Here is a 56,797-nt window from a genome sequence, read left to right on the forward strand (position 1 = left end):
CGGGGACCCCAGGGTTGGTTCAATCGCGGCGTTCCGGTTACGCCGCGCTCTCCGACTTCGACTTCGCTCCGTTTTGACCTCGCTCATGGCCGGCAGCCTTACAGCAACCCGTCATTTGCTAATGACCAAAACAGATATCCATATTTGGAAAGTTGGGGGAATGGTAATAAACTCGCTTTATATTTCAAACGACTCAAAAATCAGGTCGATATACACACAGGTTATAAGGGTTATCTATGAACCTGCATCAGTTCCGCTTCGTCCGCGAGGCCGTGCGGCAGAATTTCAATCTCACGGAAGCCGCCAAGGCGCTGTATACCAGTCAGCCGGGCGTTTCGAAGGCGATCATCGAGCTGGAAGACGAGCTGGGGGTCGAGATCTTCACCCGCCACGGCAAGCGCGTGCGCTCGCTGACCGAGCCCGGGCGCATCATTCTGGCGTCGGTCGAACGCATCCTGCAGGAGGTCGAGAGCCTCAAGCGCGTGGGGAAGGACTATGCGGCGCAGGATCAAGGCAATCTGACTATCGCGGCCACGCACACCCAGGCGCGCTACTCGCTGCCGGCCGCCATCGCCGAGTTCAAGCGGCGCTTCCCCAAGGTGCACCTCTCCATCCTGCAGGGCAGCCCGACCCAGGTCGCGGAAATGGTGCTGCACGACCAGGCCGACCTCTGCATCGCCACCGAGGCCATCTCCGGCTACAAGGATTTGGTGTCGCTGCCCTGCTTCACCTGGCATCACGTCGCGGTCATGCTGCCCGACCACCCGCTGCTGGAGCGCAAGCCGCTCGCGCTCGACGATCTGGCCCAATTTCCGCTGATCACGTATGACAACGCCTTCGCGGGCCGCACCAAGATCAACGAGGCGTTTCGCCTGCGCGGTCTCTCGCCCGATATCGTGCTGGAGGCCATCGACGCCGATGTCATCAAGACCTATGTCGAGCTCGGCATGGGCGTGGGCATCATGGCCGACATCGCCTTCAATGCCGAGCGTGACCGGCACCTGCGCGCGGTGCCGGTCGGGCATCTGTTCGGCAGCAACGTGACACGCGTCGCGCTCAAGCAGGGCGCGTATCTGCGCAGCTATGTCTACACGATGGTCGAGCTGCTTTCGCCTGGCCTGAACCGCAAGCTGATCGAACAGGCGCTCAAGGGGGAGCACGAGTCTTACGAGTTGTAATATTCCCCGCGCGTAGCGTCGCCCGCAGAGACCCAAAGATCGCAACAACATCCCTTTAGCTCCCGATCATCCGCATGAAGCCGCTGCCCTTCGTTCGCCCGCTCGCCGTCACGGCGATCACCGCCCTCATCGCCGCCACCGCATCCAGCGCCTTCGCCGACCTCAAAATCGGCATCGACCTTTCGAGCACGGGCCCGGCAGCCGCCATCGGCATCAGCAGTAAAAACGCCGTGCTGATGTGGCCCGAGACGATCGCGGGCCAGAAGGCCGACTACATCGTGCTCGACGACGGCTCCGATCCCGGCGCGGCCGTGCGCAACGTGCACAAGCTCATCAATGAGGATCATGTGGACGTGATCGTCGGGCCGAACGTCACGCCGGCCGCGCTCGCCGCACTCGACCCGGTGGCGCAGGGCAAAACGCCGATGATCACGCTGGTCGGCTCGGCGTCCGTGGTCGAGCCGCAGGCGGGGCCGCGCGTGTGGGCGTTCAAGATGGCGCAGACCGACGCGGCCATGGCCGACGTCATGACCCGCTACATGGCGGCGCACAACGTGAAGACGGTGGGCTTCATCGGCTTCGCCGACAGCTACGGCGACAGTTGGCTCAAGGAATTCACGAAGTTCGCCGACGAGCGGCACATCCAGATCGTGGCGACCGAGCGCTTCAACCGCACGGACGCGAGCGTCACGGGCCAGGTGCTCAAGCTCATGGCGGCGAGGCCCGATGCCGTGCTGGTGGCCGGCGCGGGCACGCCCGCCGTGCTGCCGCAGCGCACGCTCGTCGAGCGCGGCTTCAAGGGGCCGATCTACCAGACGCATGGCATCGCCACGCCCGAGTTCATCAAGCTAGGCGGCAAGGACGTGGAAGGGACGCTGTTCCCGACGCAGCCGGTTGTCGTGGCGCGCACGCTGCCCGCCGGCGAGCCGGCCCAGAAGGCGGCGCTCGCGTTCGTCGATGCCTACGAGGCGAAGTACGGTCCGGGCTCGGTCACGCAGTTCGCGGGCGATGCGGCCGGCGTGTACCCGCGCCTCTCGGATGCCGTCGCGCGCGCGCTCAAAACTGCGCAGCCCGGCACCGAGGCGTTTCGCGTCGCGTTGCGTCAGGAACTGGAGCATGCACACGAGGTGGTCGTGCCGAACGGCTTCGTCACCACGAGCCCGACCGATCACGTGGGCCTCGACCAGCGCGCGAGCGTGATGGGCACGATACGCGGCGGCAAGTTCGTGTATCTCGCGCAGTAAGGCGCGGCCTGCCCTAGCGCGCGATCCGCTGCCACGCACCGCCCGCCGCGCTGCTCGCCAGCACGGCGGCAATGAAGCGCAAGCCCTCCACGCCGTCGTCGACGGTGGTCAGCATGCGGCTTTCGGGCGGCGCAGGCACGCCCGCTTCGCTTGCCGCGATCTGCGCTGCGGCGTCGCGATAGAGCTGCGCGAATGCCTCCAGATAGCCTTCCGGGTGCCCAGGCGGCACGCGCGTCGCGTGGCGCGCCGCCGCGCCCGCTACACGAGCGCGCGTGAGCCGCTCGGCCTCGCCGCCTTGCGGCGTGAACCAGAGGATATTCGGCTCTTCCTGATCGAACGCGAGGCCGCCCTTCGTCCCGTAGACGCGCAGCCGCAGCGCGTTCTCCGCGCCGCTCGCCACCTGGCTCGCCCACAGCATGCCGCGCGCGCCGCCCGCGTAACGCAGCATCGCCTGCACGTGGTCGTCCACGCGCCGGCCCGGCACGAACGTATGGACCTCCGCGGCGAGCGCCTCGGGCACGAGGCCGCTCACGAACGCCGCCAGCTGATACGCGTGCGTGCCGATGTCGCCGAGACACCCCGCCGGCCCCGCCAGCGCCGGATCGGTGCGCCAGTTCGCCTGACGGTTCGCGCCGTCGCGCTCGACGGGCGTCGCGAGCCAGTCCTGCGCGTATTCCGCCTGCACGATGCGCACCTCGCCGATCTCGCCCGCCGCCACCATTTCGCGCGCGTGGCGCACGAGCGGATAGCCCGAATAGGTGTGCGTGAGCGCGAACACCAGCCCGGCCTCGCGCGCGTGCCGCGCGAGCGCCTCGCCTTCGGCCAGCGACACGGCGAGCGGCTTGTCGCAGATCACGTGGATGCCCGCGTCCATGAAGGCGTGCGCCACCGGCGCATGCAGATGGTTGGGCGTGACGATCGCAACCGCGTCGATGCCGTCGTCGAGCGTCCCCTCCACGCGCGCCATTTCGCGCCAGTCGGCGTAGCTGCGCGCAAGGCCGAGCGCTTCGGCGCTCGCCTGCGCGCGCACCGGATCGGATGAAAGCGCGCCCGCCACCAGCTCGAAGGCGTCGTCGAGCCGCGCCGCGATACGATGCACCGCGCCGATGAACGCGCCCTCGCCGCCGCCGACCATGCCGAGCCTGAGTCTTCGTGTCATTGCCTTGCCCCTTCGCTAATCTTGCGTGACCACGTTCGTTCAGATGCCCAGCAGACGCTTCAACTGGGCTGCATCCACGCCGCTGCCGGCGAAATCGTCGAAGGCGCGCTCCGCCACGCGAATGATGTGCCGCCGGATGAACTCGACACCCTCGCGCGCGCCGTCGTGCGGATGCTTGAGCGCGCACTCCCATTCGAGCACGGCCCAGCCCGGGTAGTCGTACTGGGCGAGCTTCGAGAAGATCGCGCCGAAATCGACCTGGCCGTCGCCCAGCGAGCGGAAGCGCCCGGCGCGCTCGACCCAGCCGCTGTAGCCGCCGTACACACCCTGCCTGCCGGTGGGACGAAATTCGGCATCCTTGACATGGAAAGCCTTGATGCGCGCGTGGTAAAGATCGATGAACGCGAGGTAGTCGAGCTGCTGCAGCACGAAGTGGCTCGGATCGTAGAGGATGTTCGCGCGCGGATGATCATCCACGGCCGCGAGGAAACGCTCGAACGTCACGCCGTCGTGCAGGTCCTCGCCCGGATGCAGCTCGTAGCAGACGTCCACGCCCGCCGTATCGAATGCATCGAGAATGGGCCACCAGCGGCGCGCGAGCTCGTCGAAGGCCGTCTCGACGAGCCCCGCCGGCCGCTGCGGCCACGGGTAGAGATAAGGCCATGCGAGCGCGCCCGAGAACGTGACGTGCGCCTTGAGGCCGAGGTTCTTCGAGGCGCGCGCCGCCAGCGTCAACTGGTCGATCGCCCATGCCGTGCGCGCCTCGGGGTTGCCGCGCACGTGCGGTGCCGCGAAACCGTCGAAGAGCGTGTCGTAAGCGGGGTGCACGGCCACGAGCTGGCCTTGCAGATGGGTGGAAAGCTCGGTGATCGCAATGCCCGCGTCGTCGGCGATGCGGCGCAGGTCGTCGCAGTAGGCCGGGCTCGCGGCGGCCTGCTCGAGATCGATCAAGCGCGGGTCCGTGGGCACCTGCATGCCCTTGTAGCCCAGATGCGCGGCCCAGCCGGCCATGTGCTCGAAGCTGTCGAACGGGGCGTCGTCGCCGAGAAACTGCGCCAGAAAAATCGCGGGGCCCTGAATGGTCTTCATCGGCCGCTATCCTCCGTGGTCCGCCGCACGCCCGGATTGCCGGATGGCAGGCGCGCGGCGGCGGTTGATGTTGTCAAACCGGAACGTCAAACCCGAACGTCAAACCCGCCTCCCATCAGAACGGCGAGTCGGGAAAGTAGAAGTCCTTGGCGTTCTCCTTCGTGATGAGCACCGAAGGGATGATCGTCTTCTGCGGCAGCGCCTTGCCGGCGAGCCGCGCTTCGGCCGTCATCTTGATCGCGTCGTAGATGAACTTCGGCGAGTACGAGACGTCGGCGCGGATCAGCGGGTCGCCGTCCATCACGCGCTTGACCATGTCCTTCGAGCCCGCGCCGCCGAACACGATCTTGATGTCGGTGCGCTTCGCCTGGTCGATCGCCTTGAGCACGCCCACGGCCATGTCGTCGTCGGCGGCCCACACGGCGTCGATGTGCGGGAAGCGCGTGAGGTAATCCTGCATCGTGCGGAACGCGTCGTCGCGGTTCCAGTTGGCGTACTTCGCGTCGAGGATCTTCATGTTCGGGTAGTTCTTCAGCACCGAGGTGAACGCGGTCCAGCGCTCGTTGTCGAGCGTGGTGGGGATGCCGCGCAGCGCCACGATGTCGCCCTTGCCGTCGAGCTGCTTCGCGAGATACTCGGCGGGAATGCGGCCGAACGCCGTGTTGTCGCCGGCTACATAGGCGTCCTGAGCGCTCGTGTCGGTCAGGCCGCGGTCCACCACGGTCACGTACACGCCCTGCTTCTTCACCTGCGCGACGGGCTGCGTGAGCGACGCCGATTCGAACGGGAAGATCACAAGGGCATTGATCTTGTTGACCGTCACGAGGTCCTGCAGCTGGTTCGCCTGATCGGGCGCATTCGCCGCCGTCTTCACGATGATCTTCAGATCGGGATGCGCCTTTTCGAGGTCGCTCTTCGCCTTGTTCGCCCACCATACGATGCCGCCCGTGAAGCCGTGGTCGGCGGTCGGAATCGCGACGCCCAGCGTCACCTTGTCGTCGGCGCGCGCGGTTCCCGCGCCGAGTGTCGCCGCGAGTCCGAGCGCGAGTGCGCTCGCGCCGATTGCCCGAATCATCTTCTTCATGGTGCTGTCTCCTTTAGTGCGCTCACGCGCGAGCGTCTCGGTAAATTGACGTTTGCCTCCTTCGACTGCCGGTCTGCGTTGCTGCGTGCTGCCTGCTTCTTGATTCGTACTGCGTAGTGGGTATGGCGGCTTCGCGGTCCGCCTCTACCTGCGTCCGCGCTGCAGGAAAGCCACGGCGATGATCGCCACGCCCTGCACGGCCGCGTTCAGATACACGCTGATGATGCTCGTGAGATTGAGGATGTTCGCGATCACCGAAAGCAGCACGGCGCCCACCACGGTTCCCGCCACGCGCCCTTCGCCGCCCTTGAGCGCGGTGCCGCCCACGACCACGGCCGCGATCGCTTCGAGTTCCCAAAGCAGGCCCGTGGTGGGCGTGGCCGAGCCGAGCCGCGGCACGTAGAGCACGGTCGCGACGCCCACGCACACGCCGAGCAGCACATAGGTCGCGCACTTCACGCGATCCACGCGGATCGCCGCATAACGCGCGACCTGTTCGTTCGAGCCGATCGCCTGGACATGCCGGCCGAACGCGGTGCGATTGAGGATCAGCGCGCCGCCCAGCGCGACGATCGCGAACACCCACACAGGCACGGGCACGCCGAAGAGGCTCGCGTAATAAACGGGCCCATAGAAGTCGACGAGATTGTTCGGCAGCGTGAGCGCGCCGCCGTCCGCGAGCCAGGTCAGCACCGAGCGGAAGATGCCGAGCGTGCCGAGCGTCACGATGAACGGCTCGATGCGCCCGCGCGTGATGAGGAGGCCGTGCGCGAGGCCGAAGAGCGCGCCGAGCACGAGCGCGAGCGCAATGCCGATCAGCACGATCGAAAGCGGCGCGAACGTGTGCGCGCCCATGCCGGCCGCGAGCGTGTTCATGGTCCAGATCATCACGCCGGCGATCAGCGCGGCCATCGACCCCACCGAGAGATCGATGCCGCCCGAAATGATCACGAAGGTCATGCCGACGGAGATGATGCCGATGAACGAGGTGCGCGTGAGCACGTTGAGCAGATTGCCGGCCGTGGCGAAGTCGCGGTTCAGCGCGGTGCCGAGCCCGCAGAGCAGGATCAGCCCGATGAGCGGCCCCACGCCCGCAAGCCGGTGTACGAACGCGGCGAGCTTGCGCACGCGGCCGTGCGCCGCGGCGGTTTCAGTGGGTGCCGGTTGCATGGGCGATCAACTCCTCTTCGTTCAGATGGTCGTGCCCGAGCGTCGCGACGAGGCGGCCCGCGCGCATCACGGCGACGCGATGCGCGAGGCCGATCAGCTCGACAAGCTCGGACGAAATGACGATCACCGCGCGCCCCGAGGCCGCGAGCCGCTGGATCAGGAAATAGATGTCGCGCTTCGCGCCCACGTCCACGCCGCGCGTGGGCTCGTCGAGCACGATCACGCGGGGATCGGGCTGCAGGAACTTGGCGAGCGCGAGCTTCTGCTGGTTGCCGCCCGAGAGCATGCGCGCGCGGCTCGCGAGGTCGCCGGTGCGGATGCCGAATTCGCGCACGGCGGTCTCGAGCGCGCGGCGCCCCGCCTTGAGATCGAGCAGCGGCCGGCCGTAGCGCTCGAGCGTCATCAGCGTGAGGTTGTCCTGCAGGCTCAGGTTCAGGTGCAGACCCTTGCCCTTGCGGTCCTCGCTCAGATAGGTGATGCCGTTGCGCACGGCGTCGCGCGGATGCCGCAGCGAGACGGCCTGCCCGTCGACCTCGATCGCGCCCGCGCTGCGCTCGCGCAAGCCCACGATCGCCTCGAAGGCCTCGGTGCGCCCCGCGCCGACGAGCCCCGCGAAGCCGAGAATCTCGCCCGCGCGCACCTCGAAGCTCAGGTCCTCGACCCAGCCCGGCACGGCAAGGCCGGCTACGCGCAGCGCCACCGGCGCGTCAGCGCTCGCTTCGATCCTGGCCGGAAACATGTCGGAGACGTCGCGGCCCACCATCAGGTTGGCCATCTGCTGACGCGCGAGCCCCGCCGTCGCGCTCGCCGCCACGAAACGGCCATCGCGCATCACGATCACGTCGTCGGTGATGCGCTCCACCTCGTCAAGCTTGTGCGAGATGTAGACGATCGTCGTGCCGTCCTCGCGCAGTTTCTCCATCAATGCAAAAAGACGAGCCGTTTCGGACGGCGTGAGCGTGGCAGTGGGCTCGTCCATGATGAGGAGGCGCGCATGCCGCGAGAGCGCCTTCGCGATCTCCACGAGCTGCTTCTCCGCGACGATCAGGTCGCGCACCTTCGTGTCGGGATCGCGCGCGAGGCCCACCTGCGCGAGCACGTCCCGCGCCTCGCGGCGCATCGCGGTATCGTCGACGAAGAGGCCGCGCCGCTTCTCGTGGCCAAGAAAGATGTTCTGCGCGATCGTCAGATGCTCGGCGAGATTGAACTCCTGGTGGATCAGCACGATGCCCGCCTGCTCGGCCTCGCGCGAGCCTTCGAAGCGGCGCGCCTCGCCGTCGATGACGATCTCGCCCGCCGTGGGCGATTCGTAGCCGGCCAGGATCTTCATGAGCGTCGACTTGCCCGCGCCGTTCTCGCCGAGCAGGCCATGAATGCGGCCCGGCGCGAGTTCGAAGCTCACGCCGTGCAGCACGCGCACGGGACCGAAGTCCTTGCGGATCTCGTGGAACTTCACGGCGACGCTCATGAGCGGCCGCTCCTCCTCGATAAGGATGTCACATGCACGGAGTCGCGGGCGGCCTGCGCCGCCCGCCCCGCTCCGCTGGTCCCCTCTGCTTGTACCGCTGCCCCGTTGCCACACCCAGCCGCCGACGACGACGCGACACGCGCCGCCGCCCGGCTCTCATCCGCTTTGCCGCACCACCAGCCGATGCGGCAGCAACACGCCCGGCACGTTCGCATCCGGCACGGCGAGGCGCTGCAGCAACAGCCGCGCGGCCGTCTCGCCGAGTTCGCGCATCGGCTGCGCGACGGTCGTGAGCGGCGGGTCGACCTGCGCCGCGAGCGCGATGTCGTCGAAGCCCACCACCGCCACGTCGTCCGGCACGCGCCGGCCGGCGCCGCGCAGGCCGTTGATCACCCCGACCGCGAGCGTGTCCGAGACCGCGAAAATCGCGTCCGGCGCCTCCGCTTGCCGCATGAGCGCCGCCGCCGCCTCGGCGCCCGCGCCATAGTCGAGGCAGTTCACGTTCACGCGCCAGGCGTCGCGCGCCTCAAGCCCCGCCTGCGCGAGCGCATCGAGGTAGCCGTCGCGCCGCTGCTGCGCGTAGAGGTAATGCTCGTCCGAGTTGATGAGCGCGATGCGCCGCCGGCCGCGCGCGATCAGATGCCGCACGGCGTCGCGGGCCGCGAGGAAATTGTCGATGCCGACATACGGCACGCCCACGCCCGGATCGAACTCGCAGCACGCCACCCACGGCAGCGCCGTCGCCGCCTGGTTGGCGTGCTGGACCGTCGCCGGGTCGAGACAGATCGCGCCGTCCGCCCGATGGCGGCGCAGCAGGTCGAAGTAGCTGCGCTCGCGGCCCGCGTCGGCGCCCGTGTCGCACAACAGCGTGAAATAGCCGTGCTGACGCGCCACGCCGTCGATGCCGCGCACGATCTCCGCGTAAAACGGATTGCCGAAGTCCGGCACCATCGTCAGCAGCAGGCGGCTCTCCGCCGTGCGCAGGTTGCGCGCAAGCTCGTTCACGCGGTAGCCGCTCGTCTCGATTTCGGCGAGCACACGCTCGCGCGTGGCGGGCCGCACGTTCGCGTGGCCGTTGAGCACGCGCGAAACCGTCGCCACCGAAACGCCCACGCGCGCCGCCACTTCCGCAATGGAGCCGCCGCGCTGCGCCGCCGCATCGGGTTGCGCTGTATCGGCGGAGTCGCGTCGAGGCTGGGCGGGCATGGTGTCGTAGGGTGTCGCGGGTGTCGGAGCAGCAAAAATGTAATCGATTACATTTTTGGTTCCAAACCCGCCAAACTGCAAGCCCGACGAAGCCAGGATAAACACCAAGGCGACACCAAGGCGACACCAAGACGCCGTCGACGCACTTCTGCGGTCGGCGAGACGCCGCGGCAAAGGGGTTTGATACAATCTTGCGAGCTGCCCGGACGCCTTGCGTGGCGGGGCCCAGACCGCGATCCGAAACGAATCCGAACCCGAATCGAACCACATAACGCCGAGTCACCATGAATATCGAACAAGCGCGTTTCAACATGATCGAACAGCAGATCCGTCCCTGGGAGGTGCTCGACCAGGACGTGCTCAACCTGCTTTCGATCGTCAAGCGTGAGCATTTCGTCCCCGCTGCCTACGTGGACCTCGCGTTCGTCGACTTCGAAATTCCGCTGCCCAACGGCCAGCACATGCTGGCGCCGCGCGTCGAGGCGCGCGTGCTGCAGGAGCTGGCCGTGAAGAAGCACGAGAGCGTGCTGGAAATCGGCGCCGGCTCGGGCTACATGGCGGCGCTGCTCGCGTACCGTGCGCAGAAGGTGCTGACGGTGGAAATCGACCCGGAACTCGCCGAATTCGCGCACGCGAACTTCGTCAAGAACAGCGTGCTCAATGCCGAAGTCGCGCTGGGCGACGGCGCGCGCGGCTGGGCCGCGAACGCGCCCTACGACGTGATCTGCGTTTCGGGCGGGCTGCCGGTCGTGCCGCAGGATCTGCTCGAGCAGCTGAAGGTGGGCGGGCGTCTGGCCGCCTTCGTCGGCACGGCGCCCGTGATGGAAGCGCAGATCATCACCCGCATCGACGAGAAGCAATACCGCATCGCCAGCGTGTTCGAAACCTACGTCGAGCCGCTGCAGAACGCCGTTCAACCGCCGCGCTTCAAGTTCTGAAGCCGCCTGCCGTTTAGCCGGGCGGCTTCGCAACGCGAAGCGCGGCCCGGCATTTCCACGATATCGAGTTTTCCATGCAGAACCTGACCGCCCCCGCCCTCGCCGAATGGCTCGCCGACACCTCGCGCGCCGCCCCTGTCGTGCTCGACGTGCGCGAGCCGTGGGAGATCGAGACGGCGAAGATCGCTGGCAGCACGTCGATCCCCATGCGCGAGATTCCCGCGCGCAGCGAGGAACTCGACGACGAAGCGCAGATCGTCTGCGTGTGTCACCACGGCGCGCGCAGCGCCCAGGTGGCGATGTTCCTCGAGTCGCGCGGCTTCACCAAGGTGTTCAACCTGCAAGGCGGCATCGACGCGTGGTCGCGCCAGGTCGACCCGAAAGTCCCGACTTACTGATCTGCCTGACTCCACCTCGTGCAGCACGAGCGCAACCGTCGAGAAGATCTCGGCGATCTGCGCCTCGTCCACGATCAGCGGCGGCGAGAACGCGAGAATGTCGCCCCGCGCTTCTCGTAGCCGCGTAGCAACACCTCATATGCACGCGGCCGGCGCTCCCTCGCGCTCGTACCGATCGATCGCCGCGTAGGCCGCCGCCGCAAGCGGATGGCCCGTCTGGAACGTCGGCGCGCAATCCATCTCCTCCCTCACGCTCATACAGCACACCGCCGCTGCGCACCATGCCTGCGCAGCGGCGCACTCCTCTCGCGAACGACCCAGCCTTGCTTATGCGCGAGGACTCAAGAACGCACTGCGAGGAGGCAAAGCGCCCGAACATGCGCCCTCGTGCACCACATTCGCCCGTTCCCGAACGCCGCACGCGCAACGGCATCGCGCCGCATGCCTTGATGAACCGACGCAACGCCGGTTCGATGCGCAGACCATGCGCTGGCACAAGGCTTGCAGAAGCCATTGCGCAAGACAGCCACTCGACACCCGGCGCGTAACCAGATGCGCCGGCTTTCGCGACCTCACCCATCTCAACGCCAAGGGGAAAAGAATGAACCGTCGTAGTCTGTTGAAACTCGGGACCCTATCGGGCGCGCTCGCCGCAGCGGGACGCATGCCGCTCGCGCACGCGGACACCGACAGCGGCCCGATCAAGGTCGGCGTGCTGCACTCGCTGTCGGGCACGATGGCGATCTCGGAGACTTCGCTGAAAGACACGGCGCTGATGACCTTCGCCGAAATCAACGCTTCGGGCGGTGTGATGGGGCGCCAGATCGAGCCCGTCGTCGTCGATCCCGCCTCGAACTGGCCGCTCTTCGCGGAAAAGGCGCGCCAGCTGATCACGCAGGACAAGGTGGCGTGCGTGTTCGGCTGCTGGACCTCGGTGTCGCGCAAGTCGGTGCTGCCCGTTTTCGAGGAACTCAACGGCCTGCTGTTCTATCCCGTGCAATACGAAGGCGAGGAAATGTCGCGCAACGTGTTCTACACGGGGGCGGCGCCCAACCAGCAGGCAATTCCCGCCACCGAATACCTGATGAGCAACGAAGGCGGCGGCGCGAAGCGCTTCTTCCTGCTAGGCACCGATTACGTCTACCCGCGCACGACCAACAAGATCCTGCGCGCGTTCCTGCATTCGAAGGGCGTGCAGGACGCCGACATTCAGGAGGTCTACACACCGTTCGGCCACAGCGACTATCAAACGATCGTTGCCAACATCAAGACCTTCTCCCAGGGCGGCAAGACCTGCGTGATCTCCACCATCAACGGCGACTCGAACGTGCCGTTCTACAAGGAGCTCGGCAACCAGGGCCTCAAGGCCACCGACGTGCCCGTGGTGGCCTTCTCCGTGGGCGAGGAAGAGCTGCGCGGCATCGACACGAAGCCGCTCGTGGGCAATCTCGCGGCGTGGAACTACTTCATGTCGCTGCGCAATCCCGAGAACGCGAAGTTCAAGGCCATGTTCGCCGACTGGGTGAAGAAGAACAATCTGCCCGGCGGCAGCAAGCGCGTGACCAACGACCCGATGGAAGCGACCTACGTCGGCATCCATATGTGGAAGCAGGCCGTCGAGAAAGCGAAGAGCACCGACGTCGACAAGGTGCGCGTGGCGATGATCGGCCAGCAGTTCAACGCGCCCTCGGGCTTCGTGCTGGAGATGGACGGCAACCACCACCTGCACAAGCCCGTGATGATCGGCGAAGTGCGCGCGGATGGTCAGTTCAACGTGGTATGGCGCACGAAGACCGCAATCCGCGCGCAGCCGTGGAGCCCGTACATTGCGGGCAATCAGGGCAAGCCCGACGTGGTCAGCTCGATTCCCGGCTTCCTGAGCCGCCGCCGCGTGGCCTGATCTTGTCCGCGACTTCGTTCAATTCGTTCTGCAAGGACACGGCGTGCGCGCCGTGTCCGTCGGCACCGTCCGGCCGTTTTCCCTGGTCCTGCCCATGAATCTTCGACCTTATCTGCGCGCACTGGTCGTGACGGTGTCGCTCGCGTGCGCCTGTCCGGCCGCGTTCGCACTCGATGCGGCCGACGTCGCGCCGCTCGCCGGCGACGACTTCGACGCGAAGTCCGCCGCCATCGACAAGCTCATCGTCACGCACGACGCCGCCTCGCTCACGCTGCTGCAGGCGCTGGGCAGCGACGGCGTGCTCGCCACCGACGCTGGCGAGGTCCTGCTTCAGGACGAAAGCGGCAACGCCCGCGACGCCGTTACCGGCAAGCCCGTCGAGGCCAGCGTGGCCCAGGCGGCGCAGCCCGTCACGCTCAACAATACGCTGCGCTCGAAGGTAGCCGGCGCGATCTCGGGCCTGCAGCTTGCCTCGCCGGATCTCGAAACGCGGCGCGCCGCCATCGCGGAGCTATTGAAGAATCCCGACCCGTCGATGAAGCCGATGATCGACGCGGCGCGCGCGAAGGAAACCGACCCCGCGCTCAAGAAGCGCCTCGACGTGCTGTGGGCCATGACGGCCCTGCACAATCCCGACCCGGCCACCCGCCTCGAAGCGGCGAAGCTCGTGGCCGCGCGCCACGATCTTGAGATGTACGAACTACTGCGCCCGCTCGTGGCAAAAACTGCGACGGGCGCATGGGCCGAACCGGACGCCCAGGTCCGCGCCGCGGCGCAGTCGGGCCTCGACGCGCTCGACGCGATCCAGCGCCGCAGCGAAATTTTCGGCACGCTGTTCGCCGGGCTCTCGCTCGGCAGCGTGCTGCTGCTCGCCGCGCTGGGCCTCGCGATCACCTACGGCCTTATCGGCGTCATCAACATGGCGCACGGCGAGTTCCTCATGATCGGCGCCTACGCCACCTATGTCGTGCAAACGCTCGTGCAGCGCTACGCGCCCGGGGCGTTCGACTGGTACCCGCTTTTCGCCATTCCCGCCTCGTTCGTCGCCGCGGCGCTCGTGGGCGCCGTGATCGAGCGGCTCGTGATCCGCCATCTTTACGGACGCCCGCTCGAAACGCTGCTCACCACCTTCGGCATCAGCCTGATCCTCATCCAGGCCACGCGCACGATCTTCGGGGCGCAGAACGTGGAGGTCTCGAATCCCTCGTGGATGAGCGGCGGCGTAACCGTCATGCAGAACCTCATCCTGCCGTACAACCGCCTTGCGATTCTCGCGTTCTCGCTGATCGTCGTGGGCATCGCCTGGGCCGTGCTGACAAAAACGCGCCTCGGCCTTTTCGTGCGCGCCGTCACGCAGAACCGCCGCATGGCCACGTGCGTGGGCGTGAGGACCGCGCGCGTCGATGCGTGGGCCTTCGCGTTCGGCGCGGGCATCGCGGGGCTAGGCGGCTGCGCGCTCTCGCAGATCGGCAACGTGGGCCCTGATCTCGGCCAGAACTACATCATCGATTCGTTCATGGCCGTGGTGCTGGGCGGCGTGGGCCAGATCGCCGGGACCGTGGTGGGCGGCTTCGGCCTCGGACTCGTCAGCAAGGCCATCGAGCCGTTCTGGGGCGCGGTGCTCGCGAAGATCGCCGTGCTCGTGCTGATCGTGCTGTTCATCCAGAAGCGTCCGCAGGGCCTCTTTGCCCTCAAGGGCCGCAGCGCGGAGGCATGAGATGACGATCACCACCACCGCCACCTCCACCACCCACGCGCCCTACGGCGCTCCCACGCCGCAACGCGGCGACGGCGCCGGGACCTTCGCGCTCGGCCTGCCCGCCCGTCCCCCGCTGCTCTCGCGCGGCGCGTGGCTCGCGCTCATTGCGCTCGTCATCGCCATCGGGATAGGCGTGCCGCTGTGCGCGCTCGTGCTGCCGCAGTCGAGCGCGTTCCATCTCTCCGACTATGCGATGACGCTCACGGGCAAGCTCATGTGCTACGCGATCGCGGCGCTCGCGCTCGATCTCGTTTGGGGTTACTGCGGCATCCTGAGCCTCGGCCACGGCCTCTTCTTCGCGCTGGGCGGCTACGCCATCGGCATGTACCTGATGCGCGAGATCGGCCACGACGGCAAGTACGGCAGCGACCTGCCCGACTTCATGGTGTTTCTCGACTGGCACCAGTTGCCGTGGTATTGGGAAGGCACCCAGCACCTCTGGTATGCACTCCTGCTCGTCGTGCTCGCGCCCGCCGTGCTCGCCTGGGTATTCGGCTTCTTCACCTTCCGCTCGCGCGTGAAGGGCGTCTACCTCTCGATCATCACCCAGGCCATGACGTTCGCGGCCATGCTGTTCTTCTACCGCAACGAGACCGGCTTCGGCGGCAACAACGGCTTCACCGACTTCAAGCGCATCGCGGGTTTTCCCATCACGCATCCGGGCACGCGCACCGTGCTTTTCCTCATGACGTTCGCCACGCTCGTGCTCGCCTTCCTCGCGGCGCGCGCCATCGTCACCTCGAAGCTCGGCCGTGTCGTGACCGCCGTGCGCGACGGCGAAACGCGCCTCATGTTCCTCGGCTACAGCCCACTCGGCTACAAGCTCTTCATCTGGACCGTTTCGGCCGCGCTGTGCGGCATTGCCGGCGCGCTCTACGTGCCGCAGGTAGGCATCATCAATCCGAGCGAGATGTCGCCGGGCAACTCCATCGAAATGGCGATCTGGGTGGCCGTGGGCGGACGCGGCACGCTCATCGGCCCGATCATCGGCGCGTTCGCCGTGAACGGCGCGAAGAGCTTCTTCACCGCGTATTTTGCGGAGTACTGGCTATTCTTCCTCGGCCTCATCTTCGTGCTCGTGCCGCTGCTGTTGCCGAACGGCATCATGGGCCTCGCTGAACGCCTGACCGAGCGCCTGACCGAACGCCTGACGAAGCGCAACGGCATACCCGGGAGCGGCGCATGAACGGCCACGCCATCCTCAACGATCCGCTCGGCCACAACCCGTTCGACACGGCGGAGGACCACGACCGCCCCACGCTCTCGGGCGTGGCCGAGTTGGGCCACGTGGTCGAACCGGGCACGATCGACACCTCGCACGGCACGATCCTCTATCTGGAGGACGTGACCGTGAGCTTCGACGGCTTTCGCGCGCTCAACAAGCTCACGCTCTCGATCGACGTGGGCGAACTGCGCTGCGTGATCGGCCCGAACGGCGCGGGCAAGACGACGATGATGGACGTCGTCACGGGCAAGACCGAACCCGATGCGGGCAAGGTGTTCCTCGGCCAGACGCTCGACCTCACGCGCATGAACGAGCCGGCGATCGCGCGCGCGGGCATCGGCCGCAAGTTCCAGAAGCCCACGGTATTCGAGCAGCACCCGGTGTGGGAGAACCTCGAACTCGCAATGAAGGCCGACAAGGGCTGGTTTGCTTCGCTGCGCGCGCGGCTGGGACGCGAGGCGCAGACGAAGATCGAGGAGACGCTTGAGGTGATCCGCCTGGAAGGCGACGCGCGGCGGCTCGCGGGCGAACTCTCGCACGGGCAGAAGCAGCGCCTCGAGATCGGCATGCTGCTCATGCAGCGCCCCGCCTTGCTGCTGCTCGACGAACCGGCCGCCGGCATGACCGACGACGAAACGATGGAACTCGCCGCGCTCCTGAACCGCCTGCGCGGCAGCTGCTCGATGATGGTGGTCGAGCACGACATGGAGTTCGTCGCTGCGCTCGCGGGCGCAGCGGGGCGCGTGACCGTGATGGCCGAAGGCAGCGTACTGGCCGAGGGCACGCTCGAAAGCGTCAAGCGCGACGAGACGGTGATCGAATCGTATCTGGGCCGCTGACAGGATCCTGGCAGGCCTTAAGCAGGACTTAGCACGAAGCACGACAGGCATCCACATGCTGACTATCGAATCGTTGAACCAGTATTACGGCGGCAGCCACATCCTGCGCAATGTCTCGATGACGGTGCCGGAGGGCAAGCTCACGGTGCTGCTCGGGCGCAACGGCGTGGGCAAGACCACGCTGCTGCGCTGCCTGATGGGCGTCGTGCACGCGAAGAGCGGCGCGATCGCCTGGAACGGCCAGGCGCTCACGAAACTGCCCACGTGGGCGCGCGTGGCGAACGGGCTCGCCTATGTGCCGCAGGGGCGCGATATTTTCCCGAGGCTCACGGTGGAAGAAAACCTGCTCGTGGGTGCCGCCAGCAAGAAGCGCGCGCCGTCGAAGGTGCCCGAGCACATCTACCGGCTGTTTCCGGTGCTAGAAGACATGAAGGCCCGCCGCGGCGGCGATCTCTCGGGCGGTCAGCAACAGCAGCTCGCGATCGGCCGCGCGCTGATGAGCGAGCCGCAACTGCTGATTCTCGACGAGCCCACCGAAGGCATCCAGCCTTCGATCATCCAGGACATCGGGTGCACGCTGCGCCAGCTCGTCGAGGAAATGCAGATGACCGTGCTGCTTGTCGAGCAGTACTACGATTTCGCGCGCGCCATCGCCGACCGTTATTGGGTCATGAGCCGCGGCGAGATCGTGGCGGGGGGCGAGGGGGCGGATATGGACGCGGACGGGGTGCGCACGTTGATTGCGGTTTGAGGGGCTAAAGCTTGGGTCGCCTTGCGCGGCGACCGTAAAAAGTCTATATTCAGACCGGTTCCGCTATCAAGGAGCGCGGTATGCGCTATTCGTCCCAAGTCAAACCCATCAGCTACCTCAAAGCCAACGCGGCCGAAGTGCTCGCGCAACTGGCCGAGCAGCGCGAGCCGCTGGTCATCACCCAGAACGGCGAGGCCAAGGCCGTGCTGCAGGACGTCGCGTCGTTCGAGGAAACCCAGGAAACGCTCGCACTATTGAAGATCCTCGCGCTCGGTAATCAGGAAGTCGCGGCGGGCAAGGTGAAGCCGGCGGCCGACGTAGTGGCGCGCCTGCGAGCAAAACGGACTACCGGCTGATGAGGAGCCGTGCCAGGCGCTTTGCCGTCGTGCTCACCGAGGGCGCCGAACACGACCTGGAGTCCATTTACGACCCTATTGCCGAATTCGACTGCGTAGCCAATGCGGATTACGTGCTCGATCAGCTGACTGGCGTGGTGGAAAATCTGTCGCGTTTTCCAGAGCGAGGCAGTTATCCGAAGGAGCTGGTAGCCCTGGGGATCAAGGAATACCGGCAAACCTCGTTCAAGCCCTTCCGCGTGATCTATCGTGTCCTCGACGCACAAGTGGTCATCTACCTGATCGTCGACGGACGGCGCAACATGCAGTCGATTCTCGCGCGCCGGCTGCTTGGCGCCTGATTAGTGCCTGATTCGTGCCCGATCTGCGGGCACCTATTCGCATGCCATCGCCAAGGCCGCCGCACGCCATCCCTTCGTCCCCTTTCTGCTCCAGCATGTCGCTCCACGAAGACCACTCGACGCTCGCCCCGCGCACCGCAACGCCTCAAGAATGGCTCGCACGCCTCGAACTCGGCTTCGCGCGCCAGGGGGCCCGCACGACGCTCGCGCATCGGCGACACACCGGACCGCTGCGTGTGCAGCGACCGCTCTATCCCGAAGGCGACGCGATCTGCCACGCGGTGATCGTGCATCCGCCGGCGGGCATTGCAGGCGGCGACCGGCTCGACATCGACGTGAATGTCGGCGCGCAGACCCATGCCGTGCTGACCACCCCGGGCGCCACGAAGTGGTACAAGTCGAACGGCCGCGTGGCGCGCCAGCGTATCGCGATTCATGTTCACGACGACGCAAAGCTCGACTGGCTGCCGCAGAACAACCTGATCTTCGACCACGCGCACGCCGAACTCGACTTCTCGCTCACGCTCGGTGCGAACGCCACGGCGATCGGCTGGGACGCCGTGCAACTGGGCCGGCAAGCGGCGGGCGAGCGCTGGTCGGCGGGCATGCTGCGCTCGATTGCGCGTATTACGCGTATCGCGCGAGCCGCGCCCGATCACGCGCAGGCAGACAACGCGAGCGAACTGCTCTGGTTCGAGCGCGCTCTCGTCGATGCCGCCGATCCCCTGCGCGACGCACCGCAGGGGCTGGCCGGCTATCCGGCCTTCGGCGTGCTGTGGGCGGTGGGCCCCGCCTGTGACGACGAACTCGCGCAGCGGCTCGCGGCCACCCTGCCGTTCGACGCCGCCGTGCGCGGCGGCGCAAGCTGCGTCTGCCCGGGCGTGCTCGTGGTACGTGCGCTCGCCCGTTCGATGGAACCGCTGCAACAGCAACTCACGCGCTGCTGGACGACCCTGCGGCCGCTCGTGCACGGCGTCGAGGCGGCGCCGCTGCGCCTCTGGACAACCTGATCCCTGCGCACCGTTGCGGCGCAGTCTCGCACCATATCGCAGCGCGGCGCGCCGCCAGGGTGCGCAAATGCCTCGTGGATGGTGCGTCCCCCTCATTGGCACGCACCTTGCAATGTTCCTCCGTCGCCCCCGTGTGCCGGTTCAATTTGCTGCAATGCTTCCGTAAATGGCTTCCGGTATGCTCGCGCGAGAATGACCCGAGGCACACCCGCGGCCCGGCGGCGCGCCGGACGCCCAACCGACCTGGAACGATGAAGCTCACGCCACGCGAGAAAGACAAGCTCCTGATCTTCACCGCCGCGCTGCTCGCCGAAAGGCGCCGCGCGCGCGGCCTGAAGCTCAACTACCCCGAGGCGGTGGCATTCATCAGCGCCGCGCTCATGGAAGCCGCCCGCGACGGCAAGACCGTCGCCGAGGTCATGCACTACGGCACCACGCTGCTCACGCGCGACGACGTGATGGAAGGCGTGCCGGAAATGATCCCCGACATCCAGGTGGAAGCGACGTTTCCCGACGGCACGAAGCTCGTGACCGTCCATCACCCGATTCCGTGAGGAGACGCTCATGATCCCAGGCGAAATGCTGATCGACGACGGCGAAATCGAACTGAACGCCGGCCGCGAGACCCTCACCGTGACGGTGGCCAATACCGGCGACCGGCCCGTGCAGATCGGCTCGCACTTTCACTTCTACGAGGTCAACGACGCGCTCTCGTTCGACCGCGAAGCCGCGCGCGGCTTTCGCCTGAACATTGCGGCGGGCACGGCCGTGCGCTTCGAGCCGGGCCAGGAGCGCACCGTCGAACTCGTGGCGCTGGCCGGCGAGCGCGCCGTCTACGGCTTCAACGGCAAGGTGATGGGCCCGCTCTGAGCCGCTCGCTCGCACGTCACGAATCCATCAGGAATCCGATATGACCTTGAAAATCGGCCGCCGCGCCTACGCGGAGATGTTCGGCCCCACCACCGGCGACCGCGTGCGCCTTGCCGACACCGAACTCGTCATCGAAGTCGAGCGCGACTACACGGTCTACGGCGACGAAGTGAAGTTCGGCGGCGGCAAAGTGATCCGCGACGGCATGGGCCAGTCGCAGCGCCTCGCGGCCGAGGTGGCGGACACAGTCATCACGAACGCCGTGATCGTCGATCACTGGGGCATCGTGAAGGCCGACATCGGCATCAAGGACGGGCGCGTCTGGAAAATCGGCAAGGCCGGCAACCCCGACGTGCAGCCGGCGGTGACTATCCCCATCGGCGCCTCGACCGAGGTGATCGCCGGCGAAGGGCAGATCGTGACGGCGGGCGGCATCGACACGCACATCCACTTCATCAGCCCGCAGCAGATCGACGAGGCGCTCGCCTCGGGCGTGACGACGATGCTGGGCGGCGGCACGGGCCCCGCCACGGGCACCAACGCCACCACCTGCACGCCGGGCCCGTGGCACATGGAGCGCATGCTGCAGGCCGCGGACGGCTGGCCGATCAACCTCGGCTTCCTCGGCAAGGGCAATGTGAGCCTACCGAAGCCCGCCGAGGAGCAGATCGCCGCGGGCGCGATCGGCCTGAAGCTGCACGAGGACTGGGGCTCGACACCGGCCGCCATCGACAACTGCCTGAGCGTTGCCGACGCCACCGACACGCAGGTCGCCATCCACACGGACACGCTCAACGAATCGGGCTTCGTGGAAGCAACCGTCGCGGCCTTCAAGGGCCGCACGATCCACACGTATCACACGGAAGGCGCGGGCGGCGGCCACGCCCCCGACATCATCAAGGTATGCGGCGAGGCGAACGTGCTGCCCTCCTCGACCAACCCCACGCGCCCGTACACGGTCAACACGCTCGACGAACACCTCGACATGCTGATGGTCTGCCATCACCTCGACCCGTCGATTGCCGAGGACATTGCGTTCGCCGAGTCGCGCATCCGCCGCGAGACGATTGCCGCCGAGGACATCCTGCACGACCTCGGCGCCCTCTCGATGCTTTCGTCGGACTCCCAGGCAATGGGCCGGGTGGGCGAAGTCATCATCCGCACGTGGCAGACCGCGCACAAGATGAAGATGCAGCGCGGCGCGCTGCCCGGTGACAGCGCGCGCCACGACAACTTCCGCGTGAAGCGCTACGTCGCGAAGTACACGATCAACCCGGCCATCACGCACGGCATTGCGCACGAAGTGGGCTCGATCGAGCCCGGCAAATGGGCCGACCTCGTGTTCTGGGAGCCCGCGTTCTTTGGCATCAAGCCCTCGCTGATCCTCAAGGGCGGCATGATCGCGCTCGCGCAGATGGGCGACCCGAACGCGTCGATTCCCACGCCGCAGCCGGTCCACTACCGCGAGATGTTCGCCACGCGCGGCCGGGCGCTCACCCAGACCTCGCTCACGTTCGTCTCCCAACTGGCGCTCGATCATGGCGTGACCGAACGCTATGGCCTGCAAAAGCGTGTGGTGGCCGTGCGCGGCTGCCGCAACGTGACGAAAGCCGACATGATCCACAACGCGTGGCAGCCGACGGTTACCGTCGATCCCGAGACCTATCAGGTGGTCGCCGATGGCCAGTTACTGACCTGCGAGCCCGCCACGGTGCTGCCGATGGCGCAGCGTTATTTCCTCTTCTAGCATGCGTACGATAGACAAACGACTCACCGCGAAGCTCGCACCGGTTCTGGTGCGGCGCGCACCCACGCTCACGCTGCCCTACGACGCGCGCTGCAAGAGCCGCTTCGCGGCCACGCTCGACACGGGCGAGGAAGTGGGCGTCGTGCTGCCGCGCGGCACGGTGCTGCGTGACAGCGACATGCTCGTCGCCGACGACGGCGCCCTCGTGCGCGTGGTCGCCGCCGCCGAAAGCGTGCTGCTGGTGCGCGCGCCCGACCGCCTCACGCTCACGCGCGCCGCCTATCACCTCGGCAACCGGCACACGCCGGTCGAAGTGGGCGCGGACGAACTGAAGCTCGAAGCGGACCCCGTGCTCGAAGACATGCTCAAGCGCCTCGGCGCGCAGGTCGAGCGCGTGATGCTGCCGTTCCAGCCCGAAGCCGGCGCTTATGGCGGCGGCCACCGGCACGGCCACGACGAAACCTTCGCCGACGACTACGCGCTCGCCCAGCGCGTGTACGACGAGCATCATGGCCACGCGCATTCGCATGACCACGTCCACGGCCCCGATTGCGGGCACGACCACGGCCACGAGCACCACGGCCATGCGCATCGCTGAACTCACCGCGCTGCTGCACCTTGCGTCACCCGCACTGCCGATCGGCGCCTTCAGCTACTCGCAGGGACTAGAGGCGGCCATCGACGCGCACCTCGTCGAGAACGCCGACAGCGTCGCGCGCTGGATCGAGAGCGGCCTCGCAAACGTGCTGGCGTCGGGTGAGCTGCCGTTCGTCGCGCACCAACTCGAACGCTGGCGCATGCACGATGCAGCCGCGCTGATCGAAGCGAATACGGAATTCGTCGCGAGCCGCGAGTCGGCGGAACTGCGCCGCGAGACCTCGCAGATGGGCTGGTCGTTGCGACAGCTTTGCGCGCAACTCGAATGGGGGGACGCCGCGCGACTCGCCACGCTCGAACGCATGACACCGGTGGCACAGCCCAGTGCCTGGGCCTATGCGGCATGGGCTCACGACGCCGCGCCCGACGCAGCACTCGCGGCCTATGCTTTCAGTTGGGTCGAGAACCAGACGGCGGCCGCGCTCAAGGCCGTGCCGCTCGGCCAGGTCGCGGGGCAACGCATCCTTGTCGCGCTGCGTCCCGTCATCGAGGCGGCCGTCGTCCGCGCGCTCGCCACGCCGCCCGATGCGCTCAATACCTTCGCACCGCAGCTCGGCATCCTCAGCGCGCGGCACGAATCGCAGTACTCGCGGCTTTTTCGCTCCTAGCTTCGGATTACGAAATAAACAGGAATACCCGGATGAACATCAAGCGCACGAAAAAGCTGCCGCCGCTACGCGTCGGCGTAGGGGGTCCAGTGGGCTCCGGCAAAACCACGCTGCTGGAAATGCTCTGCAAGGCGATGCGCGAGCGCTACGACCTCGTCGCCATCACCAACGACATCTACACGAAGGAGGATCAGCGCCTCCTGACCGTTGCGGGCGCCCTGCCCGCCGAGCGCATCATGGGCGTCGAAACGGGCGGCTGCCCGCACACGGCGATCCGCGAAGACGCCTCGATCAACCTGGAAGCCGTGGACCAGATGCTCGCGCGCTTTCCCGACGCGGACATCGTGTTCATCGAGTCGGGCGGCGACAACCTCGCCGCCACCTTCAGCCCCGAGCTTTCCGACCTCACGATCTACGTGATCGACGTGGCGGGCGGCGAGAAGATTCCGCGCAAGGGCGGCCCCGGCATCACGAAGTCGGACCTGCTCGTGATCAACAAGACCGATCTCGCGCCGCTCGTGGGCGCGAACCTCGACGTCATGGCCTCGGATGCGAAAAAGATGCGCGGCGAGCGGCCGTTCGTGATGTGCAACCTGAAGGCGCTGGAGGGGCTCGATCAGGTGGTCGCGTTCATCGAGAAGAAGGGGTTGCTCGCGACGGCCTGAAGTTCGTGACCTCAGGCCCGGCGCTCAGACGTCCAGCGAAGCCGCCGATGAAGAGGACGGCGAGGCAGAAGAAGCGGACTCCGGCAGCAGCGTCATGAGCACGTCCACCGTGCGCGCCGTAGCCCCGCGATGGCGCGCCGCAAAGGCAGCCGCAGCCGCCCCCATCGCCACGCGCCGCGTCCTGTCTTCGAAGAGCGCACGCAACGTCCGCGCGAGATCCGCCGGATCCTGCACCTGCAGCGCCGCGCCGGCCGCGACGGCGTCGGCGGTGGCCTGCGTGAAGTTGAACACGTGCGGGCCGATCAGCACGGGCACCCCCACGGCGCACGCTTCGATCAGGTTCTGTCCGCCGAGCGGCAACAAGCTGCCGCCGATGAACGCCAGATCCGCGGCAGCGTAGTACGCGCCCATCTCCCCCATCGAATCGCCCAATAGCACCTTCACGTCTGGCGGCAGCGCACGCGGGCTCTCGTGCGACGGCGCCGCCGCAGCCGCGACGCTCGCCGCCCACTGCGAGCGCCGCACGAGCTTGAGGTCCTTGCGCGCGACCAGCGCAACCACTTCGTCGAAACGCTGCGGATGCCGCGGCACGAGGATCAGCAAGGCGTCGTCGAGGCCGAGCGCCGCGAACGCCTGCAGCACGAGTTCCTCTTCGCCCTCGCGCGTGCTGGCCGCAACCCAGACGGGCCGCGCGCCGATCGCGCGGCGCCATTCATGGCCGCGCGCAACGAGTTCCGGCGGGCTCGCCATGTCGAACTTCAGGTTGCCGAGCACGGCTACATTGCGCGCCCCGAGGGCGCTCAACCGTTCCGCGTCCGACGGGCTTTGCGCGAGCACGCGCGTAAAGCCGCCGAACACCTCTTTCACCGCCGCGCCGAACTTTGCCGCCCGCTTGCGCGAACGCGCCGACATGCGCGCGTTGGTCAACACGAGCGGCACGTCGGCGCGCCGGCATTCGTCGATGAGCGTGGGCCAGACCTCGGTTTCCATCACGAGCCCGAGCGAGGGCCGCCACGCGCGCAGAAAACGGCGCACCGCCTGCGGCGTGTCGTAAGGCAGATAGCAGCGCAGCACGCGGTTGCCGAACAGCTGCTCGCCCGCGGCGCGGCCGCCGGGCGTCATGTGCGTGAGCAGCACGCGCGCGTCGGGCCGCGCCGCGATCAAGGCATCGACGAGCGGCTGCGCCGCCCGCGTCTCGCCCACCGAAACCGCATGCACCCAGATGAGCGGCCCGTCGTCCTCGGGCAGGCGCCCCGCCGAGTAGCCGAAGCGTTCGCCGATATGCTCGCGATAGCCGTGCTCGCGCCGCGACCGGATGAAAAGCCGCAACACGGCGAGCGGTGCAACGAGCCACCAAGCCGCGCGATAGACGGCCCTCAGCATCGGGCCTCCACCGCCATCGCGCAAAGCATGGGGTGCATGGGGATACGCGTGCTCAAACCAGTTCCTTGCCCTTGAGGCGTTCGAGTATGCCGAGCGGCGCCCAGTCCGGGTGCACCATGTCCTTCACCGGCAGGAAGAAGGTCTGCTCCATCATGAACTGGCCGGACATCACGGCGTGCGAGGTGTGATCGGAGAAGCACACCCAGACGCTGCCCGGCGGAAAGCCGATGGTCTCCTGCGGGCTCGACTTCTGGTAGTCGAGGTCGGCCTTCATGCCGTCGTGCAGATGCAGCATCAGATGGTCGTATTCGCTGCGCGGCGACTTCGTGATGTGCAGCAGATGCTGCAGCCACGCCGAGCCCGGCATCTGCGCCTTGATCTGCGGAAGAAAGCGCTTCGCCATGTCCTCGAACGGTTCGCCCACGCGCCATACGCGCGGCACGCCGCTCGGGTTCACGTTCGTGAAGACGCGCAGGATGCGCTCGCCGTAGTTGGGGCGCGACGGAAACGCGTCCACGTGCAGGCGCGAATCGTCCTTGCGCCATGAAGTCTGACGTGTCTCCACCTGATGCAGGCGCAGGCTGGTCGGCGCGACGCGCAGCTTGCCGTCGTACTCGGGAAAGAGGCCGTCGACGAGCGTGCGCGCGCAGCTCTGGTAGCGCGCAATGAGCGCGCGCACGGCAGACTGCGTGACCGCGTCGCCCAATACCCCATGCAGCGCGCCGCCGTTCGGGTCGAGGCTGATGTTCTTGCGCTTGAGGTCGGCAATGGCCGGGTCGAGCAGCGCGCGCTCGCCGCCTTCCACCGGAAACGCCAGGTTCGGAAAGTACAGCACCTTGCCCTGCTCGACGGCGTCGAGCAGCGTCTCGCGCGGCCGCGAAAGCTGCTGGCCGCGCCAGTCGCCGGAAGTGATTTCGATGATCTGGGATTCGTTCATGGTCGCCCCTGGAAGCGATGGATCTGATGACTACAGCAGCCCAAAGCCGGCCAGCGCGGCCTTGACCTGCGCGAGCGTCGGCGGCTGGCCGGCGGTGCCCAGGTTGGCGACGTTCGGCGACCAATAGCCGCCCGTCCGCCAGGCGGTCGCGAAATTGTACAACTCGACGGTCGGGCGCTTGAGCGCCGCCGCGATGTGCACTAGACCCGTATCAACGCCCACGGTCGCCGCCGCGCCCTCGATCAGGCCCACCACGGCGGGCAGCGAGAGCTTCGGCGGCACGATAGCCGCCTCCCCGAACTCGCGCGCGAGGCGCTCGCTCGTGGCCCGCTCCTCGTCGTTGCCCCAGGGCAGCACGAGCGAGGCGCCGCGCCGCACGAGCGCCTGGCCCAGCTCGATCCAGTTGGCGTCGGGCCATTGCTTGTCGGCGCGGGAGGTGGCGTGCACGAATACCACGTAGGGCACCGGCAGGTTCAGGCCGACGCCGGCCAGCGCCTGGGCCGCGCGCGCGGTGTCGAGGCCGAAGTCGATGTCGTCGGTGGGCTGGGGCGGCGGCTCGTTCAGCGCCGCCGCGACCAGTTGCCGGGTGCGCTCGACCACATGAGTCCGCGGCTCGATGCGGACCGCCCGGTCGTAGAAGAAGCGCACGGGCCATTCGTAGCCCGCGCCTTCGGTCCGGTTGCCGAGGCCCACGAGCGGGCCGCGGGCCCAGCTTGCCACCCAGGCCGTCTTGATGAGGCCCTGGCAGTCGATCACGAGGTCGTACTTTTCGGCGGCGAGCGCGCGGCGGAACGCGCCGATCTCGCGCCAGTTGGCGGCTGAAAGGAGGCCCTTGCGCCAGCGGCGCAGCGAAAACGGAATCGCGCGGCGCACGCCCTGCACGAGCTCGACGAGCGACGCGAAGCTCTCCTCGACGAGCCAGTCGATCTGGGCGTCGGGATGCCGCCGCCGGATATCGGCAATCGCGGGCATGTTGTGGACGACGTCGCCCAGCGACGATACGCGCACGATGAGGATTTTTTGCACGCTCAAGAGAGAAATACCGGCGAACTGCGCCGAAAGATGCGTTAAAGGTTCGTGATTCTAGCGCGAGCGGGCGTGCCGTCGGGCAAAAGCATGGGGGACGCCGCGTACGGGCCCTGGTGGGGCAACGGCGAGCGCGATGCCGGTTCTGCCACGAAAGGTCTGGAAAAGCCGGACCGTCGGGCTCCCAGGCATGCGCATTCGGAATGTTGAAATGAATGCGCATTGATGGCACCATGACAGTGAAAATCATCCTCGGAGAATCCTCATGGTTGCGACCTACGCTGGCGCCCCGAAAAAGGCTACGAACGTATCGCTGGCGGAAAGCCTTCTGACCGAAGCCAGGGATCTCGGCATCAATGTGTCTCAGGCGGCCGAGGCCGGGTTGGCCAGGGCCGTTGCTGACAAGCGTGCCGAGGTCTGGCTGAAGGAAAATAAGGAGGCCATCGAAAGCTACAACGCTTACGTGGAAAAGAATGGCCTGCCGCTTGAACAATCCAGGATGTTCTGATGGCCAGATTCAACGTCTATCCGGATCTTTCCGGTCGAGGATACCTGCTGAATATCCAGGCAGACGCGTTGGATCATCTCGCTACCCGAGTCGTCATCCCGCTGCTGCCTCTGGATGATCTGGTTCGCCCGGCGGACAGGCTGAATCCTGTTTTCGAGATCGAAGGGATTCAGTTCATCATGGTGACGCAGTCCATGGCCGCTGTTCCGCTCAAAGTTCTGAAACGCAGCGTGTTCAGCTTGAGCGACCATTCCGACGAAATCGTTGCTGCTATCGACCTCCTGCTTCGGGGGTTCTAGCCCTTGCCCATGTACCCCCATGTATCATTACGGCGCCCTGGCCGCTAGAACCCGGGCGGCAGTAACCGAAACGAACACCAGGTATGCGCCCATGAAGTCCTTTATTTTCTGCACGAGCTACATCAAAGACCGGGATGCCTGGGCGCGTCGATACCAGAGATGGCTGCATTACTACGACACAATGCCCATCGTCGCGGAAAAGAAAATCATGATCGACGACGGGTCGCCGTTTTCCCCGCCGCGCGAGGAAATCGAGGTCGTTCACCACTCGGAAGATATTGCGAAAAAAAGCGCCAAAAATCTGCTGGTTCACTTTGACGATAATCTCGGACGGCAAAGCCTTTCGGCCTATCCCGGCTGGTGGCGCAGCTTTTTGCACTCACTCGAGATTGCAAAAAATCTGGGCGCGGAAAAAATCATCCATATCGAATCCGACGCCTATATTTTGAGCCGGCGACTCGTGGACTTCATCAATGACGTCGACTCCGGATGGCATGTGCTCTGGGCGCAGCGCTACGCCTTGCCGGAAACGGCGATTCAGGTGATATGCCGCGATCAGTTTCCGGCATTCGAACGGTTCAAGAGCGAATCGGCCGAACTGATCCAGCGGGACATCGCGGAACGACTGCTGCCGTTCACGTCGGTCGGCAAGCAGTTCAAGGGCGATCGCTACAGCGAATTCAAGCGAAACCGAGGGATTTTCCGTTCGCAAAAATTCAATCGCATCCCGCTTTTCCAGCATGATTTTTTCTGGGAGCCGATCCCGGCCGATGCGGACTTTGCGACCCAGGTGGTAGGCCGGCAAAAAGTCGAGTTTCGCTCGCAACCGGCCTAGCCGCCCCATGTCCCGCGCCCCGCTCGACCTGACCGAGACCTTCCAGCGGGCGCAAGCGCTCCTGCGTCAGGGGCAGCGCGCAGAGGCCGAGGCCTGCCTGCAGCAGATCCTGCAAACCGATCCCGCGCACGCCGACGCGTTGCATACGAGCGCGCTGTTGCGTCGCGCCGGCGGCGACGCTGCCGGCGCGGCACAACTGCTCGAACGCGCGATCGCCAGTCGGCCCGAGCGGGCGATCTTCCATGCCGACCTGGGCCTCGCCCTGCAGGCGATGCGCCGGCCGCAGGACGCGCTGGCGGCATTTTCCAGGGCGCTCGCGCTGGCGCCGGCGTCCGCCGATATCCTGATCGCCCAAGCGAACCTGCTGCGCGATCTCGGCCGGCCGGCCGAAGCGCTGGACGGCTACGCGGCAGCGCTTCGCCTGCAGTCGCAGCGCGCCGACGCATGGGCGGGCCACGGCGACGCGCTGCACCTGCTCGGCCGTCGGGACGAAGCGCTCGCGAGCTATGACCGGGCGCTTGCGCTGCAGCCCGGTCTTGCGGCCGCCTGGTACAACCGCGCGACGTTGCTGCGCGGCCTCGATCGCCACGACGAAGCGCTGGCCAGCTTGAACCGCACGCTGGAACTGGCGCCGGATTTCGTCGAGGCGCTGAACAACCGGGGCAATCTGTTGCGGCACTTCAACCGCCACGCCGAAGCGCTGGCGGACTACGACCGCGCACTCGCGCTGCGCCCCGCCTATGCGGCCGCGCACAGCAACCGGGGCAACGTGCTGCGCGAGCTGAATCGCCTCGACGACGCACGCAGCGCCTATCAGCGCGCCATCGACGCCGCGCCCGGCGAGGTCATGCACTACCGCAATCTCGCCTCGGTCACGCGCCTGACCCGCGACGATCCGTGTTTTATGGCGCTCGCGCGCTTCGCGCTGCACGAGGCGGAGCTTGGCGCGCAAGACCGTGTCTATCTGCATTTCGCGCTCGGCGATGCGTTGATGGAGTTCGGCGAGCGAGACGAAGCGTTCGATCATTACCTGAGCGGCAACGCGCTGCAGCGTGCACGCGTGCAGTACGACGAGGCACGGACGCTCGCAGCTTTCGGGCAGATGCGACGCACGTTCACGCCGGCTCGCCTGGACGCGGTTCGCGGTGGGGGTGATGCATGCGACTCACCGGTGTTCATCGTCGGCATGCCGCGTTCCGGCTCGACGCTGATCGAGCAAGTATTGTCGAGCCATCCGCACGTCTATGGCGCCGGCGAATGCGGGTTCTTTGCCGACGCCCTCCACGCACAGGAGGAGCAGAGATCCCGCACGACGCCTGGCAGAGGGGGCTCGTCCGGCGAGTGGGACGCGAACGATTTCGGTGCGCTCGGGGCTGACTACCTGCGCCGCATCCGGCTGCTGGGCGGCATCGACGCCGGCTATCGACGCGTCGTCGACAAATCGCTGCCCAATTTCATGAATCTCGGCCTGATCCACCTCGCGCTGCCGAACGCCCGGATCATCCACGCGCGGCGCGAGGCCGTCGACTGCTGCCTCTCGGCGTTTTCCCGCTTGCTGACCATGATGCCGTTCAGCTTCGAACTGGGCGAACTCGGCCGCTACTACGCGGCATACGAGCGGCTGATGGACCATTGGCGCGCGGTCTTGCCGCCCGGCGTCATGCTGGAAGTGCGGTACGAAGACATGGTGAGCGACCTGCCGCGCGAAGCACGGCGGATGCTCGACCATTGCGGGCTCGAATGGGATCCGGCCTGCCTCGACTTTCACCGCAGCGACCGCGCGGTCGCGACGGCCAGTTCGCTACAGGTGCGCCAGCCGATCTATGCAAGCTCGGTGCGGCGCTGGCGGCCTGCGCCAGCGCACCTTGCACCATTGATCGAAGGGCTTGGGGAATCGTCGGCGGATGGCGCGCCGTAGAGGGCGGTTTTTGGGGCCGCCCGCATCTCGGGATGCGGATGGCCCCCGAGGTCAGAACGGCAGCTCCGCGTCCGGCTTGGCCGCGAGAATCACGCGCTTGAAGTCGGCCTGGATGCGGGCCAGCGCCGCGTCGTTGTCGGCCTCGAAGCGCATCACCACCACGGGCGTCGTGTTCGACGAGCGCGCGAGACCGAAGCCGTCCGGATACTCCACGCGCAGGCCGTCGATCGTGATGATCTCGTCCTCGCCCGTAAACTTCGCCTCCTTCTGCAGCTTCGCGATCAGCGCGAAGTTCTCGCCTTCCTCCAGCTTCAGTTGCAGCTCGGGCGTGGCGTGCGAGTTCGGCAGGCTGTTGAGCAGCTGGCTCGGATCGGCCACGCGCGAGAGGATCTCAAGCAGGCGCGCGCCCGTGTACAGGCCGTCGTCGAAGCCGTACCAGCGGTCCTTGAAGAACACGTGGCCGCTCATTTCACCCGCCAGCGGCGCGCCCGTCTCGCGCAGCTTCGCCTTCACGAGCGAGTGGCCGGTCTTCCACATGAGCGGCACGCCGCCCTTCTCCTTCACCCACTTCGCGAGATTGCGCGTGCACTTCACGTCGTAGATGATTTCCTTGCCCGGGTTGCGCGAAAGCACTTCCTCGGCGAACAGCATGAGCTGACGGTCCGGATAGATGATCTGGCCGTCCTTCGTCACCACACCCAGGCGGTCGCCGTCACCGTCGAACGCGAAGCCGATCTCGGCATCGGTTTCCTTGAGCGCGCGGATCACGTCCTGCAGGTTCTCGGGATGCGCCGGGTCCGGGTGGTGATTCGGGAAGTTGCCGTCCACTTCCGTGAACAGCTCGACCATCTCGCAGCCCATGGCCTTGAAAAGACGCGGCGCGAGGTCGCCCGCCACGCCGTTGCCGGTGTCGACGACGATCTTCAGCGGACGCGCGAGCTTCACGTCGCTCACGATGCGCGCCACATATTCGTCGGCGATGTCGTATTTCGTGTAGCTGCCCTCGCCCGCGTCGAAGCGGCTATCGACGATGCGCTGGTAGAGCGCCTGGATCTGGTCGCCATAGATCGCCTTGCCGCGCAGCACCATCTTGAAACCGTTGTAGTCGGGCGGATTGTGGCTGCCGGTCACGACGATGCACGAGTCCACCTGGCGCTCGCCTTCCGGCAGTTTGAGCGGCACGCTCGCCGCGAAGTAGCCCACCGGCGTGGGCACCATGCCCACGTCCACCACGTCGACGCCCGCCTCGCACAAGCCGTCACCCAGCGCGCGGACCAGATCCGGACCCGAAAGCCGGCCGTCGCGCGCGATCACGACGGCGTCGCCGCCCTGCGCCCGCACTTCGCTGCCGAACGCCCGGCCAATGGCGCGGGCGGTGTCGGCGTCGAGCGTCTTGCCGACCACGCCGCGAATGTCATAGGCCTTGAAAATCGATTGAGAGATCATGATGAGGCTCGCTTTCCATTGAAGTACGCGCTATTCGTAACACAGCCGGCCTGCGGTCTTGCGCAGACGGTTACGAAAAGTCGAATCCGTTACAAACTATAATTGCCGTCTTTCGGCCGTCCCGCCGGACTTTGCACTCGACTTTGCACTGCCTGGCACTGTTTGGCCCTGTTAACCACCCATTTTAATGCCCCGCCGTTTCCCCCCGACGACAAAATTAATGTCGCAAAAAATCCCGCTGCCCGAGGGGCGCCCCTCCAGCACACGGCGTGCCCGCCCAAGTCAGCCATGCTGAGCGTGAAGCGCTATGCCAACCCCGACGTCGCCCGGGCCTTGAGCAATATCGTGTGGCTCGGCCTCGAACGGGTCACGCAGATCGCGGTCGCCATCGTCATCAGCGGCGTGCTGGCGCGCTATTTCGGCCCGGACGTGTTCGGCAAATGGCAGTACGCGAACACCCTGCTGCTCGTGCTCGCGCCCGTCACCTGGGTGTGCGGCGCGGAAATCCTCGTGCCGACCATCGTTAGCCGGCCGCCGCAGGAGCTCGGCACGGTGCTCGGCAGTGCGTTCGCCCTGCGCATCGGCGTTTCGGCCGCGGCGCTCGTCGTCACCTGGATCGGCATCGCGGCGGGCGCGACCGATCCGCTCGTCGGCACCATGCTTGGCGGACTCGCCATGACCATGCTGTTCCGCGAGCCCTTCGTCGGCGTGATCAACGCCTGGCTCCAGAGCATGACGTACAGCAAGCCGCAATTGCTGGCCAGCATGACGACCGCCGTGATCAAGGCGCTGCTCGTCTACCTGCTCGCACGGGCGATGTTGCGGCCTGCAGGCTTCGGCTGGTTGTGGGCGCTCGAATCGGCGGCCATTGGCGCGGTGCTCGTGCTCTACTACCGGCGCCGCCACGGCGGCACGCTCGGCTGGCACGTGGACCGCACGCTGTTCCGGCATTTCGCCACGGCCGGCACGGTGTTCTGGCTCGGGCTCATCTGCATGTACCTGTTCCTGAAGCTCGACCGGCTCATGCTCGAACGCACGATCTCGTTCGCGGATCTGGGCCGCTACTCCGCCGCCCAGCAGCTCAACGAAAACTGGATCACGCTCGCGCTGATGCTCGCCCAGACCCTCGCTCCCGCGTTCGTCTACCGCGTGCAGGAAACGGCCCGGCTCAAACGCAACCTGCTGCGGATCTTCGCGATGACGGCCGTGCTGATGATCGCCGGCGCCCTCGTGCTCGACACGCTGGCCGGCTTCATCATCGGCCACGTGTTCGGGCCGGCGTATGCGGGCGCCGCGGGCATCTTCCGCTGGGCCGTGTGGCTCTCCGTACCCGCGGGCATCGAGGCGATCGGCAACCTCGTCGTGCTGAAGTACCAGGCCAGGTTCGTACTGCTCACGAAATGGCTGCTGGCGCTCGCGGTGGCCTTCGCCGTGAACCTCGTGGCCATCGCGCGCCTTGGCGCCTACGGCGCCCTCGTGGGACTCGCGGCCGGCTATCTTGCCGCCGCCTGCGTGAACTTCTATTACATCCGCTTCAAGCTCGCCTCATGACGAACATCCCCAGCAGCCCACGCGAAGGCGCGCTCGCCGACGTCGCCGTGCTGATGCCTGCCTATAACGGCCAGGCCGATGTCGAACGCACGCTCGCGTCGTTCAGGGAGGACGCGCCGATTTACGCGCTCGTCGTCGATGACGGCAGCACGCCGCCCATCGCCGCGCCCGAGGTGCCGGGCATGCAGGTGGAGATCCTGCGCATGCCGAAAAATGGCGGCATCGAGCGCGCACTGGAAGCCGGTATCGACGCGCTCGCCGCACGCGGCTTTCGCTATGCGGCGCGCATCGATGCGGGCGACCTCGCCGTACCGCAGCGGCTCGCGAAGCAGCGCGCGCGCATGGAGGCATCGCCGAGGCTTGCCGCGCTGGGTATGTGGACGCAGGTGGTGAACCGCGCGGGGGAACCGCTCTTCATGCTGCGCCCGCCCGCCGATGCACAGGCGCTCAGGCGCACGCGCTTCCTTCGCTCACCGCTCGTCCACCCTTCGGTCATGCTGCGAGTGGAAGCGGTCAAGGCCGTGGGCAACTATCGTGCGAAATACCCGGCCGCCGAGGACCTCGACCTGTTTCTGCGGCTCATGCAGCGCCACGACTGCGAGAACCTGCCCGAAACCGGGCTCTACTATGAGCTGAACGACGGCGGGATCAGCGCCACGAAGCGCAGAAGGCAGATCGTTTCGACGCTGCGGCTGCAGCTCGTTTATCTGAACGTGCTGAACTGGCGGGACTGGGTTGGGGTCGCAAAAAGTCTCGCGCACTTCGTGACGCCCTACGGAATACTGCAGCGCGTCAAGCGAAGCCTGTTCGTATCGCGTTGACAGGGAATGACACGGCTAGTCACGCCATCCACAAATTACAGCGTTTAACGGTTCGTAAGAGTTCGTTATCTAGCCGTCTACTGCTTCCTATAGACTTCCTGGCTCTACCTCATCAGATGGGTGGAAAAAACCCGCACTGGTCAAGCGACGCGTGCTCGCGTCTCTTTCGTGAGGTAGGGGCAAGGTGGCTACACTGTTATCGGCGGAAAGCGAGAACCAGCAGGACATTCTTCAATCGGCCATTGCGACACCGCGAGCCGCGGCCCACGCAGGCACACTGATCGTGGTTCTCGGCATGCATCGCGGCGGCACGAGCGCCATCAACCGCGCGATGGTCACCCTGGGCGCCGATCTCGGCGATCATTTGGGCACGCCCAAGGCAGGCGAAAACGACAAAGGCTTCTTCGAGGATCTCGATATCGTCGAGATCAACGAGCAGATTCTCGCCGCCGCGCACAGCAAATGGCACACGCTGGCCCCGGTGGACTTCGGCCGTATCGATCCGGCGAAACTGGCCGCGCTGCGAATGAAGGCCGCCTCGGTCCTGCGCGAGAGGTGCCGCAACAGGACGTTCGCACTCAAAGACCCCCGGCTCTCACGCCTGCTGGCTTTCTGGCAACCCGTGTTCGATCAGGTTCAGTTGCGGGTCGCTTACGTCATTGCCGTCCGAAATCCAGTCAGCGTCGGCCTCTCGCTGCAAAAGCGAAACGGCTTCGCGCCGGAAAGATCGTATTCGCTCTGGCTGGGCCACATGGTGCCTGCGCTTCGGGCCACTCACAACCAACCACGCGCGGTGGTGGAATACGACAGTCTTATGGATTCGCCCCGCGACGAATTGACCAGAATGGCCAGGCAGCTTGGTTTCGTGCTCAACGAAAAGCGAGCCCGGACGTTCGAGAGCGAATTCCTCGACAAGGGTCTCCAGCACTGGCGGTACGGAACGCAGGACTTCGAACGCATGCGTGCGGTCCCACGCGAGGCACGCGAGCTTTTTACCGCGCTGGTCTCGGTCAGTCGTGTAGACGGGGCGCGATACCAGGGCACGCTTGAAATAGCGCTCCGCAACGCACAGTGCCATCTCGAAGCGCTGGGCGGAACGCAATCGCAGCAGGGGGTGGGTAGCCATGCGAGGTTCCTGTTGCAGCAGATCGCGGCGCCGTTCCGTGCGATGCGTGGGCGCTTGTCCTAGTGAACACCCCATACGCCGCGAGGCAACGACGGATCGAAGTGCCAGCGAACGGATCTGTCGCCATGCGCGGCTCCGGCCAGTGACGGTCGGTTAGAATATCGGGCCTCGTATGCATCTCGCCCGAAGGCGATGGCATCGCACCCCCCGAACGTAGCTTCCGAGTCCCCAGCCTGTGACCGCTCGCGCCAACGAAAACGCCCGGCAAGCCGGCCGCCCTCACCCGCTTCGCGTTGCTCTGGTCTGTAACACTGCCTGGGCGATCTATACCTATCGGCAGGGCCTCCTTTACGCGCTCACGCAAAGCGGCGCACAGGTCACGGTGATCGCGCCACGCGACCGTACTTTCGAGCCGCTCGAGCAAATGGGCTGCCAGTGCGTCGAGTTGCCGGTGGCCTCCAAAGGCACCAATCCACTCGATGACCTGAAGACGCTCTGGGCGCTGTATCGCCACTATCGCGCCATCAGGCCCGACGTCGTCTTTCACTACACGATCAAGCCCAATATCTACGGGTCGGTCGCGGCATGGCTCGCGCGCGTGCCTTCCGTGGCGGTGACGACCGGGCTTGGCTACGTGTTCATCCAGAAAAGCCGCGCCGCGCAGGTCGCCAAGCGGCTCTATCGCTTTGCCTTCCGCTTTCCGCGCGAAGTGTGGTTTCTCAACCGAGACGACGAAGCGGTGTTCAAGGAGCAGAACCTGCTCACCCACCCCGAGCGCGCGCGTCTGCTGCACGGCGAAGGCGTGGATCTGGAGCAGTTTGCCTTCGCGCCGCTACCGGAGCGCGACACCTTCTCGTTCGTGCTGATCGGCCGGCTGCTGTGGGACAAGGGCGTGGGCGAGTACGTCGAAGCCGCACGCGCCTTGCGCGCGCGCTACCCGCATGCGCGCTTCCAGCTGCTCGGGCCGGTTGGCGTCGACAACCCGAGCGCGATTTCACGCGAAGAAGTGGCCGCGTGGGAACGCGAAGGGGTGATCGAATACCTGGGCGAAACCGCCGATGTGCGGCCGTTCATTGCCGGCGCGGACTGCGTCGTGCTGCCGTCCTATCGCGAAGGCGTGCCGCGCACGCTGATGGAAGCGAGCGCGATGGGGCGCCCGATCGTCGCCACCGACGTGCCCGGCTGCCGGGAAGTCGTCGAAAACGGCGTCAATGGCCTGCTTTGCGAGGCACGCGATGCGGTGTCGCTCACGGCGCAGCTCGCTGCCATGCTGGACCTCCCCCAGGCCGAGCGACAAAACATGGCGGAGCGCGGCCGAAAAAAAATCGAGAAAGAATTCGACGAACGTGCTGTGGTACAACGTTACCGCGAACTGGTTCGCCAGATCACCGGCGTGACGTTTTGAGCGAACCGGGCCTCACTCAAAATTCGGGAATTCAGCATGGCAACGACGACAGCAGCGACGACCTCCAAAGGCACCATCCTCGTGACCGGCGGCGCAGGCTTTATCGGCTCGCATACCTGCGTGGAACTGCTCAACGGCGGCTACGAGGTGATCGCCGTGGACAACCTCGTGAACAGCCATCGCGAGTCGCTCGCGCGCGTGGAGCGGATCACCGGCAAGACGGTGACGCTCTACGAAGCCGACGTTTGCGACGAAGCGGCCCTGAACCGGATTTTCGAACAGCATGCCGTTGCCGGCGTGATCCACTTCGCGGCACTCAAGGCGGTGGGCGAATCGGTCGCCAAACCGGTCGAATACTACCGCAACAACCTCAACGGCCTGCTGGTCGTGCTCGACGTGATGCGCCGGCACGAGGTGAAGCAGTTCGTGTTCAGCTCCTCGGCGACGGTGTATGGCGTGCCCGAGCGCTCGCCGATCGACGAGACGTTTCCGCTCTCCGCGACGAACCCGTATGGCCAGTCCAAGCTCATCGCCGAACAGATTTTGCGCGACGTGGTGATCGCGGATCCGTCGTGGCGTATTGCGGTGCTGCGCTACTTCAATCCGGTGGGTGCGCACGAAAGCGGCTTGATTGGCGAAGATCCGGCAGGGATTCCGAACAATCTCATGCCCTACGTCGCCCAGGTGGCGGTCGGCAAGCTCGAAAGGCTGCGCGTGTTCGGGAACGATTATTCGACGCCCGATGGCACGGGCGTGCGGGACTATATCCATGTGGTCGATCTGGCACGGGGACATTTGTCCGCGCTCGACGCGCTCGTGAAGCTCGATTCCGGATTTGTGGTGAACCTTGGCACCGGGCGCGGGTATAGCGTGCTCGAGGTCGTGAAGGCGTTCGAGCAGGCTAGCGGATGTCCCGTTCCTTACGAAATCGCTGCGCGCCGGCCCGGCGACATTGCAGAGTGCTATGCGAATCCGGCGACGGCCGAGCGGCTGCTGGGATGGAAAGCGGAATTCGGGATCGAAAGGATGTGCCAGGATCACTGGCGGTGGCAGGAGAGGAATCCGCGGGGATTCAAGTGACAAACGAAGTGGCATACGCAGACGGCGCGCCCTTGCCGGGCGCGTTATTGCGTCTGTCCAACATCGCAACACCGTGCGCGGCATCATCGCGCTGCGAAGTCGGCGACCTGCGGGTCTCGCAACAATTGCTATTTAACGCGTTTTTACAGCCTGGCATCGTTTGTTGCAGATTATTACATCGACGTTACACCGATTAAAAAAACGCTACAATCTTGACGAATAGCATCGTCGAATTGGAGCGGGCGCAGTGAGTACAACAACCCCAAGGGGCGTCGTCGTATGGCTTACAGGCATGTCGGGTGCCGGCAAGTCGACCATTGCGCATGCATTATCCAGGCGACTACAAACGTTTGCTCTTCGCGCCACGGTACTTGATGGCGACGCGCTGCGTACAGGTCTCAATTCAGACCTCGGCTTCACCGAAGCGGAGCGCACGGAAAATCTGCGGCGCGTAGCTCACGTGGCGGCGCTCTTCTGCAACGAAGGCTTTATTGCCATTACAGCGACGATCTCGCCCGACGCCCACCATCGCGAAAATGCGCGCCATATCATCGGCGACGCGGCATTCATCGAAGTCTTCGTCGACACGCCGCTGGAAATCTGCGAAAGCCGCGACCCCAAAGGCCTGTATCAACGCGCTCGTCGCGGCGAAATTCCGCAGTTCACGGGTGTCGGCTCGCCATACCACCCGCCGGCCAGTCCGCAGCTGACCGTCCGGACGCAAGGCAATACCGTCGAACACTGCGTAGACGAAATCATTGAATACCTTGCGCGGGTGCATCACGTCGACACCAGCCCCGTTAGCCAGGGAAAGCTTCAACTGGCGTACCGTAGCGTCGACTGCCGCTGACTGGTGCGGCAACGGGGAAGAACAAGGCCCCGGTAGTGTCCAGTTGGCTCAGCTGGCAGCTCTTACCTTTTCGATATCCACGCTCTGAAGCGTCAGCGTAGCAGACGGCTGATACTCCGGCACCCAACGGCGCAGATCGCGCCGCACTTCGTCGTCACTGGGCACGCGGTGCTGCATCAACCACGGCAGCAACTCGTCGAGCAGGTGGTCCGGCACTTCCCTTGCACGTGCTATGCGCAGCTTGGGATGCGGCGTGCGCGTCGTCGCTTCGTCATCGGCGAGCAATTCTTCGTACAGCTTTTCGCCCGGCCGTAACCCCGTGAACACAATGCGGATCTGCTCCTCTGCGAAACCATAGAGGCGAATCAGATCCCTCGCCAGATCGACAATCTTGACTGGCTGCCCCATGTCGAGGATGAAGATTTCGCCGCCCTGCCCCATGCTCGATGCCTGCAACACAAGCTGCGACGCCTCCGGAATCGTCATGAAGAAGCGCGTGATCTCCGGATGCGTCACCGTAACCGGACCACCCTTCGCAATCTGCTGCTGAAACTTCGGAATCACGCTGCCCGCACTGCCGAGCACGTTGCCGAAGCGAACGGTCTCGAATTGCGTGCGCTCGCTCGTCTGCTGCATCGCCTGACAGGTCATTTCCGCGAGGCGCTTGCTTGCACCCATCACGTTCGTCGGATTCACCGCCTTGTCGGTCGAGATCAGCACAAAGTGCCGCACCCGATGCTTGATTGCTGCGCGGGCTACACGGTAGGTGCCGAGTACGTTGTTGCGGATCGCCTGCCAGGTATTCAGTTCCTCCATCAACGGCACATGCTTATAGGCCGCGGCATGGAATACGATGTGCGGCGTGTAACGCAGCATCACCTGATCAAGTAGCAGCGAATCCTTCGCGTCACCGACGATAGCCACGACCGAAGTATCGGGAGAGCGCTCGCGGATTTCCTCTGTGAGGCGATACATCGCGTATTCGGAGAGGTCGAATGCGACCAGTTGCGCCGGCGCGAAGCGCAGGATCTGGCGGCACAGTTCCGAGCCGATCGAGCCACCTGCACCGGTCACCATCACAACGCGGCCGCCAAGCAACGCCTCCACGTGTGGCATGTCAATCTTCACCGCCTCGCGACCGAGCAGATCCTCGAGGTCGATGTTACGCACCTGCGAAAGAAACGCCTGACCTTGGGACAGGTCGGTCAGCGCCGGCAACACCAGCGCCTTGACCCCGGCTCGCACACATTGCGTGGCGACGCGCCGTTGCACTTCCACGGAAGCCGACGGAATGGCGATGATTGCAAACTCACAGCGCAAGGTTTCGGCCCAACGGGCCAGTGCGTCAATCGGGCCTAGCACCTTGTAGCCATAGATCTCGCGCCCCTGCTTCGCGGGATCGTCGTCGAGCAAGCCGACGAGACGCCATTCGGCCGAGCGCGAGAGTTCGCGGGCGAGGCTTGCGCCAGCACCGCCTGCGCCAAGCACGATTACGGGCTTGCCCTGCGCGACAAGACCTCCGTACAGATAGAACTCTTTCGAGGCCCGATACAGTGCGCGAGAGCCGCCCATTGCAAAAAACAGCAAAAGCGGTGAAACGATCAGCACCGAACGAGGAATGATCGGCAAAGGCTGAATCATCACGGACAAGACCATGACGATCAACGAGGCCGAAACAATGGCCTTCGAAATACGCATCAGATCGGGAAGGCTCGCGAATACCCACATCCCGCGGTAAAGACCGAAGATACGGAACGTCATTGCGTACACCGGCAGGACCCAGAACAACGCCTTCAGGGCACCAACCCAAAATTCCGTCGGCACCGATGCGTTGAAGCGGAGTACATAGGCGGCAAGCCACGCCGCACCCACGGCGCCGACATCGAACAGGAAGGCACTGAATGATAACCAGGAGGCTTTATTGCGAAGCATCAGCGTCCACCTCCTTTTGCCTTGATAGAGATGACTGGAAGCGGCGCCAGCACACATCAATAGCCACGCCGATCACAACGAGAACCACCGCCCAGACACCAACCGCCGCCCACTGGAAAATCGCCGAATGCCTCAACAGCCAGACAGCAAGAATTATGCCCAAATTCATAATCAAGTACCACGTCAACGCCGTACGGCCGTGGCCCATGCCAAGGCGGACCATACGCTGATAGTAGTGTTCGCGGTGTGCCTGCCAAAATTTTTCGCCGCGAACCACTCGTTTAAGTAATGTCACCGAGGCATCCGCAATGAAAGAAGAAAATACTATTGCCGGAAACCAGATGGGCCAATTACCGTTAATCCACCCCCAATAGCCAAGGGCGCCTGCAAGAAAACCTAACGGAATCGAGCCGGCGTCGCCTAGAAACACCTTGGCCGGGTAAATGTTAAACAACAAGAAACCACCGGCTGCACCAGCCACAGCAGCACACGCACAGGCCAACGATAAGTTCGGTTGCGCACTGGTCAGCGCAGCAATCGTATACCCGGCGAAGCCGAAGAGCGCCATGCCACCCGCAAGACCGTCGGCGCCATCCATAAAGTTGTATAAATTGACAAGCCAGACGAGTAAAAACGCCACAAGTGCCAAAGCCCACCAATTCATGCCACCTGGATAAACCACCAGAAACGCCGCCGCCGCCAGGACATGGCAGCCGAAACGCACGCGCGCGGGAAGACCTCCGCGGTCGTCGATCAGCGACAGAATGGCCAGTAGGACGGCGGCCAGTGCAGGCAGCCACAGTGCGGGAGCGAGGCACCAAATCAGGATTGCCGAAATCGGTATGACACCCCATCCTCCAACTCTGGGAGTCGGACGAGTGTGAAGCGAGCGGTCGTTCGGAATATCAGTTGCAAGACGCCAGGCCATACCGGTTCGAAGCAAGATCAACAGGATGGCGGCACTAATGCATAACGAAAAGACTGCGCACAAGAGCAGGCGTGCCACTGGGCCAAAATGCGAAAGAGCGTAATGCATGCCGAGCTTAGTATGTCGAGCGGTACCAGACTGCCGTCTTCGACAGTCCTTGCTCCACTGAGTAGGGAGGATTCCATCCCAGCATCTCACGCGCACGCGTGCAATCCAGCCGCAAATCCCCAATCAAGCGTTCGATTTGTGCCGAACGTCCGGTCAGATTGCCTACGAGTTTAAGCCACGACGCTGGAACAGGTACCAAGCGCTGCGGTGCGCTCAATTGAGTCGCCAAGGTTCGCACGAGTTCCGAAACGGACAGGTCAAAACTATCCGCAACGTGAAATATCGTGCCCGGGGCGGCAGGGTTTGTTGCGCACTCAATCAGCGCGGATGCCAGGTTTCCCACGTAAATCAGGCTGCGACGCGCGGTGATCGCACCCAGCGGCAGCGGTATCCCTTTCGCGATTGCGTGCATGAGCTGCAAGAAGTTCGCGCGGACGCCCGGCCCATAGACAAGGGGGGGCCGGACAATGACGATCTCCATGCCCGTTTCCTTCCCATAGTGGAGAAGTGCATTTTCTGCTTCGCGCTTAGAAACGCCATATGGATCGGTCGGACCTGGCTCGTCGGACTCGCGCAGCGGCCGGCCGGGGTCCCTGTCTCCCAGTGCCTTAATACTGCTCACGAAGACGAAGCGACGGACACCCGCCGCGTGAGCCGCACTCGCGACACGCAGTGAACCGCCGACATTGGTCTTGCGGTACGCCGCCAACGAATCGACCTCTGTGTCGTGCATCAGATGTACGCGCGCTGCGAGATGTATCACTACATCGCACTTCTGATTTCGCGGCCACCCAGCTCCAATGTCAACAAAATCATCGTCAGCGATGATCCGTTCCTGCACACCCGGGCTGGCAGTTTGAGAACGTCTCACCAATCCAATTACGCTGCCACCGCGTTCAATGACGACATTTGAGACTGCGCGGCCCACAAAACCGCTCGCACCAGAGACGACTACAGACAAGGTCATGGATGTTAATTAGCGAGTTGCACAGCACGTATCAGGAATGCACCTAGCCCCCTTCCAGACTCGTGCATCAAGCAGACGCAGATCGAGGAACGGTCGCCGTTGGAACGCGATCAGAGGCTGGCAGTGGAGGTGGCATCGTCCCCTAGATAGGGTCGATGCACAGCAGCGCACATCGCAGCCTGTCAGTTCGTCGGCCTGCTCAGAAAATCCGCGTAAGCCTGTGCGATCCCGTCGCGAAGTGCGGTTCTGGCCCGCCAACCGAGATCCCGCATACGGGCGACATTCAACAGCTTACGTGGCGTCCCGTCTGGCTTGCTCGCATCAAACACGATTTTGCCTTCGAAGCCGACCACGCTCATTACCGTCTCGGCTAGTTCGCGAATCGTTACATCCTCGCCCGTACCGACGTTAAAGAGCCCCTCGCCAACTCCTGCCTCCATCAGAAATACGCAAGCATCGGCGAGGTCGTCGACGAACAGGAATTCGCGCATTGGATTTCCCGACCCCCACACACTCAGTTCGTTTTCCTCACGTACTTTTGCTTCGTGCGTCTTGCGAATCAATGCGGGTAAAACGTGACTGTTATTCAAGTCATAATTGTCGTTGGCGCCATACAGATTCGTCGGCATCACAGAGATATAACGTCGCCCATATTGGCGGTTGTAGCTCTCGCACATTTTCACCCCGGCAATCTTCGCAATCGCATAGGGCTCGTTTGTAGGCTCCAGCGGCCCCGTCAAGAGATATTCTTCCTTGATCGGCTGTGGGCAATCGCGCGGATAAATGCAGCTTGAACCGAGAAAACACAGCCGGTCAATACCCGCACGGTGCGCTCCGTTAATGACATTGGTCTCGACCGCCAGATTTTCATAAATAAAATCCGCGCCGTAGGTATTGTTGGCGTAGATGCCACCCACCTTGGCTGCAGCGACGAAGATATATTCAGGCCGCTCCGACTCGAGAAAATCGCGAACGGCCACTTGATCGAGCAGGTCCAGTTCTGCCCGAGAGCGAGTCAAAATGTTGGTATAGCCCTTCGACTGGAGATTGCGCACCAGTGCCGAGCCGACCATCCCACGATGGCCGGCCACGTAGATTTTCGCGTCTTTCAGAAGATTTTCCATCATTCGCGCCCTACTGAGACTGTGAATCCAACACTCTTCAACAAGGCATGTTGCTTGGCCTTGTCGAGATCATGAGCGACCATTTCCTCGACCATCTCATCCAAAGTGATCCTGGGCACCCAGCCAAGTTTGTTCTTCGCTTTGGTCGGGTCGCCAAGCAGGGTCTCAACTTCCGACGGCCGGAAATATCGCGGATCGATTTTGACAATGATGTCGCCGACCTTGACGGACGGCGCCTTCTCTCCGGTAATCGCGCTCACTCGCCCTTGCTCGTTGACCCCTTCGCCTTCCCATGCCAACACAATACCGAGCTGTGCAGCGGCCTTGTCAATGAAAGTCCGGACGCTATATTGAACTCCCGTGGCAATCACGAAGTCCTCGGGCTTCTCCTGCTGCAGCATCAACCATTGCATTTCAACGTAGTCTTTTGCGTGCCCCCAATCCCGCAATGCATCGAGGTTACCCATAAACAGGCAATTTTCGAGCCCCTGAGCGATATTGGCCAAACCGCGCGTTATCTTGCGCGTAACAAACGTCTCTCCACGGCGTGCGGATTCATGGTTGAAGAGAACCCCGTTGCACGCGTAAAGACCATAGGCCTCCCGGTAGTTCACGGTAATCCAGTACGCGTAAAGCTTGGCAACGGCGTAAGGCGAGCGTGGGTAGAACGGGGTCGTCTCCTTTTGCGGCGTTTCCTGCACAAGGCCGTAGAGCTCTGAAGTGCTGGCCTGATAGAAGCGCGTTTTTTTCTCAAGGCCGAGGAAGCGGATACCCTCAAGGAGACGCAACGCGCCGATCGCATCGACATCCGCCGTGTACTCCGGCGCCTCAAAACTGACCGCGACGTGCGACTGTGCCCCGAGATTGTAGACTTCGTCGGGCTGCACCTCCCGAAGAATGCGAATCAGGTTCGACGTGTCGGTCAGATCACCGTAATGCAACTTGAGTCGCTGATGCTCCGCGTGCGGGTCTTCATAAATGTGGTCAATGCGATCTGTATTGAACAGCGAAGCCCGCCGCTTGATGCCGTGAACTTCATAGCCCTTCTCAAGCAAAAACTCAGCCAGGTAAGAACCGTCCTGACCAGTGACGCCGGTAATCAAAGCTTTTTTCATTTTAAACGTTCCACGTAAACAGATTACTAAATGAAATAGTGTTAGCCGTCAGCGACCGGAACAAGATTCCAGACGTTGAATCTGTGCATCAACCATCTTGCCCACCATCTCCTCAAAGCTGATGGTCGGCTCCCAATTCAGGATTTTGCGCGCTTTGGAGGCGTCTGCGAGTGTCTGCCCGGTCTCCAACGGGCGGACTAGCCCGGGATCGCTCATCACATGGTCCTTCCAGTCCAGCCGAACCCGCCCGTAGGCCGCCTGGCACAGGTCGCGCAGCGTGTGCAATTTGCCCGTACCCACGACAAAATCGTCAGCTTTGTCCTGCTGCAACATAAGCCACATTGCTCTGACGAAATCGCTCGCATGCCCCCAGTCGCGGGCAATATCGAGGTTACCCAGCGCCAGCCTCCCATCCGTGACGATTGGACGACCAAGTTCGTTCAAATCACGAGAGTTGCTGATTCCCAACGCGGCGCACGCCGCGCCATATGCGATCTTCTGGGTAACAAAATGCAGCGGACGCCGCTCGCTCTCATGGTTAAACAAAATTCCGCTGGATATGAACAGGCCATAACTATCGCGGCAGATGCGGACCAGATGGTGTGCGTAGACCTTCGCGGCAGCATACGGGTTCGCGGGGTGAAACGGCGTGTCCTCGTTCTGCGGGCCGCTGCACGTACCCCCGAACATTTCCGATGAAGACGCATGATATACGCGGGCTTTAGGGCACGTATGACGCACGGCATCAAACAGGCGGATCGCACCCATCCCATTGATCATCAACGTCTCCGGCGCTCGCGCCCAAGACTCCCCCGGACGCGATTGAGACGCCAGATTGTAGATTTCGTCGGGCCGGGCCTCCTGCAAAGCGCTCGCGATATCGCCCCCCTCGGACATATCGCCAAACAGAACGGTGACCCTGTCTGCGAGGTGACTCGCGCTGTGCGGACGTATCCAGCTCTCATGGCGGGCAAGACCAAAAACCTCATATCCCTTCTCAAGCAAGAACTCCGCAAGAAAGGATCCATCTTGCCCGGTAATACCCGTAATAAGTGCCCTTTTCATGCTGACTTGCACCGCTTGGGAGAGGCCAACGCCTCATCGTACATCTGTAACAAGGCGGTCGCGCTCCGTCGCCAATCGAAACAACCAGCCTGCTTGACCGCGGCCAGACCGAGCGCATCGCGCTCATTCCTGTTTGCGGCAATGCGCAACATGGCCTGCGTCCAGCTCTCAATGTCCATTGGATCAAGAAGGATGGCGGCATCACCCGCAACCTCGGGCACGGAACTCGAGGTCGTCGTGATCGTCGCCGCGCCGAACTGCATCCCTTCAAGCACTGGCAACCCAAATCCTTCGAATAGAGAGGGGTAGAGGTTTGCGTAACAGTTCCGGTACAGCCAGATTAATTCGTCATCCGATACATATCCGGTCATCACAACCTGGTCCTCGATGCCGAGCTCTTTCAAATGAATTTGAAAATCCTCCATCAGCCAACCCTTTCCGCCCGCGAGAACGAGGGGCATCCGAGGACCGCCAGCGGCGAGGTATCGGGCGTATGCGTCGGTCAAACGGCGCTGATTCTTGCGCGGCTCAACGGTACCCACGTTGAGCCAAAAACCGCCACTCGGAATCCCCTCTATCGCTTTCGGTCGCTTGCCAACAAGCGACGAATCCGAAAAGCGCGAACAAGGATAAATTACGCGTATCCGATCTTCGCTAAAATGCGGGAAGACCTCCAGATAGTGATCTCTCGATGCCTTTGAAATCGCCACAATCCAGTCCGCGGAAACCGACGATTTGAACACCCCTTCGAAACAGCCGAGGCGATTGGCCTCCGTCGTCCAGGCAGGCTCCACCAGAAACCCCATGTCGTAAAACGTATAAACAAGGCGGCTCCGCTCCGTCCTGGCCGGCGACCAGAAATTGTTCGAATGAATAATATCCGGGCTGCCAAGCGACTTTTCAGACTCTTTAGATGTCCAGAAGCTGCGCGCCGTCTCCCGTGTTACGTGTCTTGGCCCATACTCCACGTTTTTTCCCGAGTAAGGGTTCAGCACCGGCATTAACGGATCAAAATAAAAATCACCAAAACTAGGATATAGCGAAAAATTATGCTGGGGCGCAATATCGATCATTGCCTGCACCATTGCATGCGCATAATAGCCGCACCCGGCTTTCCCGGAACCGGTTTGAGAAACATCGAATCCTATGTGCATAGTCCGGGTTCAAACATGCTGAAGGGAGGTTTGACGAAACTTCATAATCATCCTGATCACCTGGATTTCATACTTCGCATGAACGGAGCGCACGCGCGCGCGGCTGCCGCGACGGAATAAGGCCGTTACCACAACCTGGACATCTAACCATGAGCGCCGTATCGATGGCGGCGCGGCAAGACGCAAATCGGCAACGAACGGCGTGCAGCCCTTGAGTCGATAGCCTTGGTCATTTGAGCGCACCGTTGACGCCTCCCCGCCGTGTAGCGCCTGAATGAAAAACGCAGCAAACATCCTTGCAATCTGCGTGCGGACAAAAACCATAACTTCACCCGCCGCCGTCAACACCCGAAGCAACGCGGAACAACGGCACGCGTTGCGCACCACGGAGTAAATAGCCGGGAGCAACTGAGACCGCATCTCTAGCCAGTCGAGCACCTCCATACCTCGTTTGCCGGCTCTGGCAAATTGCGTCTCCGCTTCGAGCGGCGTCTCGACATTCATGCTACGTTGCCCTCCCTTGTAGCAGCCATTATCTGCTCGCGATTCGCCGATAGCATGTGTTAGCGACTGTGATTCCTGGCTGCAACAAGCGACTCCCGCTGAAGCCTTCAGCGGGAAGCAGCGATATGCGTTTCCAACAGGCCTCAATCCAGCCAAGTCTCGACTGACACCCAACACGCTACGGCGATCATCGCGAAGTTAGTTTGCCGTTAAAAGACCCAAAATTCCCGCACAGACCAAGCCTCCGAAGCCGTCATCCAAGCGCCTTTGTAATAGGCGGGTTGAGCGACCTCCCGCCCATCGTCAGGACGAAGCAAACCACCGACCCTTACCCTACCTTTATCGGCCACCATCTTGACATCGCCCCCCGATAACAATGTTGCTGGTTGTAAGCGCCAGCTCATTCAAATCCGACCGGCACGCGGTTCTCATGACTGGCGTCACCTGGCCGGTAAAAATGTGCAGTAGTTTACCCTAGGCTGGCATCGCTGAATGCATTTCATCGGACGCGCGACACGCCGCTGAATGTCGCCAGTCAAAATCGAACGAAAGCAATTTGTAGTGTCAACGGGGAGAAATTCCCGGTTACACTTTGACACACATTGAGTTGTCCGACAACTTGCCGAGCCGCCGCAAATTGCTCCAGTATGGTTACCTTGTTATACTTCGAGTTTCATTTGAATAGGGGCTTTGGCGCCCTCCGCCTCGACGACAGACGCTCTGCCCGATAGGTTGAAGTGGCTAGATTGCCTCTTTCGGCCAGCGGTTCGAGTTTCGCCTTGTAGGTGAAAAAAGTTGCCTCGCCCAACGTGACCCATCAGTCGACACAGAAGCCAGGCCCTGCAATCGCGCCGCGCGAAAGCGTGCGCCTGGTGCTACCCGCGCAATGGCCTGCGATGGAGAAAGACCTCGCCCTCAAGTCACCGGGCCCCAATCGGCAATTCATGTAAACGTCGGCGTCGTTTGCCGCAGGCGCTCCAATCCGGAAGCCCTGGCCTCATAGCGGACGACGCTACCAGGCGCCAGTTGAAAGCACAGCGATAGCAACGTGCCCAACCTGGCAACACTGAAAACCAAGGAACGAGTTGAGGAAGTCTATGCAGTTCGTAACGACAATTCTTTGCGGCGGCGCTGGCTCCCGGCTGTGGCCGGTTTCCCGAGCACTCCATCCGAAGCCGTTCATTCGCCTTCAGGACGGACAGAGTCTCCTGCAGAAAGCCTTCCTGCGGGCAGTCGGACTTCCAGGTGTAACTGAAATTCTAACGGTCACCAATCGTGATCTGCTGTTCGCTACGCAAGATGAGTTCCGCGAAGTGGACACGGCAAAGCTTCCGTTATCGTTTGTCCTTGAACCTTGCGGGCGCAACACCGCGGCGGCAATCTCGGTCGCCGCACAGCAAGTTGCAGCGACGCATGGCCGCGACACGCTCATGCTGGTGTTGGCCGCAGACCACCTGATCTCGGACCAGAAGGCTTTCGAGGCCGCTGTGTCGAAGGCAAAGGAACTCGCGAGTACTGGCAAGCTGGTGACGTTCGGTATCAAGCCTGATAATCCCGAGACGGGTTATGGCTACCTCGAGGTGGAAGGTAGCAAAGTGCTTCGTTTCGTCGAAAAACCTTCCCTGGAAAAAGCACAGGAGTACTGCGAGTCTGGCCGCTTCCTGTGGAATTCAGGCATATTTTGTTTCGCTGTGGGTGCCATGCTCGATCAGATGAAGCAGCACTGCCCAGAAATTCTAGCTGCGACCGCAGCTTGTACCAAGCAATCAAGGACCGCCACGGGTAAGGGATTCGCTCAAATCGAGCTGGATGCTGACTCCTTCGCCAAAGTACCGGATCTGTCCATCGATTACGCGGTGATGGAGAAGTCTGACCAGATTGCTGTCGTCCCATGCAGCATCGGGTGGAGCGACATCGGCTCCTGGACCGCATTGGGCAACCTGTACGAGCCCGATAGTGCGGGTAATCGCATTCAGGGCGACGTGGTCGTACACAATACCCATAACTGCATTCTCCAGAGCGACGATCGCCTGTTGGGGGCTGTCGGAGTCGACGATCTTATTCTTATCGATACGCCGGATGCCGTACTGGTCGCCCATAAGTCGCACGCTCAGGACGTCAAGCATATTTACGCACAGTTGAAAGCCGCGGGTCACGAAGCCTACAAACTGCATCGCACCGTCCATAGACCCTGGGGCACGTATACCGTTCTCGAAGAGGGCAACGGTTTCAAAATCAAACGTATTGAGGTCAAGCCGGGAGCAAGTCTTAGCTTGCAGATGCACCATCATCGAAGCGAACATTGGATCGTTGTGCGCGGCATGGCAAAAGTGGTCAATGGCGACTCCGAACTTTACGTCAACACCAACGAATCAACATACATTCCGGCTGGACACAAGCATCGTCTGGAGAACCCTGGAATCCTCAGTCTTGTGATGATCGAAGTCCAAAGCGGCCCGTACCTCGGCGAAGACGATATCGTCCGCTTCGAAGACAAATACGGGCGCACGTGATGCTTGCTGCGCCGCCGTCATGAGCTAATCATTACTCCGGCCCGACGCAGGCGCACCAAGCATTCCAGATTAAACAGGCTTTGAGTCAGCTAATGAGCAATCAACACTCCGCGACGCCTGCGGCCATGTTTCGTGGTTTGGTGCAAAACAGGGAACTGCTCCGCGATCTCGTCAAGCGCGACTTCATCGGTCGGTATAAAGGCTCGATGTTGGGTGTAGTGTGGTCGCTTTTCAATCCACTGTTGATGCTGGCGATCTACACGTTTGTATTCAGCGTGGCCTTTAAGGCACGTTGGGGAGGCCACGGCGATGAGAGCAAGGTTGCATTCGCAATCGTGTTGTTTTCCGGAATCATTGTCCATACGTTCTTTGCGGAATGCCTCAATCGTTCTCCGAGCCTGATTACCAGTCACGCTAACTACGTAAAGAAAGTGGTTTTTCCGCTTGAGATACTGCCGTGGATGGCGTTACTCTCAGCCTTTCTGCACTTTCTGGTTAGCTTCGGCGCATTGCTCGCGTTTTGCCTTCTGTCCGGCACGCCACTGCATATGCAGGCATTGCTGATTCCGCTCGCGCTCCTTCCATTGATCCTGATGATCATGGGAATATCCTGGATTTTGGCATCGCTTGGCGTGTACCTGCGTGACCTGTCGCAGGTTATCGGCATGCTAGTCACGATTTCCCTATTTCTCGCCCCGATTTTCTACCCGATCGATTCGCTTCCAGAGGCATATAAGGCGTTCCTCGCCTGGAACCCCATCACGCTGCCGGTCATTCAAATGCGAAACTTGCTGCTCTTTGGCAGACCGTTCGAATGGAATCGCTGGGCTGCGAGCCTTGTACTTGGCATAGTCATCATTCAGATGGGTTACTGGTGGTTCCAAAAATCACGAAGGGGTTTTGCTGATGTCGTTTGAAGATACGGTCATTGATGTCCGCAATCTCAGCAAGCGCTACGAGATCTACAAGACGCCCAGAGACCGTCTGAAGCAACTCGTTCTGCCCCGGCTGCACCATACGGTCAACCGTGCCGGGGTTGCAATGCACATTGCAAAGCCCAAGCCATCGCCTCACTATTTCCGTGAATTCTGGGCTCTGCAAAACGTCTCCTTTCAAGTGCGACGTGGTGAAACCCTTGGAATCATTGGCCGCAACGGCAGTGGCAAGAGTACATTGCTGCAAATTCTTGCTGGAACACTTGCACCCACCGCGGGCGAAATTGAAGTCCACGGCCGAATCGCCGCGCTTCTGGAGCTTGGAAGTGGCTTCAATCCTGAATTCAGCGGTCGCGAAAACGTCTTTCTGAACGGGCGAATCCTTGGCCTCACCCAAAGGGAAATCGAGGCGCGCTATGATCAGATCGTAGAGTTCGCGGACATTGGCGAATTCATCGATCAACCTGTCATGACGTATTCCAGCGGGATGTTCGTTCGTCTCGCGTTCGCGGTACAGGCTCACATTGATGCGTCAATCATCATCATTGACGAAGCACTGGCCGTTGGTGACGTGTTCTTTCGAAAGAAATGTTACACCCGGCTTGAACAATTGCGCGACGCTGGAACAGCAATCTTGCTCGTCTCCCATTCGATGCCCGATATTGAACAGTACTGCGAGCGGGCCGTGCTGCTCGACCACGGGGTCACGCAATTTATTGGTTCTTCGTCAGAGGCAGCGAAGCATTACTATTTGCTGCACCAGACAACGACTCACGCAGCCAACGAGCGCATTTCGCGCCCACAACCGTTTGAGCAGTCAGAAAGCATTAAACGCGTGATGGAGTTACCGACGCCATCTGCGTACGTCGATTTATCATGCAAGACGGTCGTCAGCGATGGCACAGCCCGATGCATCGGCATAGCACTTTGCAATGCGGCGGGAGACCCCTGTAATAGTTTCCATCAGGGAGATTTGGCGATCTTCTACTACGAATTTGAACTGGCAGAAGACATTAGCGTTCCGTTGTGTGGTCTTGTGATCAAGAATGAACGTGGCGTAATTATTCATGGGAAAAATAGCTGGCAATTCCCGAATGACGTCCCACAACAACTGACATCTGGGTCACGCATCATATGCCGACATGAAATACGGCTCGATGTTGGGCTCGGCGAGTACATTTTCGAGGTCGGACTTGCATCAATTTCGGCGGAAAACTGGAATAATCGAAATAATATTTCGCACGAGGCGATGACGGCGGACACTATCCGGCGTTGCCACATCCCAGAAGCAGGCTCATTTTCCGTTGGAATGGCGATTATAGGCGGTGTTGCCACCTTGACACATCACGGTGCTGCGAATTTACCTGGAGACTTGACGATTACCGCATATGCTGCCCAGTCGCAAGACTAGCACTATACGGAGATGATGTCTGAAACAGGGAAATTTCCAGACACTCGCGACGCAACCCGAACTATAAGCGATTGAATTTAACATGAAAAATCCAATTATATTAACGGAATATCCGAAATCGGGAGGGTCCTGGGTCAGCTCCATGATTGGAGACGCATTAGGATTACCTAAGCGCGATATATATATGCGCCCCGGTTTTAATCTATTCAACGCATCCGAGCATCCATGGTACAAAAATGGGGCTCCGTTTGATTTTCCGGCACTATGCGTCATCAAGAGTCATGAGCTACCGGACTCGGAGCTGGTTAATTTCGATGCGAATTTCCTTCATTTAGTGCGCGACGGACGCGATGTAATTGTCTCGAAATGGTTTTTTGACAAAGAATTTATGGTCAAGAATGGGATTACGACCACATTCACAAAAAATTTTGACGATTACGTTGAGGAAACTGCCACCGCATGGTCGGACTATATTAAAGCATGGCAAAATATGCAAATCACGACCGTGCGCTACGAGGACTTTCTTGCCGATGCTGGCACCGCACTTGGAGCCACAATAAAAGCAATAACCGGCATCTCCATGCCCGCCAGTCTTTTACAGAATGTTGTACTGGCAAACACAAAGGAAAAATTCGCAGAATCGCTGAGTAAGACTTTTCAGCATAATACTTTTGTCCGGAGAGGCATTGCCGGAGATTGGAGAAATCATTTTTCGCAGCGCAACATCGATTGTTTTCGGTCAATCGCTGGAAACGCGATGTCGTTACTCGGCTACCGCCTGTGAGCGAACGATGATACCTGCCCGACTGTATGACGCGTGCAAATCAAGGGGATAACTATGACTACCTGCTGGTGCGGAAGCACCCAATTCCTCCCGTTTAGCCCGGAATATGCTGAATGCTCCGATTGCGGCACGCTGATCTCTCTCGCGGGAAAATCTGCTGACGAGTTGAGTGTTGACGATGATGAAACTGATTTCTACGGCAAGGCTTATTGGCTATCTCACCAAAGCGACGATCTCGGATATCCCGACATCCATAAGCGAGCTCGTGTCGATCTAACTGAACGTAATCTTCACTGGCTCAAGACCCTCCTGAAATACAGGCTCCCCGGCGCGAAGGTAATGGAACTTGGCTGCTCGCACGGTAGCTTCGTCGCTTTGATGCGGCATGCGGGATACGACGCGTCAGGCGTCGAGATGAGCCCATGGGTCGTCGATTTTGGAAAGCAAACGTTTAACGTGCCTATCTTCGTTGGGCCAATTGAGAATCTCGACATTCCTCACGGAAGTCTTGACGTGATCGCACTGATGGATGTCATGGAGCATCTCCCAGACCCGGTCGCCACACTCGCTCACTGCTTGAAGCTACTGAGCCCCAACGGCATGCTACTCATCCAGACTCCGCAATTCAGGCGCGAGATGACGTACGCAGAGTTGGTTAAAGCGAACGGTGCCTTCCTGGAGCAACTGAAATCAGACGAACATCTCTACTTGTTCACAAAAGATTCGGCATCGCGCCTGTTTCGGCAAATTGGAGCCGAGTACGTACAGTTTGAGGCGGCAATCTTTAGTCAATACGACATGTTTTTTGCCGTCAGTCGTGTTCCGTTCGAAACTTACTCACAAGAAGATATCAACGCGGCACTGTGTTCGGTGCCCAATGGACGTATTACCCTGGCGTTGCTTGACCTGCGCGAACGCGAATTAGCGTCAGAGGCTGACCGCATAGCGCGAGGTGAACAAATCGAAACACTCACCAGAATAACCAAGGAGTCAGAGGCCGACCGCGCCGCCCGGTGGGAGCAAATCGAAGCACTCACCGAAATGATTAAGGAGTCGGAAGCTGATCGTGTTGTGCGAGGAGAACGGATCGAGAGGCTCACCGGAATGATGAACGAGTCGGTGGCCAGCCAGGCTTCGCTCGGGGAACAGGTAAGGCATCTGACTGACGAGCTGCAGAATACGGAATCCGACCGTAAAGAACAGGTCGCGATGCTGAATAACAAACTAGAAAAGATTAACGCTGAACGAGCCGCCAGCGAGGAGCAGGTTTCCCTCGTGCGAAAGGAGCTGCGAGTTTTGTTCGGTCACCGACTATTCCGCCTAATAGCCAAGCTCGCAGGTTGGCGCGAAGCAAAAAAGCTGGAAGATAAAATCAATCAACCATGAATATGACTCCTTCCAAGGTTGCGGTAGACCTCACCCCCGTTCTCCCTGGTGGCGAGAACGGGGGGGCGAAAATTTTTGTGCTGACGCTGCTGCGCCAACTGGCGGCCATGGCACCTGCTACGCAGTTCATTTTGCTGACTCGCGCCGAATCACACGAAGAACTTTCGGCACTCGACCGATCCAACGTACAACGCAAGCTGGTCTTGGGAGCCCCACAGGCAAGAGCAGTCCAGCCGCTGCTGAAGCGACTCGCGGCCCGTATCAGCCCTCACATAGGCGGCAGGCAACGCCGGTTGCTGAGTCGGGTGGGCTACCTGCTAAATCGGACCCTGAAGCGCCGGAGTGCCGGGACACTGCTACGGGATCTCGAGGTCGATTTGCTCTTCTGCCCGTTTACCGCGCCAACCTACTACGAGCCGGGCATTCCGACCGTTTGCACAATCTACGATCTGCAATACAAAACTTATCCAGAGTTTTTTGCCCCAGAGGACGTGGCACATCGTGCACAGACCTTCATCGACGCTTCGCGACGGGCAACTGCGCTTGCGGCTATTTCGGACTATTCACGTCAGTCCGCGATCCTCCACGGCCAACTTGATCCCTCGCATATTCGAACGATTCATCTGCGAATGGCGCGTCGGATCGCCCCGCAGGATGGACAAAACACCCAAGTGCTGGAAAGGCTGGGGCTCGTGCATCGAGCCTATTTGATCTATCCGGCGAATTTCTGGAAACACAAGAATCACGAGATGCTGCTCGCAGCATTCGGTATGGCTTGCGCCGACGCTCGGTTTCCCGGCAATATCAAACTCGTTTGCACTGGCGCTCCGGGGCCGCGTCAGGAATGGCTAAAAAATGCAGCAGACGGCATGAATCTCGGTGACCGCATCATCTTTCCCGGATATCTGCCTAACGAAGAACTGGCGGCCCTGATCTCGAACTGCGGCGGCGTCGTCTTTCCGTCCCTGTACGAAGGCTTTGGTTTGCCGGTTCTCGAGGCGATGGCAGCCAACGTCCCAGTGGCATGCAGCAACACCACTTCGTTGCCAGAGGTCGCAGCAGATGCTGCCATCATGTTTGACCCGCGTGTGCCGAGCCAGATTGCTGAAGCCATGATTACCCTGGTTGGCGACGAAGCCCTCCGAGCACGTTTGGTCAAGGCCGGACAAGCCCGAATCGATGAATTTTCTGACTCGGAACGCATGGCGAACGAGTATTGGGATCTTTTCAAATATGCTCTAGCCGATGTCAAAAAGGTCAATTTGCTAAGCGGTGTCCATGCCGATGGTTGGGTTGGCGAGAACCTCAAGATTCAAACTGCGCCGCTTCACAACGCACAGAGCGTAGAGATTCAGATCACTTCACCCGAATGGGCTCCGCAAAGCGCGCTGACTATACAAACCTTCCGGGCAGGTAAATCGAACGGCACGCCGCTGAAGGTGAAGCGTGGATCGCAGGTAGTCTTGTCGGTCCCAATAGATCAGTCGGGCGATTATTTCGAACTACGCCTCTCCCCTACCTTTGTTCCTGCCAGTTGCGGGTTCGGCGACGACCGCCGTGAGCTCTCGGCAATGCTGCAACGCTGTAGCATCCTGGCTGGCGATTCGTCACGCATAGATTTGTTTCCGGAAGAGGCTCCCGTATGAAGATTAGCATTGTCACCCCGTCTTACAACCAGGGACAATTTATTGAGCGTACGCTGCAGAGTGTTGCGTTTCAGGACGGTGCCGAGATCGAGCACGTTGTATTCGACGGAGGTAGCTCCGACAATACCGTCGATGTTCTCAAGGCCTTCGCACCTGCGGTCCGGTGGGTGTCGAAGAAAGACAAGGGACAAACGGATGCCGTCAATCAAGGCATTCGAGCGACCGACGGCGAAATTATCGGCTGGTTGAATTCCGACGATGTCTACTATCCCGGCGCGATCGCTCGAGTGGTGGCTTTTTTTCAGGAAAATCCCGAAATTGACGTAGTCTACGGACTTGCCGATCACATTGATATTGACGATAACGCTTTCGAGGACT

53 protein-coding genes (1 of these 53 cut by a window edge) are annotated in these 56,797 nt (G+C 62.6%); 35 read left to right on the forward strand and 18 right to left on the reverse strand.

The window, feature by feature from the left end:
• Window positions 1-236 precede the first annotated feature (236 nt).
• Entirely contained in the window at window positions 237-1,178 is a 942-nt protein-coding gene (locus BAC01S_RS21270) for a CysB family HTH-type transcriptional regulator (RefSeq protein WP_027796571.1), read from the forward strand.
• A gap of 74 nt (window positions 1,179-1,252) precedes the next feature.
• Entirely contained in the window at window positions 1,253-2,422 is a 1,170-nt protein-coding gene (locus BAC01S_RS21275) for an ABC transporter substrate-binding protein (RefSeq protein WP_027796572.1), read from the forward strand.
• A gap of 13 nt (window positions 2,423-2,435) precedes the next feature.
• Here BAC01S_RS21275 and BAC01S_RS21280 read toward each other — a convergent pair whose 3' ends face one another.
• The 6 genes from BAC01S_RS21280 to BAC01S_RS21305 form a co-directional block, all read right to left on the reverse strand.
• A complete protein-coding gene (locus BAC01S_RS21280) occupies window positions 2,436-3,581 on the reverse strand; it encodes a Gfo/Idh/MocA family protein (RefSeq protein WP_245616641.1) in 1,146 nt (381 codons plus the stop codon).
• A 39-nt stretch (window positions 3,582-3,620) separates the two neighbouring features.
• Window positions 3,621-4,670 carry a sugar phosphate isomerase/epimerase family protein gene (locus tag BAC01S_RS21285; protein ID WP_027796574.1) on the reverse strand — a complete coding sequence of 350 codons (1,050 nt, stop codon included), beginning with the start codon at window positions 4,668-4,670 and terminating at the stop codon, window positions 3,621-3,623.
• Window positions 4,671-4,785: 115 nt separating this feature from the next.
• On the reverse strand, window positions 4,786-5,754 hold the full coding sequence (locus BAC01S_RS21290) for a substrate-binding domain-containing protein (protein WP_027796575.1): 969 nt from the start codon (window positions 5,752-5,754) through the stop codon (window positions 4,786-4,788).
• 144 nt (window positions 5,755-5,898) lie between these two features.
• The gene (locus BAC01S_RS21295) at window positions 5,899-6,924 is read right to left on the reverse strand and encodes an ABC transporter permease (protein WP_027796576.1); all 1,026 of its coding nucleotides are present in this window, start codon (window positions 6,922-6,924) and stop codon (window positions 5,899-5,901) included.
• Window positions 6,905-8,392, reverse strand: coding sequence for a sugar ABC transporter ATP-binding protein (locus BAC01S_RS21300; RefSeq protein WP_027796577.1), 1,488 nt, complete (start codon window positions 8,390-8,392; stop codon window positions 6,905-6,907). Before BAC01S_RS21300 ends, BAC01S_RS21295 begins: the two co-directional genes overlap by 20 nt.
• Window positions 8,393-8,548: 156 nt before the next feature.
• On the reverse strand, window positions 8,549-9,598 hold the full coding sequence (locus BAC01S_RS21305; RefSeq protein ID WP_027796578.1) for a LacI family DNA-binding transcriptional regulator: 1,050 nt from the start codon (window positions 9,596-9,598) through the stop codon (window positions 8,549-8,551).
• Between the two features lie 284 nt (window positions 9,599-9,882).
• On the opposite strand from BAC01S_RS21305, the gene BAC01S_RS21310 reads away from it, so the two are divergent.
• From BAC01S_RS21310 to ureG, 16 genes are all read left to right on the forward strand, one after another.
• A complete protein-coding gene (locus BAC01S_RS21310; protein ID WP_027796579.1) occupies window positions 9,883-10,536 on the forward strand; it encodes a protein-L-isoaspartate O-methyltransferase family protein in 654 nt (217 codons plus the stop codon).
• 74 nt (window positions 10,537-10,610) lie between these two features.
• Window positions 10,611-10,934: a rhodanese-like domain-containing protein gene (locus tag BAC01S_RS21315; RefSeq protein WP_027796580.1), complete on the forward strand. Its 324-nt coding sequence runs from the start codon at window positions 10,611-10,613 to the stop codon at window positions 10,932-10,934.
• Between the two features lie 601 nt (window positions 10,935-11,535).
• Window positions 11,536-12,834, forward strand: a complete 1,299-nt coding sequence (gene urtA / locus BAC01S_RS21325) for an urea ABC transporter substrate-binding protein (protein WP_027796581.1) — start codon at window positions 11,536-11,538, stop codon at window positions 12,832-12,834.
• A 94-nt stretch (window positions 12,835-12,928) separates the two neighbouring features.
• Entirely contained in the window at window positions 12,929-14,551 is a 1,623-nt protein-coding gene (gene urtB, locus BAC01S_RS21330; protein WP_027796582.1) for an urea ABC transporter permease subunit UrtB, read from the forward strand.
• Between the two features lies 1 nt (window position 14,552).
• Window positions 14,553-15,779, forward strand: a complete 1,227-nt coding sequence (urtC, locus tag BAC01S_RS32145; RefSeq protein WP_043203130.1) for an urea ABC transporter permease subunit UrtC — start codon at window positions 14,553-14,555, stop codon at window positions 15,777-15,779.
• Window positions 15,776-16,657 (forward strand): urea ABC transporter ATP-binding protein UrtD, encoded by an 882-nt coding sequence (gene urtD / locus BAC01S_RS21340; RefSeq protein WP_027796583.1) that lies wholly within the window; start codon window positions 15,776-15,778, stop codon window positions 16,655-16,657. Before urtC ends, urtD begins: the two co-directional genes overlap by 4 nt.
• A gap of 55 nt (window positions 16,658-16,712) precedes the next feature.
• Complete coding sequence (gene urtE, locus BAC01S_RS21345) at window positions 16,713-17,408, forward strand: urea ABC transporter ATP-binding subunit UrtE (RefSeq protein WP_027796584.1); 696 nt, start codon at window positions 16,713-16,715, stop codon at window positions 17,406-17,408.
• A gap of 80 nt (window positions 17,409-17,488) precedes the next feature.
• Window positions 17,489-17,764, forward strand: a complete 276-nt coding sequence (locus BAC01S_RS21350) for a type II toxin-antitoxin system Phd/YefM family antitoxin (RefSeq protein WP_027796585.1) — start codon at window positions 17,489-17,491, stop codon at window positions 17,762-17,764.
• On the forward strand, window positions 17,764-18,105 hold the full coding sequence (locus BAC01S_RS21355) for a type II toxin-antitoxin system RelE/ParE family toxin (protein ID WP_027796586.1): 342 nt from the start codon (window positions 17,764-17,766) through the stop codon (window positions 18,103-18,105). Before BAC01S_RS21350 ends, BAC01S_RS21355 begins: the two co-directional genes overlap by 1 nt.
• A gap of 95 nt (window positions 18,106-18,200) precedes the next feature.
• Entirely contained in the window at window positions 18,201-19,115 is a 915-nt protein-coding gene (locus BAC01S_RS21360; RefSeq protein ID WP_027796587.1) for an urease accessory protein UreD, read from the forward strand.
• Between the two features lie 251 nt (window positions 19,116-19,366).
• The gene (gene ureA / locus BAC01S_RS21365) at window positions 19,367-19,669 is read left to right on the forward strand and encodes an urease subunit gamma (protein ID WP_017773123.1); all 303 of its coding nucleotides are present in this window, start codon (window positions 19,367-19,369) and stop codon (window positions 19,667-19,669) included.
• Between the two features lie 10 nt (window positions 19,670-19,679).
• Complete coding sequence (locus BAC01S_RS21370) at window positions 19,680-19,985, forward strand: urease subunit beta (protein WP_027796588.1); 306 nt, start codon at window positions 19,680-19,682, stop codon at window positions 19,983-19,985.
• Window positions 19,986-20,025: 40 nt separating this feature from the next.
• Entirely contained in the window at window positions 20,026-21,732 is a 1,707-nt protein-coding gene (gene ureC, locus BAC01S_RS21375; RefSeq protein ID WP_027796589.1) for an urease subunit alpha, read from the forward strand.
• Between the two features lies 1 nt (window position 21,733).
• Complete coding sequence (ureE, locus tag BAC01S_RS21380; protein WP_027796590.1) at window positions 21,734-22,330, forward strand: urease accessory protein UreE; 597 nt, start codon at window positions 21,734-21,736, stop codon at window positions 22,328-22,330.
• Entirely contained in the window at window positions 22,317-22,997 is a 681-nt protein-coding gene (locus tag BAC01S_RS21385; RefSeq protein ID WP_027796591.1) for an urease accessory protein UreF, read from the forward strand. The genes ureE and BAC01S_RS21385 overlap by 14 nt, the downstream gene beginning before the upstream one ends.
• 32 nt (window positions 22,998-23,029) lie before the next feature.
• Window positions 23,030-23,662, forward strand: a complete 633-nt coding sequence (gene ureG / locus BAC01S_RS21390; RefSeq protein ID WP_043203136.1) for an urease accessory protein UreG — start codon at window positions 23,030-23,032, stop codon at window positions 23,660-23,662.
• 24 nt (window positions 23,663-23,686) lie between these two features.
• Here ureG and waaA read toward each other — a convergent pair whose 3' ends face one another.
• The 3 genes from waaA to waaC are packed head-to-tail and all read right to left on the reverse strand — an operon-like array spanning window position 23,687 to window position 27,014.
• Window positions 23,687-25,045 (reverse strand): lipid IV(A) 3-deoxy-D-manno-octulosonic acid transferase, encoded by a 1,359-nt coding sequence (waaA, locus tag BAC01S_RS21395; RefSeq protein WP_027796593.1) that lies wholly within the window; start codon window positions 25,043-25,045, stop codon window positions 23,687-23,689.
• A gap of 52 nt (window positions 25,046-25,097) precedes the next feature.
• The gene (locus BAC01S_RS21400; protein ID WP_027796594.1) at window positions 25,098-25,982 is read right to left on the reverse strand and encodes a Kdo hydroxylase family protein; all 885 of its coding nucleotides are present in this window, start codon (window positions 25,980-25,982) and stop codon (window positions 25,098-25,100) included.
• A gap of 30 nt (window positions 25,983-26,012) precedes the next feature.
• Window positions 26,013-27,014, reverse strand: coding sequence for a lipopolysaccharide heptosyltransferase I (gene waaC, locus BAC01S_RS21405; RefSeq protein ID WP_027796595.1), 1,002 nt, complete (start codon window positions 27,012-27,014; stop codon window positions 26,013-26,015).
• Between the two features lie 259 nt (window positions 27,015-27,273).
• Between waaC and BAC01S_RS21410 the strand changes: the two genes are divergently transcribed.
• From BAC01S_RS21410 to BAC01S_RS32150, 4 genes are all read left to right on the forward strand, one after another.
• Window positions 27,274-27,516 carry a type II toxin-antitoxin system CcdA family antitoxin gene (locus BAC01S_RS21410; RefSeq protein ID WP_043203139.1) on the forward strand — a complete coding sequence of 81 codons (243 nt, stop codon included), beginning with the start codon at window positions 27,274-27,276 and terminating at the stop codon, window positions 27,514-27,516.
• Window positions 27,516-27,815: a CcdB family protein gene (locus tag BAC01S_RS21415; RefSeq protein WP_027796597.1), complete on the forward strand. Its 300-nt coding sequence runs from the start codon at window positions 27,516-27,518 to the stop codon at window positions 27,813-27,815. Before BAC01S_RS21410 ends, BAC01S_RS21415 begins: the two co-directional genes overlap by 1 nt.
• Before the next feature lie 91 nt (window positions 27,816-27,906).
• Window positions 27,907-28,650, forward strand: coding sequence for a hypothetical protein (locus tag BAC01S_RS21420; protein ID WP_027796598.1), 744 nt, complete (start codon window positions 27,907-27,909; stop codon window positions 28,648-28,650).
• Between the two features lie 7 nt (window positions 28,651-28,657).
• Window positions 28,658-30,568 (forward strand): tetratricopeptide repeat-containing sulfotransferase family protein, encoded by a 1,911-nt coding sequence (locus BAC01S_RS32150; RefSeq protein ID WP_052408807.1) that lies wholly within the window; start codon window positions 28,658-28,660, stop codon window positions 30,566-30,568.
• A 51-nt stretch (window positions 30,569-30,619) separates the two neighbouring features.
• Here BAC01S_RS32150 and BAC01S_RS21430 read toward each other — a convergent pair whose 3' ends face one another.
• On the reverse strand, window positions 30,620-32,014 hold the full coding sequence (locus tag BAC01S_RS21430; RefSeq protein WP_027796599.1) for a phosphomannomutase/phosphoglucomutase: 1,395 nt from the start codon (window positions 32,012-32,014) through the stop codon (window positions 30,620-30,622).
• A gap of 288 nt (window positions 32,015-32,302) precedes the next feature.
• Between BAC01S_RS21430 and BAC01S_RS21435 the strand changes: the two genes are divergently transcribed.
• The 6 genes from BAC01S_RS21435 to cysC all read left to right on the forward strand — a co-directional run bounded on the left by BAC01S_RS21435 (window position 32,303) and on the right by cysC (window position 38,847).
• Entirely contained in the window at window positions 32,303-33,565 is a 1,263-nt protein-coding gene (locus tag BAC01S_RS21435; protein ID WP_027796600.1) for an oligosaccharide flippase family protein, read from the forward strand.
• Window positions 33,562-34,386 carry a glycosyltransferase gene (locus BAC01S_RS21440; protein ID WP_027796601.1) on the forward strand — a complete coding sequence of 275 codons (825 nt, stop codon included), beginning with the start codon at window positions 33,562-33,564 and terminating at the stop codon, window positions 34,384-34,386. Before BAC01S_RS21435 ends, BAC01S_RS21440 begins: the two co-directional genes overlap by 4 nt.
• A gap of 184 nt (window positions 34,387-34,570) precedes the next feature.
• On the forward strand, window positions 34,571-35,575 hold the full coding sequence (locus tag BAC01S_RS21445) for a sulfotransferase family protein (protein WP_156954494.1): 1,005 nt from the start codon (window positions 34,571-34,573) through the stop codon (window positions 35,573-35,575).
• A 172-nt stretch (window positions 35,576-35,747) separates the two neighbouring features.
• Window positions 35,748-36,917, forward strand: a complete 1,170-nt coding sequence (locus BAC01S_RS21450; protein ID WP_043203143.1) for a glycosyltransferase family 4 protein — start codon at window positions 35,748-35,750, stop codon at window positions 36,915-36,917.
• Window positions 36,918-36,953: 36 nt separating this feature from the next.
• Window positions 36,954-37,997 carry a UDP-glucose 4-epimerase GalE gene (gene galE / locus BAC01S_RS21455; RefSeq protein WP_027796604.1) on the forward strand — a complete coding sequence of 348 codons (1,044 nt, stop codon included), beginning with the start codon at window positions 36,954-36,956 and terminating at the stop codon, window positions 37,995-37,997.
• Between the two features lie 292 nt (window positions 37,998-38,289).
• The gene (gene cysC, locus BAC01S_RS33365; RefSeq protein ID WP_084168752.1) at window positions 38,290-38,847 is read left to right on the forward strand and encodes an adenylyl-sulfate kinase; all 558 of its coding nucleotides are present in this window, start codon (window positions 38,290-38,292) and stop codon (window positions 38,845-38,847) included.
• A 48-nt stretch (window positions 38,848-38,895) separates the two neighbouring features.
• On the opposite strand, the gene BAC01S_RS21465 is transcribed toward cysC, so the two are convergent.
• The 8 genes from BAC01S_RS21465 to BAC01S_RS21500 form a co-directional block, all read right to left on the reverse strand.
• Window positions 38,896-40,779 carry a polysaccharide biosynthesis protein gene (locus tag BAC01S_RS21465; RefSeq protein WP_027796605.1) on the reverse strand — a complete coding sequence of 628 codons (1,884 nt, stop codon included), beginning with the start codon at window positions 40,777-40,779 and terminating at the stop codon, window positions 38,896-38,898.
• A complete protein-coding gene (locus BAC01S_RS21470; protein WP_043203148.1) occupies window positions 40,766-41,815 on the reverse strand; it encodes an MraY family glycosyltransferase in 1,050 nt (349 codons plus the stop codon). The genes BAC01S_RS21465 and BAC01S_RS21470 overlap by 14 nt, the downstream gene beginning before the upstream one ends.
• A gap of 7 nt (window positions 41,816-41,822) precedes the next feature.
• Complete coding sequence (locus BAC01S_RS21475) at window positions 41,823-42,782, reverse strand: UDP-glucose 4-epimerase family protein (protein WP_027796607.1); 960 nt, start codon at window positions 42,780-42,782, stop codon at window positions 41,823-41,825.
• Window positions 42,783-42,964: 182 nt separating this feature from the next.
• A complete protein-coding gene (gene fcl, locus BAC01S_RS21480; RefSeq protein WP_027796608.1) occupies window positions 42,965-43,906 on the reverse strand; it encodes a GDP-L-fucose synthase in 942 nt (313 codons plus the stop codon).
• On the reverse strand, window positions 43,906-45,021 hold the full coding sequence (gene gmd, locus BAC01S_RS21485) for a GDP-mannose 4,6-dehydratase (RefSeq protein ID WP_027796609.1): 1,116 nt from the start codon (window positions 45,019-45,021) through the stop codon (window positions 43,906-43,908). Before gmd ends, fcl begins: the two co-directional genes overlap by 1 nt.
• 48 nt (window positions 45,022-45,069) lie before the next feature.
• Window positions 45,070-46,086 (reverse strand): GDP-mannose 4,6-dehydratase, encoded by a 1,017-nt coding sequence (locus tag BAC01S_RS21490; RefSeq protein WP_027796610.1) that lies wholly within the window; start codon window positions 46,084-46,086, stop codon window positions 45,070-45,072.
• The gene (locus BAC01S_RS21495; RefSeq protein ID WP_245616642.1) at window positions 46,083-47,159 is read right to left on the reverse strand and encodes a glycosyltransferase family 4 protein; all 1,077 of its coding nucleotides are present in this window, start codon (window positions 47,157-47,159) and stop codon (window positions 46,083-46,085) included. The genes BAC01S_RS21490 and BAC01S_RS21495 overlap by 4 nt, the downstream gene beginning before the upstream one ends.
• A 90-nt stretch (window positions 47,160-47,249) precedes the next feature.
• Entirely contained in the window at window positions 47,250-47,744 is a 495-nt protein-coding gene (locus tag BAC01S_RS21500) for a hypothetical protein (protein ID WP_027796612.1), read from the reverse strand.
• Window positions 47,745-48,841: 1,097 nt separating this feature from the next.
• Here BAC01S_RS21500 and BAC01S_RS21505 point away from each other — a divergent pair.
• The 7 genes from BAC01S_RS21505 to BAC01S_RS21530 form a co-directional block, all read left to right on the forward strand.
• Window positions 48,842-50,257 carry a mannose-1-phosphate guanylyltransferase/mannose-6-phosphate isomerase gene (locus BAC01S_RS21505; RefSeq protein WP_027796613.1) on the forward strand — a complete coding sequence of 472 codons (1,416 nt, stop codon included), beginning with the start codon at window positions 48,842-48,844 and terminating at the stop codon, window positions 50,255-50,257.
• Window positions 50,258-50,349: 92 nt separating this feature from the next.
• The gene (locus tag BAC01S_RS21510; protein ID WP_043203151.1) at window positions 50,350-51,174 is read left to right on the forward strand and encodes an ABC transporter permease; all 825 of its coding nucleotides are present in this window, start codon (window positions 50,350-50,352) and stop codon (window positions 51,172-51,174) included.
• Window positions 51,164-52,603, forward strand: a complete 1,440-nt coding sequence (locus BAC01S_RS21515) for an ABC transporter ATP-binding protein (protein ID WP_027796615.1) — start codon at window positions 51,164-51,166, stop codon at window positions 52,601-52,603. Before BAC01S_RS21510 ends, BAC01S_RS21515 begins: the two co-directional genes overlap by 11 nt.
• Before the next feature lie 82 nt (window positions 52,604-52,685).
• Window positions 52,686-53,387, forward strand: a complete 702-nt coding sequence (locus BAC01S_RS34020) for a sulfotransferase domain-containing protein (protein ID WP_084168754.1) — start codon at window positions 52,686-52,688, stop codon at window positions 53,385-53,387.
• A gap of 54 nt (window positions 53,388-53,441) precedes the next feature.
• Window positions 53,442-54,773, forward strand: coding sequence for a class I SAM-dependent methyltransferase (locus tag BAC01S_RS21520; protein WP_156954495.1), 1,332 nt, complete (start codon window positions 53,442-53,444; stop codon window positions 54,771-54,773).
• Window positions 54,770-56,419: a glycosyltransferase family 4 protein gene (locus BAC01S_RS32160; protein WP_245616643.1), complete on the forward strand. Its 1,650-nt coding sequence runs from the start codon at window positions 54,770-54,772 to the stop codon at window positions 56,417-56,419. The genes BAC01S_RS21520 and BAC01S_RS32160 overlap by 4 nt, the downstream gene beginning before the upstream one ends.
• Window positions 56,416-56,797, forward strand: partial view of a glycosyltransferase family 2 protein gene (locus BAC01S_RS21530; protein WP_027796617.1) — the start only. The gene runs 470 nt beyond the window's last position; the window shows 382 of its 852 coding nt (coding positions 1-382); its start codon is at window positions 56,416-56,418; its stop codon lies off the right edge, out of view. The genes BAC01S_RS32160 and BAC01S_RS21530 overlap by 4 nt, the downstream gene beginning before the upstream one ends.

It is taken from the genome of Paraburkholderia acidipaludis NBRC 101816 (genome assembly GCF_000684975.1).
Lineage (GTDB): Bacteria > Pseudomonadota > Gammaproteobacteria > Burkholderiales > Burkholderiaceae > Paraburkholderia > Paraburkholderia acidipaludis.

Excerpts from the sequence above, each read along its gene's own strand:
- BAC01S_RS21270 (WP_027796571.1), top strand. The coding sequence starts at position 237 with ATGAACCTGCATCAGTTCCGCTTCGTCCGCGAGGCCGTGCGGCAGAAT.
- BAC01S_RS21275 (WP_027796572.1), top strand. The coding sequence starts at position 1,253 with ATGAAGCCGCTGCCCTTCGTTCGCCCGCTCGCCGTCACGGCGATCACC.
- BAC01S_RS21280 (WP_245616641.1), bottom strand. The coding sequence starts at position 3,581 with ATGACACGAAGACTCAGGCTCGGCATGGTCGGCGGCGGCGAGGGCGCG.
- BAC01S_RS21285 (WP_027796574.1), bottom strand. The coding sequence starts at position 4,670 with ATGAAGACCATTCAGGGCCCCGCGATTTTTCTGGCGCAGTTTCTCGGC.
- BAC01S_RS21290 (WP_027796575.1), bottom strand. The coding sequence starts at position 5,754 with ATGAAGAAGATGATTCGGGCAATCGGCGCGAGCGCACTCGCGCTCGGA.
- BAC01S_RS21295 (WP_027796576.1), bottom strand. The coding sequence starts at position 6,924 with ATGCAACCGGCACCCACTGAAACCGCCGCGGCGCACGGCCGCGTGCGC.
- BAC01S_RS21300 (WP_027796577.1), bottom strand. The coding sequence starts at position 8,392 with ATGAGCGTCGCCGTGAAGTTCCACGAGATCCGCAAGGACTTCGGTCCC.
- BAC01S_RS21305 (WP_027796578.1), bottom strand. The coding sequence starts at position 9,598 with ATGCCCGCCCAGCCTCGACGCGACTCCGCCGATACAGCGCAACCCGAT.
- BAC01S_RS21310 (WP_027796579.1), top strand. The coding sequence starts at position 9,883 with ATGAATATCGAACAAGCGCGTTTCAACATGATCGAACAGCAGATCCGT.
- BAC01S_RS21315 (WP_027796580.1), top strand. The coding sequence starts at position 10,611 with ATGCAGAACCTGACCGCCCCCGCCCTCGCCGAATGGCTCGCCGACACC.
- urtA (WP_027796581.1), top strand. The coding sequence starts at position 11,536 with ATGAACCGTCGTAGTCTGTTGAAACTCGGGACCCTATCGGGCGCGCTC.
- urtB (WP_027796582.1), top strand. The coding sequence starts at position 12,929 with ATGAATCTTCGACCTTATCTGCGCGCACTGGTCGTGACGGTGTCGCTC.
- urtC (WP_043203130.1), top strand. The coding sequence starts at position 14,553 with ATGACGATCACCACCACCGCCACCTCCACCACCCACGCGCCCTACGGC.
- urtD (WP_027796583.1), top strand. The coding sequence starts at position 15,776 with ATGAACGGCCACGCCATCCTCAACGATCCGCTCGGCCACAACCCGTTC.
- urtE (WP_027796584.1), top strand. The coding sequence starts at position 16,713 with ATGCTGACTATCGAATCGTTGAACCAGTATTACGGCGGCAGCCACATC.
- BAC01S_RS21350 (WP_027796585.1), top strand. The coding sequence starts at position 17,489 with ATGCGCTATTCGTCCCAAGTCAAACCCATCAGCTACCTCAAAGCCAAC.
- BAC01S_RS21355 (WP_027796586.1), top strand. The coding sequence starts at position 17,764 with ATGAGGAGCCGTGCCAGGCGCTTTGCCGTCGTGCTCACCGAGGGCGCC.
- BAC01S_RS21360 (WP_027796587.1), top strand. The coding sequence starts at position 18,201 with ATGTCGCTCCACGAAGACCACTCGACGCTCGCCCCGCGCACCGCAACG.
- ureA (WP_017773123.1), top strand. The coding sequence starts at position 19,367 with ATGAAGCTCACGCCACGCGAGAAAGACAAGCTCCTGATCTTCACCGCC.
- BAC01S_RS21370 (WP_027796588.1), top strand. The coding sequence starts at position 19,680 with ATGATCCCAGGCGAAATGCTGATCGACGACGGCGAAATCGAACTGAAC.
- ureC (WP_027796589.1), top strand. The coding sequence starts at position 20,026 with ATGACCTTGAAAATCGGCCGCCGCGCCTACGCGGAGATGTTCGGCCCC.
- ureE (WP_027796590.1), top strand. The coding sequence starts at position 21,734 with ATGCGTACGATAGACAAACGACTCACCGCGAAGCTCGCACCGGTTCTG.
- BAC01S_RS21385 (WP_027796591.1), top strand. The coding sequence starts at position 22,317 with ATGCGCATCGCTGAACTCACCGCGCTGCTGCACCTTGCGTCACCCGCA.
- ureG (WP_043203136.1), top strand. The coding sequence starts at position 23,030 with ATGAACATCAAGCGCACGAAAAAGCTGCCGCCGCTACGCGTCGGCGTA.
- waaA (WP_027796593.1), bottom strand. The coding sequence starts at position 25,045 with ATGCTGAGGGCCGTCTATCGCGCGGCTTGGTGGCTCGTTGCACCGCTC.
- BAC01S_RS21400 (WP_027796594.1), bottom strand. The coding sequence starts at position 25,982 with ATGAACGAATCCCAGATCATCGAAATCACTTCCGGCGACTGGCGCGGC.
- BAC01S_RS21410 (WP_043203139.1), top strand. The coding sequence starts at position 27,274 with ATGGTTGCGACCTACGCTGGCGCCCCGAAAAAGGCTACGAACGTATCG.
- BAC01S_RS21415 (WP_027796597.1), top strand. The coding sequence starts at position 27,516 with ATGGCCAGATTCAACGTCTATCCGGATCTTTCCGGTCGAGGATACCTG.
- BAC01S_RS21420 (WP_027796598.1), top strand. The coding sequence starts at position 27,907 with ATGAAGTCCTTTATTTTCTGCACGAGCTACATCAAAGACCGGGATGCC.
- BAC01S_RS32150 (WP_052408807.1), top strand. The coding sequence starts at position 28,658 with ATGTCCCGCGCCCCGCTCGACCTGACCGAGACCTTCCAGCGGGCGCAA.
- BAC01S_RS21430 (WP_027796599.1), bottom strand. The coding sequence starts at position 32,014 with ATGATCTCTCAATCGATTTTCAAGGCCTATGACATTCGCGGCGTGGTC.
- BAC01S_RS21435 (WP_027796600.1), top strand. The coding sequence starts at position 32,303 with ATGCTGAGCGTGAAGCGCTATGCCAACCCCGACGTCGCCCGGGCCTTG.
- BAC01S_RS21440 (WP_027796601.1), top strand. The coding sequence starts at position 33,562 with ATGACGAACATCCCCAGCAGCCCACGCGAAGGCGCGCTCGCCGACGTC.
- galE (WP_027796604.1), top strand. The coding sequence starts at position 36,954 with ATGGCAACGACGACAGCAGCGACGACCTCCAAAGGCACCATCCTCGTG.
- cysC (WP_084168752.1), top strand. The coding sequence starts at position 38,290 with ATGTCGGGTGCCGGCAAGTCGACCATTGCGCATGCATTATCCAGGCGA.
- BAC01S_RS21465 (WP_027796605.1), bottom strand. The coding sequence starts at position 40,779 with ATGCTTCGCAATAAAGCCTCCTGGTTATCATTCAGTGCCTTCCTGTTC.
- BAC01S_RS21470 (WP_043203148.1), bottom strand. The coding sequence starts at position 41,815 with ATGCATTACGCTCTTTCGCATTTTGGCCCAGTGGCACGCCTGCTCTTG.
- BAC01S_RS21475 (WP_027796607.1), bottom strand. The coding sequence starts at position 42,782 with ATGACCTTGTCTGTAGTCGTCTCTGGTGCGAGCGGTTTTGTGGGCCGC.
- fcl (WP_027796608.1), bottom strand. The coding sequence starts at position 43,906 with ATGGAAAATCTTCTGAAAGACGCGAAAATCTACGTGGCCGGCCATCGT.
- gmd (WP_027796609.1), bottom strand. The coding sequence starts at position 45,021 with ATGAAAAAAGCTTTGATTACCGGCGTCACTGGTCAGGACGGTTCTTAC.
- BAC01S_RS21490 (WP_027796610.1), bottom strand. The coding sequence starts at position 46,086 with ATGAAAAGGGCACTTATTACGGGTATTACCGGGCAAGATGGATCCTTT.
- BAC01S_RS21495 (WP_245616642.1), bottom strand. The coding sequence starts at position 47,159 with ATGATCGATATTGCGCCCCAGCATAATTTTTCGCTATATCCTAGTTTT.
- BAC01S_RS21500 (WP_027796612.1), bottom strand. The coding sequence starts at position 47,744 with ATGAATGTCGAGACGCCGCTCGAAGCGGAGACGCAATTTGCCAGAGCC.
- BAC01S_RS21505 (WP_027796613.1), top strand. The coding sequence starts at position 48,842 with ATGCAGTTCGTAACGACAATTCTTTGCGGCGGCGCTGGCTCCCGGCTG.
- BAC01S_RS21510 (WP_043203151.1), top strand. The coding sequence starts at position 50,350 with ATGAGCAATCAACACTCCGCGACGCCTGCGGCCATGTTTCGTGGTTTG.
- BAC01S_RS21515 (WP_027796615.1), top strand. The coding sequence starts at position 51,164 with ATGTCGTTTGAAGATACGGTCATTGATGTCCGCAATCTCAGCAAGCGC.
- BAC01S_RS34020 (WP_084168754.1), top strand. The coding sequence starts at position 52,686 with ATGAAAAATCCAATTATATTAACGGAATATCCGAAATCGGGAGGGTCC.
- BAC01S_RS21520 (WP_156954495.1), top strand. The coding sequence starts at position 53,442 with ATGACTACCTGCTGGTGCGGAAGCACCCAATTCCTCCCGTTTAGCCCG.
- BAC01S_RS32160 (WP_245616643.1), top strand. The coding sequence starts at position 54,770 with ATGAATATGACTCCTTCCAAGGTTGCGGTAGACCTCACCCCCGTTCTC.